This window comes from Salsipaludibacter albus (assembly GCF_019798055.1).
GTDB lineage: Bacteria > Actinomycetota > Nitriliruptoria > Nitriliruptorales > Nitriliruptoraceae > Salsipaludibacter > Salsipaludibacter albus.
In genome coordinates, this window is the sequence record NZ_JAHOPH010000010.1 from 1 (window position 1) to 56,472 (window position 56,472).

Annotated in this window: 53 protein-coding genes and 2 tRNA genes (1 of these 55 only partly in view); 19 read left to right on the forward strand and 36 right to left on the reverse strand. The window is 73.0% G+C overall.

The genetic code is table 11. The features are described 5' to 3' along the window. Positions 1-193 precede the first annotated feature (193 nt). Together dnaB and KR546_RS07900 are read left to right on the forward strand one after the other, a co-directional pair. Entirely contained in the window at positions 194-1,705 is a 1,512-nt protein-coding gene (dnaB, locus tag KR546_RS07895) for a replicative DNA helicase (protein WP_238444163.1), read from the forward strand. Positions 1,706-1,742: 37 nt separating this feature from the next. Then, positions 1,743-2,633 carry an AEC family transporter gene (locus tag KR546_RS07900; protein WP_238444164.1) on the forward strand — a complete coding sequence of 297 codons (891 nt, stop codon included), beginning with the start codon at positions 1,743-1,745 and terminating at the stop codon, positions 2,631-2,633. A 24-nt stretch (positions 2,634-2,657) separates the two neighbouring features. Here the strand turns inward: KR546_RS07900 and KR546_RS07905 are convergent, their stop codons facing one another. Beyond that, positions 2,658-3,842 (reverse strand): ABC transporter permease, encoded by a 1,185-nt coding sequence (locus tag KR546_RS07905; RefSeq protein WP_238444165.1) that lies wholly within the window; start codon positions 3,840-3,842, stop codon positions 2,658-2,660. Beyond that, the gene (locus KR546_RS07910; RefSeq protein WP_238444166.1) at positions 3,839-4,837 is read right to left on the reverse strand and encodes an ABC transporter ATP-binding protein; all 999 of its coding nucleotides are present in this window, start codon (positions 4,835-4,837) and stop codon (positions 3,839-3,841) included. Before KR546_RS07910 ends, KR546_RS07905 begins: the two co-directional genes overlap by 4 nt. A gap of 230 nt (positions 4,838-5,067) precedes the next feature. Here KR546_RS07910 and KR546_RS07915 point away from each other — a divergent pair, with 230 nt between their 5' ends. From KR546_RS07915 to KR546_RS07925, 3 genes are read left to right on the forward strand one after another with little or no spacing between them, the layout of a single operon-like run. Then, positions 5,068-5,643, forward strand: a complete 576-nt coding sequence (locus KR546_RS07915; RefSeq protein WP_420804246.1) for a YqgE/AlgH family protein — start codon at positions 5,068-5,070, stop codon at positions 5,641-5,643. A gap of 38 nt (positions 5,644-5,681) precedes the next feature. After that, the gene (locus KR546_RS07920; protein ID WP_238444168.1) at positions 5,682-5,921 is read left to right on the forward strand and encodes a hypothetical protein; all 240 of its coding nucleotides are present in this window, start codon (positions 5,682-5,684) and stop codon (positions 5,919-5,921) included. Positions 5,922-5,937: 16 nt separating this feature from the next. After that, a complete protein-coding gene (locus KR546_RS07925) occupies positions 5,938-7,575 on the forward strand; it encodes a serine/threonine-protein kinase (RefSeq protein ID WP_238444169.1) in 1,638 nt (545 codons plus the stop codon). A gap of 6 nt (positions 7,576-7,581) precedes the next feature. On the opposite strand, the gene KR546_RS07930 is transcribed toward KR546_RS07925, so the two are convergent. Then, positions 7,582-8,130 carry an HD domain-containing protein gene (locus KR546_RS07930; protein WP_238444170.1) on the reverse strand — a complete coding sequence of 183 codons (549 nt, stop codon included), beginning with the start codon at positions 8,128-8,130 and terminating at the stop codon, positions 7,582-7,584. Positions 8,131-8,444: 314 nt separating this feature from the next. On the opposite strand from KR546_RS07930, the gene KR546_RS07935 reads away from it, so the two are divergent. Further along, positions 8,445-10,217 carry a thiamine pyrophosphate-binding protein gene (locus tag KR546_RS07935; RefSeq protein WP_238444171.1) on the forward strand — a complete coding sequence of 591 codons (1,773 nt, stop codon included), beginning with the start codon at positions 8,445-8,447 and terminating at the stop codon, positions 10,215-10,217. Further along, on the forward strand, positions 10,214-12,004 hold the full coding sequence (locus KR546_RS07940) for an NAD-dependent epimerase/dehydratase family protein (RefSeq protein ID WP_238444172.1): 1,791 nt from the start codon (positions 10,214-10,216) through the stop codon (positions 12,002-12,004). Before KR546_RS07935 ends, KR546_RS07940 begins: the two co-directional genes overlap by 4 nt. Before the next feature lie 56 nt (positions 12,005-12,060). On the opposite strand, the gene KR546_RS07945 is transcribed toward KR546_RS07940, so the two are convergent. The 7 genes from KR546_RS07945 to KR546_RS07975 all read right to left on the reverse strand — a co-directional run bounded on the left by KR546_RS07945 (position 12,061) and on the right by KR546_RS07975 (position 18,557). Then, positions 12,061-13,518, reverse strand: coding sequence for a HAMP domain-containing sensor histidine kinase (locus KR546_RS07945; RefSeq protein WP_238444173.1), 1,458 nt, complete (start codon positions 13,516-13,518; stop codon positions 12,061-12,063). A gap of 67 nt (positions 13,519-13,585) precedes the next feature. Beyond that, on the reverse strand, positions 13,586-14,299 hold the full coding sequence (locus KR546_RS07950; protein ID WP_238444174.1) for a response regulator transcription factor: 714 nt from the start codon (positions 14,297-14,299) through the stop codon (positions 13,586-13,588). Positions 14,300-14,392: 93 nt separating this feature from the next. Next, complete coding sequence (locus tag KR546_RS07955; RefSeq protein WP_238444175.1) at positions 14,393-14,848, reverse strand: glutaredoxin family protein; 456 nt, start codon at positions 14,846-14,848, stop codon at positions 14,393-14,395. 254 nt (positions 14,849-15,102) lie between these two features. After that, a complete protein-coding gene (locus KR546_RS07960) occupies positions 15,103-15,975 on the reverse strand; it encodes a YceI family protein (RefSeq protein WP_238444176.1) in 873 nt (290 codons plus the stop codon). Positions 15,976-16,071: 96 nt separating this feature from the next. After that, on the reverse strand, positions 16,072-16,572 hold the full coding sequence (locus tag KR546_RS07965) for an MOSC domain-containing protein (protein ID WP_238444177.1): 501 nt from the start codon (positions 16,570-16,572) through the stop codon (positions 16,072-16,074). A gap of 66 nt (positions 16,573-16,638) precedes the next feature. Beyond that, a complete protein-coding gene (locus tag KR546_RS07970) occupies positions 16,639-17,955 on the reverse strand; it encodes an MFS transporter (protein ID WP_238444178.1) in 1,317 nt (438 codons plus the stop codon). Continuing rightward, a complete protein-coding gene (locus tag KR546_RS07975; RefSeq protein ID WP_238444179.1) occupies positions 17,952-18,557 on the reverse strand; it encodes a helix-turn-helix domain-containing protein in 606 nt (201 codons plus the stop codon). The genes KR546_RS07970 and KR546_RS07975 overlap by 4 nt, the downstream gene beginning before the upstream one ends. A 210-nt stretch (positions 18,558-18,767) precedes the next feature. Here KR546_RS07975 and KR546_RS07980 point away from each other — a divergent pair. Continuing rightward, positions 18,768-18,851, forward strand: a tRNA-Leu gene (locus KR546_RS07980). Positions 18,852-18,961: 110 nt separating this feature from the next. Here the strand turns inward: KR546_RS07980 and KR546_RS07985 are convergent. From KR546_RS07985 to yaaA, 4 genes are all read right to left on the reverse strand, one after another. Beyond that, entirely contained in the window at positions 18,962-19,393 is a 432-nt protein-coding gene (locus KR546_RS07985; protein WP_238444180.1) for a hypothetical protein, read from the reverse strand. Positions 19,394-19,597: 204 nt separating this feature from the next. Next, on the reverse strand, positions 19,598-20,035 hold the full coding sequence (locus KR546_RS07990) for a DUF2752 domain-containing protein (protein WP_238444181.1): 438 nt from the start codon (positions 20,033-20,035) through the stop codon (positions 19,598-19,600). After that, a complete protein-coding gene (locus tag KR546_RS07995; protein ID WP_238444182.1) occupies positions 20,032-20,523 on the reverse strand; it encodes an RDD family protein in 492 nt (163 codons plus the stop codon). Before KR546_RS07995 ends, KR546_RS07990 begins: the two co-directional genes overlap by 4 nt. Positions 20,524-20,559: 36 nt before the next feature. After that, the gene (yaaA, locus tag KR546_RS08000; RefSeq protein ID WP_238444183.1) at positions 20,560-21,318 is read right to left on the reverse strand and encodes a peroxide stress protein YaaA; all 759 of its coding nucleotides are present in this window, start codon (positions 21,316-21,318) and stop codon (positions 20,560-20,562) included. Between the two features lie 109 nt (positions 21,319-21,427). Here yaaA and KR546_RS08005 point away from each other — a divergent pair, with 109 nt between their 5' ends. Continuing rightward, positions 21,428-22,300 carry an NAD(P)-dependent oxidoreductase gene (locus KR546_RS08005; protein ID WP_238444184.1) on the forward strand — a complete coding sequence of 291 codons (873 nt, stop codon included), beginning with the start codon at positions 21,428-21,430 and terminating at the stop codon, positions 22,298-22,300. 36 nt (positions 22,301-22,336) lie between these two features. On the opposite strand, the gene KR546_RS08010 is transcribed toward KR546_RS08005, so the two are convergent. The 5 genes from KR546_RS08010 to KR546_RS08030 form a co-directional block, all read right to left on the reverse strand. After that, entirely contained in the window at positions 22,337-23,260 is a 924-nt protein-coding gene (locus tag KR546_RS08010; protein ID WP_238444185.1) for a bifunctional helix-turn-helix transcriptional regulator/GNAT family N-acetyltransferase, read from the reverse strand. A 289-nt stretch (positions 23,261-23,549) separates the two neighbouring features. Then, the gene (locus KR546_RS08015; RefSeq protein WP_238444186.1) at positions 23,550-24,215 is read right to left on the reverse strand and encodes a Crp/Fnr family transcriptional regulator; all 666 of its coding nucleotides are present in this window, start codon (positions 24,213-24,215) and stop codon (positions 23,550-23,552) included. 128 nt (positions 24,216-24,343) lie between these two features. Next, the gene (locus KR546_RS08020) at positions 24,344-25,957 is read right to left on the reverse strand and encodes a DEAD/DEAH box helicase (protein WP_238444187.1); all 1,614 of its coding nucleotides are present in this window, start codon (positions 25,955-25,957) and stop codon (positions 24,344-24,346) included. Positions 25,958-26,178: 221 nt separating this feature from the next. Then, entirely contained in the window at positions 26,179-27,258 is a 1,080-nt protein-coding gene (locus tag KR546_RS08025) for a ScyD/ScyE family protein (RefSeq protein WP_238444188.1), read from the reverse strand. Positions 27,259-27,476: 218 nt separating this feature from the next. Beyond that, entirely contained in the window at positions 27,477-28,715 is a 1,239-nt protein-coding gene (locus tag KR546_RS08030; RefSeq protein ID WP_238444189.1) for an NAD(P)/FAD-dependent oxidoreductase, read from the reverse strand. A 189-nt stretch (positions 28,716-28,904) separates the two neighbouring features. Here KR546_RS08030 and KR546_RS08035 point away from each other — a divergent pair, with 189 nt between their 5' ends. Next, the gene (locus tag KR546_RS08035) at positions 28,905-29,831 is read left to right on the forward strand and encodes an LLM class flavin-dependent oxidoreductase (protein WP_238444190.1); all 927 of its coding nucleotides are present in this window, start codon (positions 28,905-28,907) and stop codon (positions 29,829-29,831) included. Between the two features lie 26 nt (positions 29,832-29,857). On the opposite strand, the gene KR546_RS08040 is transcribed toward KR546_RS08035, so the two are convergent. After that, a complete protein-coding gene (locus KR546_RS08040) occupies positions 29,858-30,388 on the reverse strand; it encodes a hypothetical protein (protein WP_238444191.1) in 531 nt (176 codons plus the stop codon). A 105-nt stretch (positions 30,389-30,493) separates the two neighbouring features. Continuing rightward, the gene (locus tag KR546_RS08045; RefSeq protein ID WP_238444192.1) at positions 30,494-31,642 is read right to left on the reverse strand and encodes an alpha/beta hydrolase; all 1,149 of its coding nucleotides are present in this window, start codon (positions 31,640-31,642) and stop codon (positions 30,494-30,496) included. Positions 31,643-31,812: 170 nt separating this feature from the next. Here KR546_RS08045 and KR546_RS08050 point away from each other — a divergent pair, with 170 nt between their 5' ends. After that, complete coding sequence (locus tag KR546_RS08050; RefSeq protein WP_238444193.1) at positions 31,813-32,298, forward strand: MarR family winged helix-turn-helix transcriptional regulator; 486 nt, start codon at positions 31,813-31,815, stop codon at positions 32,296-32,298. A gap of 18 nt (positions 32,299-32,316) precedes the next feature. Here the strand turns inward: KR546_RS08050 and KR546_RS08055 are convergent, their stop codons facing one another. The 3 genes from KR546_RS08055 to KR546_RS08065 form a co-directional block, all read right to left on the reverse strand. Continuing rightward, on the reverse strand, positions 32,317-33,684 hold the full coding sequence (locus KR546_RS08055; protein WP_238444194.1) for an NAD(P)/FAD-dependent oxidoreductase: 1,368 nt from the start codon (positions 33,682-33,684) through the stop codon (positions 32,317-32,319). Then, complete coding sequence (locus KR546_RS08060) at positions 33,684-34,823, reverse strand: semialdehyde dehydrogenase (protein WP_238444195.1); 1,140 nt, start codon at positions 34,821-34,823, stop codon at positions 33,684-33,686. The genes KR546_RS08055 and KR546_RS08060 overlap by 1 nt, the downstream gene beginning before the upstream one ends. A gap of 137 nt (positions 34,824-34,960) precedes the next feature. Beyond that, the gene (locus KR546_RS08065) at positions 34,961-35,416 is read right to left on the reverse strand and encodes a hypothetical protein (RefSeq protein WP_238444196.1); all 456 of its coding nucleotides are present in this window, start codon (positions 35,414-35,416) and stop codon (positions 34,961-34,963) included. Positions 35,417-35,716: 300 nt separating this feature from the next. Here KR546_RS08065 and KR546_RS08070 point away from each other — a divergent pair, with 300 nt between their 5' ends. After that, the gene (locus tag KR546_RS08070; protein ID WP_238444197.1) at positions 35,717-36,556 is read left to right on the forward strand and encodes a sulfurtransferase; all 840 of its coding nucleotides are present in this window, start codon (positions 35,717-35,719) and stop codon (positions 36,554-36,556) included. A 44-nt stretch (positions 36,557-36,600) separates the two neighbouring features. Here the strand turns inward: KR546_RS08070 and KR546_RS08075 are convergent, their stop codons facing one another. Next, positions 36,601-38,136: a multicopper oxidase family protein gene (locus tag KR546_RS08075; protein WP_238444198.1), complete on the reverse strand. Its 1,536-nt coding sequence runs from the start codon at positions 38,134-38,136 to the stop codon at positions 36,601-36,603. Positions 38,137-38,367: 231 nt separating this feature from the next. Beyond that, positions 38,368-38,438, reverse strand: a tRNA-Gly gene (locus KR546_RS08080). Between the two features lie 137 nt (positions 38,439-38,575). Here KR546_RS08080 and dcd point away from each other — a divergent pair. From dcd to KR546_RS08095, 3 genes are all read left to right on the forward strand, one after another. Next, positions 38,576-39,145: a dCTP deaminase gene (dcd, locus tag KR546_RS08085; protein ID WP_238444199.1), complete on the forward strand. Its 570-nt coding sequence runs from the start codon at positions 38,576-38,578 to the stop codon at positions 39,143-39,145. A 108-nt stretch (positions 39,146-39,253) separates the two neighbouring features. Continuing rightward, entirely contained in the window at positions 39,254-39,994 is a 741-nt protein-coding gene (locus tag KR546_RS08090; RefSeq protein WP_238444270.1) for an HAD family hydrolase, read from the forward strand. A gap of 67 nt (positions 39,995-40,061) precedes the next feature. Beyond that, positions 40,062-42,491 carry a glycoside hydrolase family 65 protein gene (locus KR546_RS08095; RefSeq protein WP_238444200.1) on the forward strand — a complete coding sequence of 810 codons (2,430 nt, stop codon included), beginning with the start codon at positions 40,062-40,064 and terminating at the stop codon, positions 42,489-42,491. A gap of 59 nt (positions 42,492-42,550) precedes the next feature. Here the strand turns inward: KR546_RS08095 and KR546_RS08100 are convergent, their stop codons facing one another. Together KR546_RS08100 and KR546_RS08105 are read right to left on the reverse strand one after the other, a co-directional pair. Further along, positions 42,551-43,366, reverse strand: coding sequence for a transglutaminase-like domain-containing protein (locus KR546_RS08100; protein ID WP_238444201.1), 816 nt, complete (start codon positions 43,364-43,366; stop codon positions 42,551-42,553). A gap of 176 nt (positions 43,367-43,542) precedes the next feature. After that, positions 43,543-43,770, reverse strand: coding sequence for a hypothetical protein (locus KR546_RS08105; protein WP_238444202.1), 228 nt, complete (start codon positions 43,768-43,770; stop codon positions 43,543-43,545). A gap of 181 nt (positions 43,771-43,951) precedes the next feature. Here KR546_RS08105 and KR546_RS08110 point away from each other — a divergent pair, with 181 nt between their 5' ends. After that, entirely contained in the window at positions 43,952-45,967 is a 2,016-nt protein-coding gene (locus KR546_RS08110; RefSeq protein WP_238444203.1) for an alpha-1,4-glucan--maltose-1-phosphate maltosyltransferase, read from the forward strand. A 112-nt stretch (positions 45,968-46,079) separates the two neighbouring features. Here the strand turns inward: KR546_RS08110 and KR546_RS08115 are convergent, their stop codons facing one another. From KR546_RS08115 to KR546_RS08150, 8 genes are all read right to left on the reverse strand, one after another. Next, a complete protein-coding gene (locus tag KR546_RS08115) occupies positions 46,080-46,784 on the reverse strand; it encodes a glycosyltransferase family A protein (protein WP_238444204.1) in 705 nt (234 codons plus the stop codon). Continuing rightward, entirely contained in the window at positions 46,781-47,485 is a 705-nt protein-coding gene (locus tag KR546_RS19645; protein ID WP_238444205.1) for a PIG-L deacetylase family protein, read from the reverse strand. The genes KR546_RS08115 and KR546_RS19645 overlap by 4 nt, the downstream gene beginning before the upstream one ends. Then, a complete protein-coding gene (locus KR546_RS08125; RefSeq protein WP_238444206.1) occupies positions 47,482-48,063 on the reverse strand; it encodes an SAM-dependent methyltransferase in 582 nt (193 codons plus the stop codon). Before KR546_RS08125 ends, KR546_RS19645 begins: the two co-directional genes overlap by 4 nt. A gap of 17 nt (positions 48,064-48,080) precedes the next feature. Then, positions 48,081-49,133 (reverse strand): acyl-CoA dehydrogenase, encoded by a 1,053-nt coding sequence (locus KR546_RS19650; RefSeq protein ID WP_238444207.1) that lies wholly within the window; start codon positions 49,131-49,133, stop codon positions 48,081-48,083. A gap of 240 nt (positions 49,134-49,373) precedes the next feature. Further along, positions 49,374-50,162 carry an ABC transporter permease gene (locus KR546_RS08135; protein ID WP_238444208.1) on the reverse strand — a complete coding sequence of 263 codons (789 nt, stop codon included), beginning with the start codon at positions 50,160-50,162 and terminating at the stop codon, positions 49,374-49,376. After that, positions 50,159-51,229 (reverse strand): ATP-binding cassette domain-containing protein, encoded by a 1,071-nt coding sequence (locus KR546_RS08140; RefSeq protein WP_238444209.1) that lies wholly within the window; start codon positions 51,227-51,229, stop codon positions 50,159-50,161. The genes KR546_RS08135 and KR546_RS08140 overlap by 4 nt, the downstream gene beginning before the upstream one ends. Continuing rightward, a complete protein-coding gene (locus tag KR546_RS08145) occupies positions 51,222-52,130 on the reverse strand; it encodes a DUF4097 family beta strand repeat-containing protein (protein ID WP_238444210.1) in 909 nt (302 codons plus the stop codon). Before KR546_RS08145 ends, KR546_RS08140 begins: the two co-directional genes overlap by 8 nt. Continuing rightward, the gene (locus tag KR546_RS08150; RefSeq protein ID WP_238444211.1) at positions 52,127-52,630 is read right to left on the reverse strand and encodes a hypothetical protein; all 504 of its coding nucleotides are present in this window, start codon (positions 52,628-52,630) and stop codon (positions 52,127-52,129) included. The genes KR546_RS08145 and KR546_RS08150 overlap by 4 nt, the downstream gene beginning before the upstream one ends. Before the next feature lie 445 nt (positions 52,631-53,075). Here KR546_RS08150 and KR546_RS08155 point away from each other — a divergent pair, with 445 nt between their 5' ends. The 3 genes from KR546_RS08155 to KR546_RS08165 all read left to right on the forward strand — a co-directional run. After that, positions 53,076-53,837 carry a TetR/AcrR family transcriptional regulator gene (locus tag KR546_RS08155; RefSeq protein WP_238444212.1) on the forward strand — a complete coding sequence of 254 codons (762 nt, stop codon included), beginning with the start codon at positions 53,076-53,078 and terminating at the stop codon, positions 53,835-53,837. 61 nt (positions 53,838-53,898) lie between these two features. Further along, positions 53,899-54,837, forward strand: a complete 939-nt coding sequence (locus KR546_RS08160; RefSeq protein WP_238444213.1) for an ABC transporter ATP-binding protein — start codon at positions 53,899-53,901, stop codon at positions 54,835-54,837. Continuing rightward, a protein-coding gene (locus KR546_RS08165) for an ABC transporter permease subunit (protein WP_238444214.1) crosses the window boundary here: on the forward strand, positions 54,837-56,472 show its 5' portion. The gene runs 20 nt beyond the window's last position; only the first 1,636 of its 1,656 coding nucleotides appear in the window; its start codon is at positions 54,837-54,839; its stop codon lies off the right edge, out of view. Before KR546_RS08160 ends, KR546_RS08165 begins: the two co-directional genes overlap by 1 nt.

The following is a 56,472-nucleotide window of genomic DNA, read 5'->3' on the forward strand; positions in this document are numbered from 1 at the left end:
GGTGGGGGTCGTGTGGTGGGCCGGGTGTGCGCTGTCGGGCCGCCGACCCGGCCCGGTCCCCGGACGGTCGCACCGGGTCGCTACGGTCACCCCCGGTGATCGCGTCCACCAGGGACCGACCACCTCTTCCCCGCCCAGCACCCGACCCGCGCCCTGCCGAGCGGCACCGCGTTCACCAGCCAGGAGTCGTGCCATGGCGGACACCGAGACCGCGCCAGCCCCCCACGCCCGTCCCGACACCCCGCCCGTGCCCGACGAGGACTTCGACACGGGCGCCGGAGCACGTCGTGACGGCCCGGTGGTCGCCCGGGGCTTCGACCGCATCCCTCCGCACTCGCTGGACGCCGAGGTGTCGGTGCTGGGGGCCGCGCTGCTGTCGCGCAGTGCCGCGATCGAGGTGTCGGAGGTGCTCGAGGCCGAGGACTTCTACCGGACGGCGCACGGCACCGTCTTCGCGGCCATCGTGGAGTTGATGTCGCGTGGCGAGGCGGTCGACCCGGTCACCCTGCTGGACCACCTGGCCGGCACGTCCCGCCTCGACGAGGTCGGCGGCGCCAACGCCATCCACGACCTGGTCAGCTCGACCCCGACCGCCGCCAACGCCGGCCACTACGCCCGGATCGTGCGGGACAAGGCGATGCTGCGTCGGCTGATCGACGCCGGGACCGACATCGTGCGGCTGGGCTTCGAGCCCACCGACGACCCGGTCGCGTCCGTCTCCGAGGCCGAGTCCATCATGTTCCGGGTCGCCGACGACGGCACCCGCGGCGAGGCGACCCCGTTGAAGGACCTCCTCAACGAGTCCTTCCAGGCCATCGAGGAACTGGCCGAGCGTGGCGACGAGGTGACCGGGCTGCCGACCGGCTTCACCGACCTCGACCGGCTCACGGCCGGGTTCCAGCCCCAGAACCTCATCATCCTCGCCGCCCGACCGGCCATGGGCAAGTCCAGCCTCGCCCTGTCGATCGCCCACTACGTCACGTCCGCGCTCCGCAAGCCGGCCGCGATCTTCTCGCTGGAGATGTCCAAGCAGGAGATCGTCACCCGCCTGCTGTCGTCGGAGGGGATGATCGACTCGCAGAAGCTCAAGACCGGACGGCTGGACGACAACGACTGGCGCCGGCTGGGCGACGCCCTGGGCGCGCTGTCCGAGGCCCCGCTCTACATCGACGACACGCCGTCGATCAACATGATGGAGATCCTGGCCAAGTGCCGTCGCCTCAAGCAGCGCGAGGGCCTCGAACTGGTCATCGTGGACTACCTGCAGCTGATGCAGTCGCACCGCCGGGTCGACAACCGCCAACAGGAGGTCGCCGAGATCTCCCGTGGGCTCAAGATGATGGCCAAGGAACTCGACGTCCCGGTGATCGCCCTGTCCCAGCTGAACCGCTCGCCGGAGGCGCGCACCGACAAGCGGCCGATGCTGGCGGACCTGCGCGAGTCCGGCTCGGTCGAGCAGGACGCCGACATCGTGGGATTCATCTACCGCGACGAGGTCTACAACGAGGACTCCGAGCACAAGGGCATCGCCGAGCTGATCATCGCCAAGCACCGCAACGGCGACACCCGGACGGTCCGCATGGCCTTCCTCGGCCACGTCACGAAGTTCGCCAACCTCGCCCGTGGCTCGGCCCCCGCACCGGGCGGACCCGGGCCGACCCACGGTGGCGGTCCGGCGGCCGGCGGCGCACCCACCCCGGTGTGAGCGGGCCCCGCACCCGGACCCATCGGACGGCTCCGTCGTGCTGACCGTGGTGCTGTTCCTGGCCCTGGGCGTCGGGGTGGCGCGGTGGCCCGGTCGACCCGCCGAGCTCGGTCGCGCGTTCGACTGGTTCGTGGTCCGGATCGCGTTCCCCGCCCGGATCATCACGCTGGTGCCCGAGCTCGAGCTGGGTGGGCGGGCCCTGGTCCCGGTGGCCGCGCAGTGGGGCGTGATGGGGGTGCTGATCGTCGCCATCCTGGTCATCGGACGGCTCCTGGGCTGGTCGCGTCGCACGACCGGGACGCTGCTGTGCGTCGTGCCGTTCGGCAACACCGCCTTCCTGGGCTTCCCGGTGGTGGAGCTGCTGCTGGGCGAGGACCAGCTCGGCTGGGCGCTGCTGTACGACCAACTGGGCTCGTTCCTCGCCCTGGCCACGGTCGGGACGGTGCTGCTGGGTGTCTACGGGCCCGGGGACCGTGCGACCGTGGGCGAGATCGTCCGCCGAACGGTGACCTTCCCGACGTTCGTCGCGCTGGTGGCCGGCTTCGTGCTGCGGCTGACGGGACTCCCGGGGCCGGTGGAGGCCGTGCTGGTGGCGCTCGGCGCGACGCTGGTCCCCCTGGCGATCATCTCGGTCGGGATGCGACTGCGGCTGCCGCGCACGGCCGCGGCGATCGGGCCGCTGGCGACCGGGATCGGGCTGCGGGTCGTGTTCGCACCCGTCGTGCTGCTGGCGGTCGGCGCGGCGCTGGGGCTCGGTGGCGACCCATGGGCGGTGTCGGTGCTCGAGGCAGGGATGTCGTCGGGCGTGGTCGCGTCGATCCTCGCCGCCGACCATGGACTGGACGAGGATCTCGCGGCCGGGATGTCGGGACTGGGCGTGCTGCCCGCGGTCGCCCTGGCGCCGGTGTGGGCGGGGCTGGTGGCCTGACGGCATCCTTCGCCCGGCGTCCGGTCAGCGGATCGGTTCGGCGCGGAAGGCGTCCCGCCAGGTCATCCGGCCCCCGGACAGGACGGCGGCCGAGTAGAGCCGGCCGGCCAGCCGCACCCCCAGCCAGGTGCCCAGCCCGGTCAGCACCGCGCCGACCACGACCTCCCACACGGGCACGCCGGCGGCCGCACGGGCAGGCAGCGCGAACGGTGCACTGAGCGGGATGAAGCTCAGCACCTGGGCGAGGGTCCCGTCCGGGTTCGGGACCACGCCGATGATCACGGTCCCGTACACCGCGGCGGCCACGAACCCGATCGGCCCGGCCGACGACTGCGCCTCCTCGGCGGAGGTGGCCAGCGAGCCGGCGACGGCGTAGATCGCGCCCCACAGGCCGAAGCCCAGCAGGAACATCACGAGCGAGGTGACCACGACCATCGGCGAGCCGTCCGGCAGGGAGACGTCCCCGGTCAGCGAGAACGCGCCCAGCCCCGCGACCGCGTACAGCACCAGCTGGCCGACCGAGAGCAGGGTCATGGCCAGCAGCTTGCCGGACAGCATCTGCCACGGTCGCACGGTCGCCAGGAGCACCTCGACCACGCGGCTGGACTTCTCCTCCACGGTGGTCGTCAGCAGGGACGCACCGTTGATCTGGAGGGTGAGGAACAGCAGGATCGTGACGATGAAGCCCAGGCCGAGCGCCGTCTCGCGGGTCTGCTCGTCCTGGCCGTCGGGCGTGACGACCACCAGGTCGGGGTCCAGGAGGTCCAGCCCGCTCGGGTCCACGCCGGCCTCCTCGAGCGCGTCGGCGAGCCCGGCCGTCGCCAACGACTGCTCGATGGCGCGCTCCAGGCCACCCGGCAGGTCGTCGGCCAGCACGGTCTGGTCGTCGAGCACCACGGCGTCGAGGTCACCGTCGGTGATGGCCGTGTCGGCGTCGGCGCGGTCGTCCACCTCGGACACGGTGACCTCGGCGTCACTGGCGTCGCCGATGGTCACCAGGGTGTCGTCGAAGCCGTCGGGGAGGGCGGCACCGGCCAGCACGCCGACGTCCCACGTGGTGGGCCCGTCGTCGTCGAACAGCCCCGGCACGACGATGATCGCCACGATCGCCAGCACGCTGATGGCGGTGGTCACCAGGAAGGCGCGGTTGCCGAGGCGGTCGCCCATCTCGCGGCGGACGACCAGGGCGATGACGTCGCGCGGCCTCATGCCTGCTCCTCGGCGTGGGTGGCCTCGACCTCGGCGACCGACATGCCGACGACGTCGCGGAACACCTCGGACAGGCTCGGCGGCTCGAACGAGAACCGTTCCAGCCGTCCGTGGCGCCGCACCGCCTCCATGACCGCGTCCGGCTGCACCCTGGTGTCCACGCGCAGCACACCCTGTCCGTCGCGGCCGGGCTCGACCGGCCAGCCGCGGGTGCCGGCGAGGTCGACCGTCGTGGCCTCGTCGGCATCGTGGGCCCCGGCGTCCACGGCCGCCGGGGCGACGACCCGGTCGGGGAGGTCGTCCTCGGCCAGTCGGAAGGTGACCGTGCGGGTCCCCGTCGACGAGCGCACCTCGTCCAGCGTGCCCGCCAGGCGGTCCCGGCCGTGGGCCACGATGACCACGTCGTCGACCAGGTCCTCGACCAGGTCGAGCTGGTGGCTGGAGAAGACCACCGTCGCGCCGTCCGCGGCGCGCCGGACCAGCACGTCACTCATCGCCGCGACGCCCAGGGGGTCCAGGCCCGAGAACGGCTCGTCGAGCACCAGCAGGTCCGGGTCGTGGACCAGGGCGGCGGCGAGCTGGACCCGCTGCTGGTTGCCGTGCGACAACGACGACACCGGGTCGTCGTGACGGTCGCCGAGCCCGAGCCGGTCGAGCCAGGACCGGGCGGCCTCGGTCGCCGTCGCGCGGGTCAGGCCGTGGAGCTGGGCGATGAAGACCAGTTGGCGCTCGGCGGTCATGCGTGGGTAGAGCCCTCGTTGTTCCGGCATGTAGCCGAACCGCAGTCGGCGACGTGCCGTGATCGCCTCGTCGTCGAACCGGACCTCGCCCCGGTCCAGTTCGACCAGGCCGAAGATCGATCGCATCGACGTGGTCTTGCCCGCGCCGTTGGGCCCGAGGAACCCCAGGATGCGTCCGGGGGAGGCGGACAGGGACAGGCCGTCGAGCGCCCGGACCTCGCCGTAGCGCTTGTGCAGGTCGTCGAGTCGCAGCATGGCCGAATCCTGGCTGGTGGCGTGCGGCGGGCCCGATGTCGGCCTCGAGCCCGGGGACCGGCGCGGCCGGGGGCGGACCGGTTCGGCTGGCCGACGGCGAGCGTAACGAGGGCCGGGGTCTGCCCCGGGACGCCGGGCATCGGATCGCCCCGGCCACGCCGGGGCCCGCCTGCGTCGACCACCGGCTGGCTGCGATAGCGTCGGGCCGGAGCAGCGGGACGGGTTCGGAGGTGGTCGTGCAACCGGGAGCCGAGTTGGACCTCACCGGGCGCCTGCTGGTCGCGACGCCCACGCTGACCGACCCGAACTTCGCGCGCACGGTGGTCCTGGTGTTCCAGCACGACCAGGTCGACGGCGCGATGGGCGTGGTCCTCAACCGTCCGTCGGGACAGCCGGTCGACGACCACCTCGATGGCTGGGGCGTGGTCGCGCCGGACCCGCCCGACGTGTTCGTGGGGGGTCCCGTCCAGACCGAGGTCGCCATCGCCGCCGCCACGACCCCGCTGCCCGGGCCACTCCCGGACGACGTCCAGGCGTTGACCGACTTCATGGGCGTGGTCGACCTGCAACTGGACCCGTCCACGCTCCTGGACAGGGTCGTGGTCCGGGTCTTCGCCGGGTACGCCGGCTGGAGCCCGGGGCAGGTCGAGGACGAGATCGCCGAGGGCGCCTGGTGGATCGTCGAGGGTGACCGCGAGGACCTGGTGACACCGGATCCCTTCGGGCTGTGGCGCCAGGTCCTGCGTCGCCAGCGGGACCATCGTGCGCTCGCGTCCACATGGCTGGAGGACCCCTCCCTGAACTGAGGGGAACCGAGATAGCATGCAATGACAGGAAGACGTCAATGGACGGCATGTGGCAGTTCATCGTGGTCGGCAGCGCCGGCGCGATCGGCGCGGCCCTGGCGCTGGGCACCCTGGCCGCCCTGGTCCGCTGGTATCGGACGGGCGAGTGGCCGGGCGACACCGCCACCGAGGTCGGCACGGCACGACTCGTCGGGCTGTGGCTCCGGGTGATCGTCGGCGTCGTGGTCGCGGTCTGGGCGTTCGCGTCGTTGTCACGGGCGGGCCTCCTGGGGCTCTGACCGGGCGGGTCCCCCGGTGACCCGGCTGCAGGACTGGGAGGTGCTCGAACAGGTCGGTGTGGGGTCGACCGCGGTCGTCCACCGGGCGGTGCGGCGGGACCGACCGGGCCGGGTCGTGGCCCTGAAGCGCCTGCGCGACACCGGATCGGTCGCCGTTGACGACCTCGAGCGCGAGGCCGCCGTGCTTGCCGACCTGTCCCACCCCGCGATCGCGGTGCTCCACGAGGTGGTGGTCGAGCCCGACGAGGTGGTGTTGGTCCTGGCCTTGGCCACCGGTGGCTCGCTGGCCGAACGGCTCGCCCGTCGGGGGTCACTGCCCTGGCCCGAGGTCGTCGACCTGGGCGCTCGCCTGGCCGACGGGCTCGCCGCGGCCCACCACGCGGGCGTGGTGCACCGCGACGTCAAGCCGTCCAACGTGCTCTACGGCCGCGAGGACGAGCCCCGACTGGCCGACTTCGGACTGGCGCGGGTGCGCGACGACCACGACGACCGCGTGGCGGGGACGTCTGGCTACCTCGACCCCGACGTCGTGGCGGGCGGCGTGCCGGGACCGCGTGCGGACCAGTGGTCGCTGGGGGTCGTGCTGTGGGAGGCCCTGGCCGGCCACCACCCGTTCGCGGCGGCCGACGCGGCCGCGACGACCCGAGCAGCCGACCGGGGTGGGCACCTCCCGCTCGCCGACCTCGTGCCGGACGCCCCGCCGGACCTGGTGTCCGCGATCGAGCGCGCGATGGCCCGGGACCCGGCCGACCGGTTCGCCACGACGCGTGACCTGCACGGGGCGTTGGCCGCCGTCGACACCTCCGGCGGGGCCGGGTCGGGCGTGGTGGAGGAGCGGGGCAAGGACGTTGCCGGTGGCGCCCCCCGGAGCGAGGCACCGGGGTCGGACGAGGCGGGGTCGGACGAGGCGGGGTCGCACGCCGCGGGGTCGGTCCGGGGAGGCTCGGACGGGGTGGGGTCCACGGCGAGACCTGCGCCCACGACGACCTGGGGGCCGCGACCACCACGCAGCGAACCCGGGCCAGCGCCACGGTCGCGGCGTTGGCCGGTGCGGATGGCCGTCTGCATCCTGCTCCTGGTCCCGCTGGTGGCGGCGGGCTGGGCCGTCGTGCGCACCCGCGGTGACGCGGCCGCGGCACGCACGGACCCGGGGGTCCGTCCGGTCCTGGACCCGCTCGAGGCCTGGCCGACCTGGCCGCCGCGCTCCGTGCCGCCGCCCTGCCCGACGTCGCGGCCGGGATCCCTCGACGGGCCCGTCGACGACCACGTCGGCGGGTCTCGTGCGGCCGATCACGTCGACGTCGACGCCCGTGGGTGCAGCGTCGCCGTGCACACCGTCCCGCCTGGTGCCGGCGGACGGGGCGTGGTGCTGGTCGTGGAGGGCACCGGGCCCGTGGCGGGCCGCTGGGAGGTCGACCTGGTCGCCCGGGAGGTCCTGTTCGGGGACTGGGACGGTGACGGCGACGACACCCCGGCAGTCGTGGACGACTCCGGGGCGGTGTGGGTGTTCCCCGAGTGGGCCGAGGTGCCCGCGCGTCGGACCGACGTGCGGGCGGACGAGGCGGTGGGGGTCGTCACCGACGGCCGTGGCCGCGACCACGTGGTGGCCGTCGGGACCGACCGGGCCGGTTCGTCTGCCGCGTCCGGAGGCTGAGCCCGGTCAGACCGCGTGCACCCAGGCCCCGGCCATCGCGCGGCCGATCCGGTCCAGGTCGCCGAGTCCGACGGACGGGTCGACCGCCCGGTCCGACCAGCGACGCAGTCGGACCGCGTCGGCGGCATGGTCGTGGGACTCGAACCGGAGCACCTTCGCCGACGACAGGCTCGTGCCGTGACGACGCAGTGCCGTCCGCTGCGGGCCGTTCAGACCGTCGACGTAGGACTCGTCCACGGTGGCCAGGTAGCGCTGGGCCACGACGTGCTGGGCGACCAGCCAGGCCGCGCGGTCCGAGAACCGCTCGGCCACGAAGCGTCGCGACACCTCCTCGTGCGGCACTCCCGGGGCGCCGCGTGACAGGTATCGCGCCCGCCCGATGTCGTGCAGCAGGGTCGCCGTCACCAGTTCGTCGTCACCGCCCTCGTCCAGCGCCAGGCCGGCAGCCCGCAGGGCAAGGGTGCGCAGGTCCGTGCGGGCGTGCTGGATCTCGTCGAGCTCGTCCACCAGGGCGAGGACTTCCTCGACGGTCGTCCCGATGGTCAACGTGGCCATGTCCCGTTCCTCTCCTCACGTGCCGAGGATGGTCGGTGCCGGCGCGATCGGGGCCGGGGCCAGACGTCCTCGGTGCTGCCCGCACGACCGTCGTCGATCGTCGGGTCCGTGACCGGCATGGAATCCCGACTGTGTGACAGCAGGGTGAACAACGGGTCACGACTGGTCGATCGTCACGGCCGCGCCGACGTCCCGGCCAGCGTGTCGGGGCCCTCGGGTGGCCCCCCAGCCTCCGGGAGCCGGCCGACGTCGTGTGGTTGACTCGGGGCGGCCCGCGACGGCGGGTCGCCCAGCCCCGACCCCGGAGTGACTGCATGGCCGAGAAGGTGACCGGCGGGACCCTGATGGCGCGACTGCTCGCCGCCGAGGGTGTCGACACGATCTTCGGCATCATCGACGGCAGCTACTTCGGGCTCTACAACAGCCTCGAGGACGAGGGGATCACCCTCTACTCACCCCGCCACGAGTCCGCGGCGCTGCACATGGCCGGGACCTGGGCCCGCAGCACCAACCGGCTGGGGGTCGCGATGGCCTCCAACGGCCCCGGGGTCGCCAACGCGCTGCCGGGTGTCGCGGTCGAGAACGGCGAGGGCAACCGGATCCTGCTGGTCACGTCCTCGCGGCGGGTCGGGATCACCCATCCGGACCGCGGTGGCACCTACCAGTACTTCGACCAGACCGGGGTCACCCGTCCGATGACGAAGTGGTCGGCCCGGGTCGAGGCGGTCGGACGTGTGCCCGAGCTGCTCAGGCGCGCGCTGCGGGTCTCGTGGCAGGGCCGCCCGGGCGTGGTCCACCTCGACGTCCCCGAGTCGATCCTCAACGGGCCGGCCGAGATCGACGAGGCACAGGTGTGGCCGGCCGATCGCTACCGGCGCACGAGCCGGCTCGTGCCGGCCCAGACCGACGTCCGCCGGGCGGCCAGGATGCTGGTCGATGCCCGACTGCCACTGGTGCACGCCGGCTCCGGGGTGCTCCACAGCGGGGCCGAGGAGTCGCTGGCGCGGCTGGCGACCCTCCTCGACGCCCCGGTGACGACCTCGTGGGGTGCACGTGGTGCCCTGCCCGAGTCCGACCCGCACGCCATCCCGATGACCCATCCGACCGTGGTGGACGACGTGCGCAACGACGCCGACGTGGCGCTGGTCGTGGGGTCACGGCTGGGCGAGACCGACTGGTGGGGACGCCCGCCGAACTGGGCGCCGCCGGCCGACCAGCGACTGGTCCAGGTCGACGTCGACGAGCACAGCCTCGGGCTGAACCGGCCCGCCGACGTGGCGATGCTGGCGGACGCGCGCGAGGCGCTGGACGCGATCGCCGACGCCGTCGAGGCACTCGGGCGACGCGACACCACCGCGCGTCGACACATGATCACCGACTTCCAGTCCGCGATCCGGCGCGAGCGGGACAAGCTCGCGAAGCCGTTGGAGCGCGAGGACGCGTCGCCGGTCCACCCGGCCAGGGTCCCGGCCGCCGCGCAGGACGCCATGCCGGAGGACACCGTCTGGGTGTTCGACGGGGGCAACACCGCCGTGTGGGCGAACTTCTACCACCGCGCCCTCGTGCCACGCTCGCTGCACGCCACGTTCAAGTTCGGGATGCTCGGCGCGGGCATGGGCCAGTCCCTGGGCGCAGCGGTCGCCCACCCGGGCCGACGTGTGTGCTGCATCATCGGCGACGGCGCCTTCGGGATGCACCCCACCGAGGTCGAGACGGCCGTGCGACACGGCCTGCCGATCGTGTTCGTGGTGATGGCCGACGGCGCCTGGGGCATGGTCAAAATGAGCCAGCAGGTCGCGCGCAGCCCGGTCCGGTCCGTCGCGCGCAAGCTGCTGCGCAACGAGTCGCTGCCCGAGGAGGAGTTCGTCGGCACCGACTTCTCGCCCGTGCGCTACGACCGCCTGGCCGAGGCGATGGGCGCCGACGGGTTCTTCGTCGACCATTCTCGCGACCTGTTGCCCGCGCTGCGCGAGGCTGCGGCGCTGGACGGTCCCTCGGTCGTGCACGTGCAGGTCGACCGCGTCGAGCACCTGTGGGCACCCGAGCTGCGCACCTTCAAGCGCATGCACGAGGAGCCGGGCGGGTGAGCGACGACGAGCTGTTCAGCAACCACCCGGCCAACGCGCGTGACGACGCCCCCGAGGACACGGCCGAGCCCGAGGAAGGCCCCGGGGAGGCCGACGACGGTGAGGTCGCCGACGAGCCGGTCCCGTCGGTCCCGCCCGAGCTGCCCGACGAGCCCGTCACCCCCGACGATCCGGGCCCGGTCGAGGTGCCCGACGACCCGCTCCCGCCGGAGGTTCCGGACGAGCCGCTCCCGCCGGAGGTTCCGGACGAGCCGGTCCCGCCGGAGGTTCCGGACGAGCCGCTCCCGCCGGAGGTTCCGGACGAGCCGGTCCCGTCGGAGGTTCCGGAGGAGCCGGTCCCGTCGGAGGTTCCGGACGAGCCGGTCCCGTCGGAGGTTCCGGACGAGCCGGTCCCGTCGGAGGTTCCGGAGGAGCCGGTCCCGTCGGAGGTTCCGGAGGAGCCGGTCCCGTCGGAGGTTCCGGACGAGCCGGTCCCGCCGGAGGTTCCGGACGAGCCGGTCCCGCCCGAGGTGCCCGACGACCCGGACGACGAGCCGACCTGGTACGACGCCGTCGCGCAGGGCCTGGCCGACCCAGCGCCGACCGTGGTCGACGACGGGGACGCGCCGGACGTCGAGGACGCCGACGACGAGCTCGTCGAGGAGGACCGGGACGCCCACGAGCCCGAGGGGGACATTGCCCACCTCGACGACGGCGGTGACCTCGACGACGTGGCTGATGGCGGTGATGCCGGGACGGTCGACGGCGACGCGTCGCAGGTCGTCTCGACCGCGACGTCACCCGGCGAGGACGACCTCGACGTCGCACCCGGCGAGGCCCCTGCCCCCACGCGCGGGTCCCCGGGCCCGGTCGTGGTCGTCACCGGCGGCAGCGGCCACATCGGCAGCCTGGTCGTGGACGCCCTGGTCCGTGATGCGCGGGTCGGCCAGGTCGTGGCCGTGGACCGACGTGCCCCGTCCGTCCCGCGTCCGCGTGTCGTCGAGGTCACCGCGGACCTCGACGCGGTCGACCTCCCCGACCTCTTCGCCTCCCACGAGGTGGCGGTCGTGGTCCACCTGGCGGCGATCCTGGACCCGCCGTCGGACATGGATGATGACGTGCTGCACGACCTCGAGGTCGGCGGCACCCAGCGGGTGGTGGACGCGGCCGTCGCCGCCGGCGTGACCCACCTGACCGTGGCGAGCTCCGGTGCGGCCTACGGCTACCACCAGTCCAACCGTGGCCGCCGACTGACCGAGGACGACCCGCTCCGCGGTCATCCCGACCACGCCTACGCCCGGCACAAGGCCGAGGTCGAGCAGCTCCTCGCCACGGCGCGCCGCCTGCACCCCGAGCTCGGCCAGCTGGTGCTGCGGCTGTCGACGGTGCTCGGCCCGGCCACCGCCAACCCGGTGACCCGCCTGTTCCGCGCACCGGTCGTGCTCACCCTCCGGGACAGCCCGGTCCCGTTCTCGTTCGTCTGGGACGCCGACGTGGCCAGCGTCGTGACCACCGGGGTCGTCGAGCGACGCACCGGGATCTACAACGTGGCCGGGGACGGCGTCGTCACGATGCGCGAGGTCGCCGAGCTGTCGGGCAAGCGGGCCGTCGCCGTGCCCTCGGGCTGGGTCGAGCGCGGCCTGGGACTGTTGGCACGGCGAGATCTCGCACCGTTCGGGCCGGAGCAGGTCGACTTCCTCCGGCACCGGCCGGTGCTGGCCAACGATCGCCTCCACCGTGACTTCCCGGGTGCGCTGACCAAGTCGTCGCGCGAGGCCTTCCTCGCCTGGGTCGCCCAGGATCGCTGACCGGGCCCGGGAGGGTCGCCCACGGCCAGCCTGGCCGTGGGCGACGACGCGGCCCGTCAGCCGTCGGGCGCGGTGTGGGCGGGCGTGGGCGCGTCTTCCAGCAGGGGGAGCGTGAGGCGGAATCGTGCGCCCCCGCCGGGTGCGGCCAGCGCCTCGACGTGCCCCCCGTGCAGGGTCGCCGCCTGGGACACGATCGCCAGCCCCAGGCCGGAGCCCGGCGCGTCGCGGGTCTCGGGGGCGCGGTGGAACCGGTCGAACACCCGCAGGCGATGCTCGGGAGCCACGCCCGGGCCGTGGTCGTCGACCGTCACCACGGCCGTGTCCGTGTCGGTGCGGACCGCGACCTCGATGGGTCCGGTCCGGCCGTACTTGACGGCGTTGTCCATCAGGTTGCGCACCGCCCGGGACAGCGAGTCCTCGTCGCCCGACACCACCGCGGGCACCGTCGAGACCTGCAGGGGCCGGTCTGCGGGGGCGAACCGACCCACGCTGTCGGCGACGTCGGCCACGAGCTCGTCGATCCGGACCGGTCGGAGGAGCAGGTCGGCACGGGCGTCCCTGGTCAGCGAGACGAGCGAGTCGATCAGGGTGCCGAACTCCTCCAGCTGGGTCCGGACGTCACGCAGCAGGTCTCGCCGGTCGTCGGGGTCGAGACGCTCGAAGGCGTCCAGCACCTCGATGTTGGTGCGCAGGCTCGTCAGCGGCGTGCGCAGCTCGTGCGACGCGTCGGCCACCAGCCGGGTCTGGGAGTCCTGGATGCGTTCCAGCGCGGCGAGCATCGCGTTGAAGGTCCGTGCCAGCTGGGCGACCTCGTCGTCGCCCTCCACGGCCAGTCGTCGGCTGAGGTCACCGGTGGAGCGCACGTCCTCGGCCACCGTCGTGAGCTCGTGGACTGGCCGCACCATCCGGCGTCCCAACGCCAGGCCGGCCGCGCCGGCCAGCACGGTGCCGAGCAGTCCGCCGAAGACCAGCAGGGTGCGCAGCCGGGCCAGCGAGGCCACGACGTCGGTCATCGGCACGGCGACCTGCACCGCGCCGACGTCGGCGATCTGGAACAGTGCCGGACTGGCGACGGTCAGGATCCGCATCGGGATCAGGTCGTCGCCGCCGTCGCGGATCTCGGCAGTCTCGACGTGCTCCGCCGGCGACTGGCCGGTCGCCACGGCGCGCGCCTGGTCCGAGACCGGCAGCCGCGGGATCCCGTCGGTCGCCCGGGTCACCTCCCCGTCGCCCGACAGCACCTGGACCAGTCCGGCCCGCCCGCCGAAGGGGTCCTGGCGCGGGCCCCCGCGCGGGGTGACGTTCGTGACCTCCTGGGCGATGCCCTCGAGGGTGCGGTCGAGCTCGTCGTGGAGGGTCCGGGCGGTGACGAGGTAGACCAGGATCGAGGTGACGACGATCGCGATGACCACGGCGCCGCCCGCAGCCAGGCCGACCCGACCCGACAGGCCCAGGCCACGCCGCCGCGTCGGCACGGGTGGTGCCGGCGGCGGGGGCCGGACGTCGGTGGGCATCGTGGTTCCTCGCGACGACCCGGGGGCGGGTCGCGGTGGTGCCGGCCCGCGGGCCGTGGGGGACGGGTCAGTCGGTGGGCTCGTCGAGGCGGTAACCGAACCCACGCACGGTCTGCAGCAGGCGCGGCTCGCCCGCGGCCTCCAGCTTGCGTCGCAGGTAGCCGACGTACACCTCGACGTTGTTGCTGGTCTGCAGGTCGCTGCCCCAGACCAGCTCGCCGAGGACCTCGCGGGTCAGCACGCGCCGGGGGTTGTCCATGAATGCGGCCAGCAGGTCGTACTCGGTGCGGGTGAGGTCGATGTCGCGGCCCGCGCGGTGGGCTCGGAAGGTCGCGTGGTCGAGCACCAGGTCGTGGAAGTGCTGGCGCTCGACGTCGGCCGGCTGGTCGCCCCGGCGACGCAGCAGGGCGCGCAGGCGGGCCAGCAACTCGTCCAGGGCGAACGGCTTGGGCAGGTAGTCGTCGGCGCCGGCGTCCAGGCCGGCCACCCGGTCCTCGACGCCGTCACGGGCGGTCAGCATGAGGATCGGGACGTCGTCGCCGTCCTGGCGGAGTCGGCGGGCGACGCCGGTGCCCTCGATGCCGGGCATCGCGACGTCGAGCACGACCACGTCGACGTCGCCCGTGCCGACCGCTGCCAGTGCCTCGAGGCCGTCGGCCGCCAGGCTGACCCGGTAGTCGTGCAGGCGCAGGGCCCGGGACAGGGACTCGCGCACGGCCCGCTCGTCGTCGACGACCAGGACGTGCGGGAGCTCGTCGGGGCTGGTGGATGCGGGGGCCATGGCGTGGTCCGTGGAAGCCGGGGTCGAGGGAGGCATGGGGGATGCCGTGCGTCGACCCCCATGATGGCCGGTCGCCCTGAGAGGCGCCTGAGTTCACCCGGCGGGGGCATGCTCGAGCAGGGCAGCCCGCACCCGGCCGGGCGGCGGGTTGGTGACGGGCCGGCCGTCGATGACGACCGTCGGCACGGTCTCGTTGCCGTCGTTGACGGCACGGACGAACGCCGAGGCGTCCGGGTCGTCCCACACGTCGACCCACGTCGGCTGCGGTCGGTGGCCGAGCAGTGCGAGCCGCAGGCGCAGGCACCACGAGCACCCCGGCCGGGCGTAGACGACGACCGACCGCTGGTCGGCCGGCAGCGCGTCGACCTCTGCCTGGGTGAGGGTGGTGCGATCACCGACGGGGCAGGCCCACAGCCCGGCGGCGGCGTACAGCACCGGCACGACCACGCCCCACAGCACCGGTCCGCCCCGTCCCACCCACGCCATCGCGACGGCGAGGCCGAACAGGACGATCCCGTTGGTCCAGCGGGCGCGCACGGAACGACTCATCGGGACAGGCTCACGGGTTCGCGGTCACCCCGAGGGTAGGACCCTCGCCCTCCCGGCCCTCGCCAGCACCTCCGACTGCTCCACCACGCGATGTGGGTTCCGTGCACCGACGTGAGTTCGTGGCGAGGAGGCGAACAACCCACATCGCGATGGCGAAGTCACATCGGGTGGGGTCATCGGCCGAGCTATCGGGCGTGGGGTCATCGGCCGAGCTGTCGGGCGTGGGGTCATCGGCCGAGCGGTCGGGCGGAGGGTCACTCGATGGCCGTGGTCTCGCCGGGTTGGAGGTAGAGCTGCAGCTCGACGGTGGCGGTGTCGGCCACGCTGACGACGATCGGGGCGGACGGGGTGTCGATGCCCCAGTCGGCCAGGGCGACGTCGAAGGAGCCGGTGACCACCAGCAGTTCGGCCTCGGTCAGCGCGGCCTGCAGCGGGATGTCGACCGGGTTGGTCTCGCCCGCGATGGTCAAGTCACCCGTGACGGTGACCTCCACGACCTCGCCCACCGGGGGCACGGCGTCCAGCTCGGCCGGGTCGGTCTGCACGAAGGTGGCCTCGGGGAACTCGGCGGCCTCGACCGCACCCAGCATCGCCCGCGTGCGCTGGCCACGATCGGTGGTCAGCTGGCCGAGGTCGGCGGTGAACTCGCCGGACGTGATGGTGGTGTCGTCAAGGACGAAGCGACCGGTGACGGCGGGCGTGCGCCCGACCGCCGTGGTGGCGCCGATGTTGCTGAGCTCCTCGTCGATCCGGAAGCCCACGAAGGTCCCGGCCGCGCTCGCGAAGTCGTAGGCGACCGCGTCGGTGGTGACGTCCCAGGCCTGGCCGGTCGCTGCCGGAGCCGCCGTCGGCGAGGCGGAGGGCTCGGGCGACGGGTCGGCGGTCGGGGTCGGGGAGGTGGTGGGGCTGGCCGACGGCGTCGGGCTGGGCGTGGGGGTGGGCGCGACGCTGGGCGTCGCCGTGGGCGAGGCCGTGGCCGCACCGAGTGCGTTGTCGATGTCGACGGTGGCCGCCTCCGGGCGGGTGAACCACCACACGGCCGCAGCGATGCCGGCCACCAGGACGACCCCCACCACGATCAGGACGGTGCGGCGGGTCGTGCTCGGAGCGGGGTCGGTACTGGCCATCGCGATTCCTCGGTTGCAGTGGTCGTTCGTCGTGGCGGTCGTGTCGGATTGGCCGTCAGCCTGCCCGGCGTGCCTGAGGACTGCCTGAGCCGGTCGTCACGACGACTCGTCCGGCGGCACGACGTGGACGACGGCACCGACGGCGATCTCGCCGTCGGTGAGCACCCGCGCGGTCATGCCGCCGTGGCCACGCATCGCCTGGAACCCGCCCGGCCCCAGTGCCTCCTCCATCCGTGAGCACGGATGGCACGGACCGGTCACCTCCAGCACCGCGTCGCCGATCCGCAGTCGGCGACCCCGGACCGCCGACAGGTTCACGCCGGCGACGACCAGGTTGCGACGCAGGTCGACCGGCGTGACGGACTCGACGCCGGCCAGGGAGGCGATGACCGGCAGGTGCTCGGCCTGGACCAGCGTGACCTGGCGGGACGAGCCGGGCGCGCGACGGGCATGGCGGTCGTCGGCCAGCCCTCGTCCGGCGAGCGCGCGGGAGGACGCCACGGTCCGGGCGGGGACGCGGCGGTCGGGGCGGACGACCACGGCCCGAACCTCGCCAGTGGCGTGATGGGTGGTGACGAGGTCACGGGTGCTGCGCACGGGCGGTGTCTCCGACGGTTCGCGCCGGACCCTACCCCCTGGCTGCCGACCCCATCCGGCCCGACCTCAGGCGCCGACCCGCTCGGCCGCGTCCTGGTCGTCGACCCGACGTGGGCCGCGGCCGCCCGTGGGGTCGTGACGGCGAGCGGCCACGTACCCCAGCGATCCCAGTGCGGTCACCGTGGCGCACACGGCCATGGCGACCGGGACCGACACCTGGTCGGCGATGGCGCCGATGGCGATGCCGGAGGCGGAGAAGGCCGCGAAGGCGACCATGGAGTTGAGGGACAGGGCGGTGGCGCGGTGGTCCGCGTCGACCTGGCGGTGGACAAGGTTGAGGTGGATCGGCCCCGACGCGCCGTGCACGAAGTAGGTCGCGACGAACGCCACCACGATCCCGACGGTGCCGGCCAGGACGCCCATGCCGACGATGAAGGTGGCCTGGACGAGTCGCAGCAGTGCGCCGGTCCGATAGGGCCCGAGACGGCGCGACAGGCGTACCACCAGCCCGGCGCCGGCCCCGGAAGCGGCCCACGCGACGGCCGCGACCGGGCCGAGCAGGGCCGCGGCGTCGTCGGTCGAGCCCACCACGTCCGCCAGGCGGACCGGGAACAGGTTCTCGAAGGCGACCATGCCGACCGACCACGTGGCCTCGACGACCAGCAGCAGGGCCAGCACCCTGCTCGTGCGCACCAGCGCCACCGTCTGGGCCATGACCGACGGGACCTGGCGGATCGACCCGGCCAGGACCGCGGGGCCGAGCGGCTCGCGCACCTCGGCCATCAGCAGGGCGATGGAGACGATCTGCACGACGACCAGTGTCCAGGACACGCCGATGACGACCGCCATCGGGTCGACCCCGGCGACCGGGTCCCAGGCGATGATCCCACCCGCCAGCAGGCTGCCGGTCGCGATCGCGAACCCGGTGACCGCGCCCTGCTTGCCCAGGCCGCCCTCGACGTCCGCGGTCGGGTCGATCGCGTGGACGGCGTCGACGTACCAGGAGGCCAGCGGGCCACTCTCGAGCGCCCGGTAGATGCCCATCGTCACCGACGCCAGGGTGATCAACAGCCACGACGGTCGGGTGTCCGACAGCGCGATGGTGAACATGGCGGCCTTGCTGACCAGCAGGAACCCACACGCGGTCACGAGCACGCGGCGCCGGCCGAGTGCGTCGGCCAGCCCGCCGGTGGGCAACTCGAGCAGGAACGTGGTCGTGGCCATGATCGTGCCGACGATGCCGAACTCGGTCAGGGACAGTCCACGCTCGGTGAACAGCAGCACCAGGATCGGGATGAACAGCCCGGTCGGCAGCCAGCGCAGGCCGTCGAGGACCAGCAGGCGCCGGGTCAGGCCGCGCACGGTCGTGGGGAGGGGACTCATGGGCGGACGTGCTCCGAGGGGAAGGCGTGGCGGATGAAGGTGACCCGCGAGACGTCCGGGTCGTCGGGGTCGAGTTCGTTCCCGAGGTCCTGGTAGCGCTGCTGGAGGTCGTTGAGCTCGGCGTTGAACTCCTCGAGCAGCTCGGGTGTCGACAGCATGAAGCTGTCGCCGTTGACCGCCGCGTGGCGCCACTCGGGGGACCACTCCTGGCGCTGCTCGAACCACTCCGAGACCCACTGGGTGTAGAGCCGGTGGTAGTGACGCAGGAGCCAGTCGGCGGCGTGGCGGTCCTCGGGGTCGGCCTCGTCGGTCGGCTCGGACCAGGAGTGGCCCCGCTGGGCCGCCTTCCACCAGCGCTCACGAGCGGTGCCGCGATCGGCATCCTCGACGACCAGGCCGACGTCGGCCAGGGCACGCAGGTGGTAGCTGGTCTGGCCGGAGTTGGTGGCCAGTCGCGACGCCAGGATCGACGACGTCGCCGGGCCCTCCAGCCGCAGCGACGACACGATCCGGCTGCGGGTGGGGTGGGCGAGGGTGCGCAGCTTCTCGCTGTCGAGCTCGACGACGTCGAGGCCGTCGAGCCATTCGCGTGCGCTGCTCATGTCGAGGTCCTTGGTCCGCGTGGGTGCAGACCCTATCGGCTTGCAAAGAGATTGTGCAAGCTATCTTTGCAAAGAAGTCATGCACCTTCGGACAGGGCCGGCGGAGGGGAGTGTTCGTCGGACTCGACGGGCCGTCGGAGGTCGTCACGCCACCGTTCCGGCGGCGTTGGTGCACCTTCGACGGAGTTGGTACCGTGTGCCACCGCACTCGGGCGAGTGGCGGAATTGGTAGACGCGCACGGTTCAGGTCCGTGTCCTCGAAAGAGGGTGAAGGTTCAAGTCCTTTCTCGCCCACCCACCTCGCAGGTCCGGCGGTCCGACCGCCGCACGCGACCACAGGAGCCCCGGCCACCGCGCCGGGGCTTCGTCGCGTCCGGCCCGGCGCGAGACCATGGCTCCGGCCGCTACAGGGCCGCGGATTCGTCCAGTTCGCGGGCCGCCCGGGCGTAGCCGGCGGCCTGGGCCGCCTCGGCCTCGTTCGCCTGTTGCATGGCCTCGACGGTGGCGCGCATCTCGGTGCCGATGTGGTCGTAGTGGCGCTCGACCAGCTGCTCGAGGGCGGTCCGGAAGGTCTCGACGTCGGCCATCGCGCGGTCACGGAAGGCCGTGGCGTGGGCGCGGAGCTCCGCGAGACGCTCGCGTGCCGCCGCACCTGACCGACCCTGCCAGTTCGTCGCACCACCGACCGACTCGAGCCGGGCGGCCTCGGCCTGGACCTCCTCGGTGAAGTGCTCGAAGTCGGTGCGCAGCCGCGCGGTCATCTCCTGGATCTCGCCGGTCCACGCCGAGGTGCGCGAGTGCACCTGCTCGTAGACGGCGTGGGTCTGGTCGCCCACGTCTCGACTGGTCGTCGCCAGGTGCTCGATGTCGGCCAGGAGCCACCGATCAGGTCCACCATGATGTCCTCCGGGGATCGGGCCGCGCCGCTCGCGGCCGTCGATCGGAGCATAAACGTCGGGTGTTTTCGATGTTCTTCGTCGTCCACAGGTCCGGAACCGAGCCGTCCGTGATGGGCGTGGGCGCGCGCCCGCGACATCGGTTCAGGGGGCCAGCCACGCTCCGGCCGGCAGGTTGCGCACCACCGTGAACAGGGCGAGCAGGACGATCGCCCCGATCGACCATCGATTCGACAGGACGATCATCCGGTCCTCGACGCCCCGCCAGCGACGTCCCACCCAGGCAGCGAACGCCACGGCCAGCACGGCCACCAGCACCACCGCGAGCACGTTGCTGGACACGGCCGCGCCCACGTCACCGTGGGTCAGGTCGCCGATCGCCCGCAGGCCGCCACAGCCGGGACACCACAGCCCGGTGACGGCGTGGAACGGGCACAGCCCCCACGAGCCCACGACGTGGGGGTCGCGCAGGTGCAGGGCGGTGGCGATCCCGAGGCCGCCCAGGCCGACCAGGACAGGGTCGCGCAGGCCGGCCCACCTGCCCGGACCGGACGTCGGCGACGGTCGCGAGGAGTGGCTCACGTCCGGACCACCGAGGTGTCCAGCACCATGTCGTGCCACGCGCGGTTGCGCTCGTCCCACAGTGGCCACAGGTAGTCCAACAGGCACAGGCCGCCCAGGAAGCCGGCGACCAGCCACCGCGCCACCCCCAGCCCGACGCCGATCGGCTGCCCGTCGTCGGCACCCACGACCGCGATGTCGACCACGCCCTTGCCGATGCTCTGGCCCGTGGTCCCCTGGCGCCAGCCCAGGTTGAGCGCCGCGACCAGGATCGTCACGAGGTAGCCGACCAGCAGGATCCCGGCCCCCGAGCCGTCGCCGTCCAGCGAGGACGTCCCGCCCGCGACCAGGAGCGCGACAACGCTCGGGAGCGCCGCGACCAGCATGTCGAGGATCCAGGCGAGGGCACGTGCCCCCCACGTGGCCAGTTCTCGCTGCGGCGTCGACGGTGCGTCGGGCCGGCCCGGTGCCGCCGGAGGTGGCGGGGGAGGTGGTGGACTGGTCGTCATCGAGCGTGCTCCGTGACCTCGGGGACGCCGGGACCCCTACTCGCGACTGCGGAACACCAGGTGGCGGTCGTCGCTGCGCTCGGGCTGGACCCGGTAGCCCAGCGCGTCGAACTCGTGCAGGTCATCGACGGTCGCCGGGTCGTGTTCGGCGATCCAGCGGGCCAGGGCGCCCCGGGCCGCCTTGGCCAGCATGCCGAAGACGCGCCACGAGTCGTTGCGGAGGTTCTCGAACCGCACCTGCACCAGCGGCAGGCCGAGTTCGTCGGCGCGCAGCGCCGTCACGTACTCCTTGGAGGCGCCGTTGACGACGACCTCGCCCTCGTCGAGCTCGGCGGCCAGGGACTGGCCCAGCCGGTCGCCCCAGAACTCGTAGAGCGTGTCGCCCCGATCGGTGGACAGCTTGGTGCCCATCTCGAGCCGGTAGGGCCGCATCGCGTCGAGCGGGCGCAGGATCCCGTACAGGCCGGACAGGATCCGGACCCGGTCCTGGGCCCGCGCGATGGTGTCGACGTCCATGGAGGTGGCGTCGAGGCCGCGGTAGGTGTCGCCCGCGAACAGGAACATCGCGGGATGGGTGGGGGCGTCGTCGAAGGCACGGAAGCGCTCGACGTTGAGGATGGCCAGGTCCTCGGAGATGGACATCAGCGACGACAGGTCGGCGACGTCCATGCCACGGGCGATGTCCACCAGGGCGGCGGTCTCGTCCGGGAAGCGGGGCTCGGTGACCGCGTCGACGGGGTGGTCGCCCTCGTCGAGGCGCTTGGCGGGTGACAGCACGATCTTCATGCAGGGCATGGTAGGGGCCGCACGGCATGGTCGGGCCGGGCGAGGAACGTTTCGCCGAGGCAAGCGCGTGGCTGCCCGGGGCGGCACGCTGGTCGTCCAGCGACGACCGGGACCGACAATGACGACCGTGGGCTTCATCGGACTGGGCGCCATGGGCCGCCCGATGGCGGCCAACCTCGCCGCCGAGCACGAGGTCTACGTCCACAACCGCACGGCGTCGGTCGCCACCGAGCACGCCGCGGCCCACGGGACGACCGCGGTCGACCTCGCCGGACTGGCCCCGGTCGAGGTGGTGATCACCTGCCTGCCCACCACCGCCGAGGTCCTCGAGGTCGCCGACGAACTCGTCGACCACCTCGCCGACGGCACGCGGTGGGTGGACTGCACGTCGGGCGATCCGGCCGCGTCCGTGGCCCTGGCCGACCGACTGGCCGAGGACGGGATCACCTACCTGGACGCACCGGTGTCGGGCGGGACCGACGGTGCCCGCCAGGGGACCCTGACGATGATGGTGGGCGGGCCGGCGGAGGTCATCGAGGAGCTCGACCACGTCCTGGACCGGCTGGCCGAGCGGATCGTCCATGTCGGTGACGTCGGCGCCGGCCATGCCGTCAAGGCGGTCAACAACACCCTGCTCGCCGCGAACCTGTGGGCGGTCGGCGAGGGGTTGGTCACGCTCGCCCGCAGCGGGGTCGACGTCGGGCGTGCCCTCCAGGTCGTCAACCACTCGTCGGGTCGGTCGTTCGCCAGCGAGGTGCTGGTGCCGCAACGCGTGCTGACGCGCGAGTTCCCGGCCACGTTCGGGCTGGGCCTGCTCGCCAAGGACACGCGGCTCGGTCGCGACCTGGTCTCGGCGTCGGGCGCCCGGGCACCGGTCCTGCGACTGGTGACGGAACTGTTCCAGGTGGCCGCGGACGAGCTGGGCGACGACGTCGACCACACGGCCGCCCTCCGCCTGATCGAACGCTGGGCCGACACCGAGCTCAGCTGACGCCTGTCGGACCGGGGTGCGGGTCGTGGCGAGCGGTCACGGGGTCGGCCCGAGGTCCTTGGCGAACCAGTGGTCGGCATGGGGCTCGTCGTTGAACGCCGACACCTCGACCCAGCCGGTCGCCCGGTACAGCGCGATGGCCTCGACCAGTGCGGCGTTGGTGTCCAGCAACAGCCGCGCCACGCCGGCAGCCCGGGCCCGGTCCTCGAGCTCGCGCAGCAACCGTCGTCCCAGTCCCAGTCCTCGGGCGTCGGGTGCGACCCACAGTCGCTTGAGCTCGGCGGGGTCCTCGCCGTGGAACTTCAGTGCGCCGCACCCGACCGGTCGACCGCGCAGCCGCGCGACCAGCAGCAGCCCGTCCGGTGGCGTGAGCTGCTCGGGCGTGGTCGGCAGTGCGGCCGCCACGTCGAAGCCCCGCGGGAAGCGGGTGTCGAGGTCGGCGTAGTAGGAGGCCAGGCACCAGCGGGCGTCCTCGGAGTCCGGGTCCTCGACCGCCGTCGACACGAGGCTGGAGGTCAGCAGGCGCTCCACCGACGCCATGGCCGTGGCGAGCCGCTCGCGCTGGGCCGGGTCCAGTGGCGTCAGCAGGTCCCGGGCGAGGTCGTCGCTGCCCGTGTCGAGCACCTCGCGCTCGGCCCGTCCCGCCGCGGTCGGCGTGAGCACGCGGCGTCGGCGGTCGGCCGGGTCGGCGACGACCGCGACCAGGCCCTCGTCCTCCAGCATGCGCACCAGCCGACTGCAGTAGCCGGCGTCGAGGTCGAGCCGGGTCCGCAGGTCACGCAGGTCGGAGCCGTCGTCTGCGAGCTCCCACAGCAGTCGCGAGGCGCCGAGCGGGCGCCCTCGGGCGAGGTACTCGTCGTGCAGGGCGCCGACCCGCTGGGTCACGACCCGGTTGAACGACCGCACACGGGCGACCTGCCCCGCGTCGACCGCCTCGGCCGTGCGTGCCTCCGTCGTCATGCCTGACCTCCGTCAATGGTTGACGAGGGTCAGACAGTATCGCGCGCGGGTCTGGGCCACGGCGGGACGCGTGTGGCTGTTGTGTGTCGACCGACACGCTGGCTGTGTCAGCCCGGGCACGGACGACGGTGGTGGGGCCGGGCACCATGTCCTCACCGGCAAGGGGAAACGCCGGCGCAAGGGGCAAGGATGCGGGGAGCGGCCCCGGCCGGGACTCTTCAGGAGTCTCGGCCGGGGACTGGCGTCCCGGTCGATCAGGACCCGCAGGGGTCCACCGACCGCCGTGGGCTCAGCGGGCCGCCCGCTCGAGCGCGACCCGGTCCATGACCCGGATGCGGCCACGGGCCAGGGCGACCACCCCGTCGTCCTCGAGTGCACGCAGGACCCGGTTCGTGGTCGGACGGGTCGTGCCGGCCATGGACGCGAGGTCCTCCTGGCGCAGCGGGATCTCGACCGGCTCCCCGTCGCCCCCGTCGCCCCCGTCGTACACGCCGACCAGTTCGTCGAGGCGTCGTGCCACCCGCCGGTCGACGTCGTCGTAGAGCGCCTCGAGGAGCCGGTTCGTCAGCCGGTGGACGTCGCGCGACAGGAACTGCACGAGCAGGCGGTCGACCGAGGGGTGCTCGGCCCGCAGGCGGGCGAAGTCGTGGCGGAACAGGCAACGGGTGGTGACCGGCTCCAGCGCGACCACGCTCGCGGTGCGGCGGGTGTCGTCACCGAGCAGGGCCTGCTCGCCGAAGCTCTCGCCGGGCCCGAGCACCGCGACGGTCACGACGTCGCCCAGCCGGGTCGTGACCCGGATCGCGACCCGTCCCCGGTCGACCAGGTGGAGCGAGTCGCCCGGGTCGCCCTCGTGGAACAGGGTGTCGTGGCGGGCGTAGCGACGGCGGACCATGGTTGCGAGCAGGGCACGACGATCGTCGTCTCCCAGCCCGCTGAACACGCCGTGCTCCACGAGGTCGGCCTCCTCGCCCGTCGCCGACGTCCGGAATCCTATCCGCGGGACCCCGGCCCGATGCCGCCCGACCGGGGGTGGGACGCCCCGGTCGGCCCCCCCGAGACGGCCTCGCAGGGTCCGCAGCGTCAGACCCGGGCCAGCCAGTCGTCGGCGACGGTCAGTCGCCGCTGGAGGTCGCCCAGCGACGCCTCCCGGACCGAGGTGATCGCGGCCTCGCGGTTCAGGGCCATGTTGACGTCGCGGTGGGCCATGCCGGTCAGCCGCACCAGCAGCTCCACCCGGTCCGAGCAGGCCTGTCGCAGCTCGTCGCGTCGCACGGTCAACGGCACCTCGTAGGTCGTCCCGTCCGTCGTGAACCGCGGGGGTGGCAGCGGCAGCTCCACCTCGATGCCGCCGGGCTCGTCGTCGACGATCAGGTCCTCGCCGGTGCGGTCGTCGAAGACCCCGTCGGCGTCCTCCGAGGAGGTGGTCGCCGTGGCCGAGATCGCCTGGAACAACGACAGCTGGTCGTCGGGATCGTCCCGGACGGCGTCCAGCTCGACGTCGTCCTGGCGTCCGTCGTCGATCCGTCGGCGCAGGTGGTGGGTGCGGTGCTCGGCCAGGGTCGCGGCGTGGGCGCGCAACCGCGGGTCGTCGGGGACGAACCAGAAGGCCTTCTGTCGACGCTGGCCCGGCGTCCAGCGGACGACCCGGCCGACGGCCTGGCGGAAGAACAGCTCGGTGACCGTGGTCGTGGCGTGCACCCCGACCCGCAGGCGCGGGATGTCGACGCCCTCGGAGACCATCCGCACGGCCACGATCCAGGGGTCGTCGGTCCGGGCGAACGCCGCGATCCGGTCCGACGCCGTCGGGTCGTCCGAGGTGGCCACGACCACGTCGCGGCCGTGGCGGCGTCGCAGCACGCGCGCGATCCCGTGGGCGTGCTCGACGTCGATGGCGATGACCAGCCCGGCGGCCCGCGGGTCCGACCGGCGCATCCGGGCGAGCTGCTCGTCGGCCTGGCGCAGGACGTCGGGCAGCCACTCCGAGTCCAGGCTCAGTGCCGTGCGCAGCCGCTGGCTGGCCAGCGATCGGTCGAGCTCGTCGTCGAAGGTCGCGGCCAGGTCGACACCGTCGGGCGAGGTCCACTCCATGTGGCCGTTGATCCGGGGGAAGAACACGGGTCGCACGACCCCGCCCTCCTCCAGGGCGTCGCCGTAGTCGTAGGTGTGGTCCGCGACGGCCTGGTCGAAGTCGTAGGTGACGAACGGGATGGGGTTCTGGTCGGACCGGAACGGGGTCCCCGACAGGCTCAGCCGCCACGCGGCGTCCCCGAACGCCAGGGCCACGGCGTCCCCCCACGACCGGTCCGCCCCGGCGTGGTGGATCTCGTCGAAGACCACGGCGGCGTCGTGCAGGTGGGGCCGCATCGCCGCGGCCGCGGACGCGACCTGCTGGTAGGTCACCACCACGCCGTGGAACTCGCTGGGCCAGCCGTCGGCGGGCTGCCAGTCCACGGCCAGCTGCACGCCCAGCCGGTGCGCGGCGGTCGACCACTGCTGCTTGAGGTGCGACGTCGGTGCCACCACCACGATCCGCCGGTGCGGATGGCGGGCCAGGTCGCGGACGACGGCCGCCAGGGCGAAGGTCGTCTTGCCGGCCCCGGGCGTGGCGACGGCGAGGAAGTCGCGCCGGTCCCGGGTCTCGAAGGCGTCGAGCGCCGCCTTCTGCCACGTCCGCAGGCGCAGGCTCGTGGGCACGTCGTGGAGTCCTTCGGAAGCGGTGGGGTGGGGCGCGGCGGCCGATCGCCACCGCGGCGGGCCGCCGGCGACGGGTTGCCACGGCGGTGCATCGTGGTGGCCGGGTGCGACAGGGTGCCACCCCGACCCGACGCGTGCGGGACACGACGGTCCCCCCGGCACGACGGCGGGCGGGGCCACCGGATCCGGTGGCCCCGCCCGCGGGTCGTGCGTCGATCAGGTCACGGCGTGATCGTCACCACCGCGCCGTCCTCGGTCAGCGCCAGGATGGTCGCGTACAGCGTGCCGTCGGGGCCGATGTCGATCGCCCCGGGCAGCGGCACCTCGACGAACGGCGTGACCGAGCCGTCGGCGACGATGCTGATGCGGCTCTCGAACAGCTCGGCGACGTACACCGTGCCGTCGTCGGCCACGGCGAGGTCGACCGCGCTGCTCAGGCCACCGGCCACCATCGTGGCGTCGCCCGTCGCCGGGTCGATCCGCCACACGGACCCCGACCCGGGCAGCTCGGGTCCGCCGGGCAGGCTGGTCACCCACAGGTCGCCGTCGGGGCCGATCTCGACGTCGGTCGGGACCGCCTCGCCGTAGTAGGTCGCACCCAGCAGGCAGTCCGGCAGGCCGAAGCCCGCCAGCACCTCCTCGGTGATCAGGTTGGCGACCGGCGGCAGCACGGCCACGGTCGACACGCGGCCACGACGGTCGACGTGCACGACGTCGTTGCCGGCCGCGTCGGCCACGTACCAGCCGTCGTCGGCGATCGCGACGGCGTACGGGTGGGACTCCACGATGCCGGTGTAGGGCGGCGGGATCCCGAACTCGGGCGGGATGGTGTCCAGGCAGGCCTGGTCGACCCCCTGGAAGCTGTATGCCGCGTCGGCGTCCGGGTTGTTTGCCTCCTCGTACGCCATCGTCGAAGCGATGGTGCGCGTGGTGCCGTTCGGGCGCACGCCGTTCAGGCTGGCGTCGAGCGGTGGCGCCTCCTCGCCGGCGTTGCCGTCGAACAGCGTCTGGGTGTAGACGACCGTGCCCTTGCCGGTTGCGTCGAGTCCGGCGATCTCGCTGCCGGCCTGGTCGACCAGCGTGTGGGTGCGGCCCTTCTCGTCGATGGTGGTGAGCTGGCCCGAGAAGGCCTCGCCCACGTAGATGGTCCCGTCGTCACCGACCGCCAGTCCGAGCGGGCCGACGAGCCCGCCGGCGATCGGCTCCGAGACGACTGGGTCGGCGCTGGCGGGAAGTGCCCCCGCCAGCAGTGAGACCGCGACGAGTGACGTCACGGCCGTGGTGCGAATACGCGCATGCATGGTGGTTTCCTGCATCCGGGCACGGCTCGACCGTGGGCATCTGGCGCCCCTCGATGGTCCCCGCGCAAGCCCCGTGGTCCCCCTTGGACCCCGGTCCGCCCCATGGCAGACGGAGGAATGCTAACCACACGATCGTCAAGTTTGCACCTGCGCCCGGCCGTTTCGTGCGCCTCGCGCCCGGCCCGGTCCGGTCGGTCGGCAGCGAGACGGCACGCGTCTCAGCCGGCCAGGATCGCCTCGGCGGTGCGCCGCCCCGACACCAGCGCGCCCTGCAGCGAGGCGGTGTCACGGTGGTCGCCACACACCCACGTCGTGGCGTCGACGCGGACCGGGCGACGAAGCGTCACGAGGTCCTGCGGCTGCATGCGGGGCTGGGCGTGGGGGATGCGGTCGATCCGCAGTCGCTCCCAGTCGTCGACCTCGCCACCCCACCAGCCCCGCAACTGGGACCGGACCCGCTCGTCCAGGCGGTCGTCGCCGTCGTCGGGGATGCCGGTGACCGAGACCGACACCAGGTGGCGGCCGGGGGGTGCGTACTCCGGCGCGACGTCGCTCATCACGGCCGCGGTCGTGACCAGGCCACCCTCGCCGTCCAGCACCAGGTGTGGCGCACCGATCGGCGATCGGTCGGCCGCCCAGTACAGGGTCACCCCGCCCCGGTCGGCCGTGAGCACCTCGGTGCGTCCGTCGAGCAGCGCCGCCGCCGCGGGTGCCTCGGTCGCGACCACGACGTGGTCGGCCGTGACCCGGTCGTCGTCGACCAGCACGGCCCGGTCCTCCACGGCGGTGACGGGGGTGGACAGTCGGACGGCCCCGGGTGGCAGGGCGGCCGCGACCTGCTCGGGCAGGCGCTGCATGCCGCCGGCGGGCACCGCGACCTCGCCGTCGAAGAAGGACCGGAAGACCAGTTCGACGAACCGGCTGGACGTGGTCATGTCCGGGTCGAAGAACGTGCCCGCCACGAACGGTGCCAGGAACGAGCGGACGAGGCGATCCGAGAACCGTCGACGCCGGAACAGCTCCGCGGCGGTGGTCTGGGGGTCGGTCGCGAGCGCGTGGCCCGCACGGTCCTGCAGGCGGACCCGCCAGGCCAGCAGGGCCAACGCGTCCAGTGGGGTCGCCACGCCCAGGGCGGCCAGTGCCGACCGGGGCTCGCGGGTCGGGTCCGCGAGTCGCCGGAACCGTCCGTCGCGCCACACGGTCACCCCGGGCGAGAACGTCCGCAGGTCCAGCGCGTCCAGGTCGATGTCGGACTGCAGCTCCGGGTAGCCGGTCAGCAGCACCTGGAAGCCACGGTCCAGTCGGAACCCGTCGACCTCGTCGGTGCGGACCCGGCCACCGACGGCGTCGCCGGCCTCGAGCACCGTGACCGATCGCCCGGCCCGGACCAGGTGGCGGGCACAGTTGAGGCCGGCCAGCCCAGCCCCGACGACGACGACGTCGTGGTCGGCGCTCACGATGGGGTGCTCGACGTGGGGGAGTTCGGTGGGTGCGGCACGATCTCCTCGATCATCCGGTCGGTCGTCGCGGGGACGTCCCGGCAGGCTATGCCCCGGGCCCCCGGCCCGGCCGACCACCGGCCGGGGTCCTGCGTCGGTCGAGCCGGCGTGGTTGCATCGACGGCCCGACCGACGAGGAGCTCCCACGTGCGCGTGAACCTGATGATCGAGGGCCAGGAGTCGGTCACGTGGGACCAGTGGCGGGCGCTGGCCACGGCCACCGAGGAGGCCGGCCTCGAGGGACTGTTCCGCTCGGACCACTACCAGTCGGTCATGGGCGTCGACCAGCGCAGCTCCCTGGACGCCTGGGCGACCCTGGCAGCGCTTGGTCCGCTGACCGACGGCATCCGGCTGGGGACGATGGTCAGCCCGACCTCGTTCCGGCACCCGTCGGTGCTGGCGAAGCTGGCCGTGACCGCCGACCACACCTCCGGCGGTCGCGTCGAGCTGGGCCTGGGCGCTGGCTGGCACGAGATCGAGCACGTCACCCACGGGTTCCCCTTCCACGACGTCGGGACCCGGTTCGACGTCTTCGAGGAGCAGCTCGAGATCATCGCCCGTCAGCTGGGAGGTGAGTCGTTCGCGTTCTCGGGCGAGCACTACGAGCTGCACGACTCGCGGCCCCTCCCCGGCCCGGTCCAGGAGCGCCTGCCCATCATCATCGGTGGCAGTGCCAAGCCCCGCACCGTGCGCAATGCCGTTGCCTGGGCGGACGAGTACAACACGGTGGCGCCGACCCTCGAGCAGGTCCGTGAGCGGCGGGCGGCGATCACCGCGGCCAGCGAGGAGGCAGGACGTGACCCGCTGCCGTTGTCGGTCATGACCGGGTGCCTGCTCGGCGAGGACGAGTCCGAGGTGGCCGACCGTGCCGCCCGGTTGCTGGAGCGCGACGGCGGTGGCGACGACGTCGAGGCATGGCTGCAGGAGCGCCGCGCGACGTGGGTGGTCGGCACGGTCGAGCAGGCCGCCGAACGACTCGTGGACCTCGAGGAGGCCGGGGTCTCACGGGTCATGCTGCAGAACCTGCTGCACGACGACCTCGACATGGTGGCCCTGATGGGGCGCCTGGGCTGATCCCGGGGCATCCGTGGCCGGAGTGGTCAGCCGCGTTGGCTCAGCAGCACGTTGAGCACGACCTCGGCCTCCTCGGGCCCCTCCTGGGTGACCAGCTGGAGCTCGAGCTCGTCCCGCACCCAGGTCGCCGCGGCGCCGTCGCCCCTGGGCTGCACGTCCTCGACCACGTCCCAGCCGGCGTCGGCCAACTCGGGGAGGAAGAAGCGCTCGAACACGGCCTCGGGGTCGTCGTCCTGGACCCGGAACGTCTGTTGGATCGTGGTGCCCTCGGTGACCGGCGGGCCGGAGGGAGCTGCCCCCGACGGCAGCGGCAGCTCGGCCAGCGTGTTGCTCAGGACGCTGTTGGGCAGCGGGCTCGCGGCCGACGCCTCGGGGTCCTCCGGGACGTCCTCGGTCGGCAGGGGCGTGGCGGGTGTCGTCGGTGCCGCACTGGTGGCGGCGTCCGTCGTCATGGGCGTCGGGGTGGCGTCCTCGTCGTCGGCGGAGGTGGAGCAGGCGGCGACCAGCACGGCGCAGGTCGCGACGCAGGCGATCCTGCGGATGGACGGAGCGGGCATGGATGGTCTCTCGGGTGGAGGCTCGGCTGGCTCCCCAACGACGGTATGGGCGTCCATGCGGCGCCCGGGGCCCGATCGTGGGGGTTCGCGCCATCCGGCGGGGCGTCAGCCACCCAGGAAGGCCGTCAGCTCGGCCTCGTAGGCCGTCGGGTCCACGTTCCAGCCCCGGATGTGGCCCCCCGCGTAGGTCAGGACCGTCACCTGGTCGGGGTCCTCCAGCCCGAGCTGGCCGGTCGGTTCGTCCGGGACGGTGTGGTCGTCGTCGCCGTGCCAGGCAAGGATCGGCATGTCCATCTCGGCGAGCGCGTCGACGTGCTCGAGGTTGTCGAAGTCGGGTCCGCCCCGCAGTTCCGAGATCAGCTTCGTCGACACCAGCAACGGCCCGATGACCGGCTCCGGGATGCCGCGCTCGGCCGCCTGCAGTTCCAGCGTCGCCTGGATCGACAGCAGCGGGGAGTCCAGCACCGTGCGGGTGACGACCTCCGTCCCCGTGCACCGGCGCAGGCACGCGGCCACCACGCTGCCACCCTGGCTGTAGCCGTACAGGGTCACGGTCTCGACCTCGCGGTTCGCGGTGAGCCAGTCCAGCCAGGCCTGCAGGTCCTCCCACTCGCTGTCCCCGTAGTGCCCGAAGCCGTCCGGCGATTCCATGGCCTCGTTGTCGTTGCGGTAGGTGATCGACAGTGCGGAGTGGCCGAGGTCGCCGACCACCGTCCCGACCGTGCGCAGCGCGGTGGTGGGGGAGCCGCCCCGTCCGTGCACGTAGACGACCCAGTCGTCGGCTGCCTCGCCCGTGCCGGTGAACTCCCAGCCGGGGAGGTCGCCGAGTGGTCCGGGCGCGGTCACCTCGGTGACCGGCAGGCCGGTCGTCGTCGGGTCGTCGGGCCAGGCGTAGCTGTCCATGCTCCCGCGCTCGCCGGCCCCGGGCCAGCCGCCGGTCACCAGCTCACCGGTGCGCTCGACCTCGTCGCCGTCGATGGCCACCGGGGGGCCGGACAGGCGCACGTACCCCTCGGCGCCGTCGAAGCCCACGACCTCGTCGGCGCGCAGGTCGTCGACGGCCCAGTCCGGCGCCTCGTCGGTCGGTCGCAGGGTCAGGGTGTCCTCGCCGCTGTCGACCACCTCGATCGTGCGCGGCTCGGGATCGTCGCTGACCGCCGGCAGCAGTTGCGTGCTGTAGTACCAGCCACCCACGACCAGCAGGAGCAGGGCGATCACGGCGAGGTTGAGCACCAGCTTGAGCAGGGTTCGCATGCCAGGTCCCGACCGGTCGCGGCCCGGTCGGTTCGTGGTGCCCCCCCGGGTGTGATGGAGGATGCCCGCACGACGGCCCGCTGGCAACGCGATCGCCCGTGCCGACTGCCCGGGTCCGCGGCGACCTGTCCCTGTCACGGGCGATCGCGCGACGGCTAGGGTCGGTCGGCATGGACGATCCTCGGTGGCTCAGTGGGGAGCAGCTGCGTGCGTGGCGGCTGCTCGCCTCCGTGCTCGCCCTGCTCCCGGGTGAGCTCGAGGGGCCGCTCGCGCGTCATGGCCTGAACTACTACGAGTACTCGGTGATGGCCGGGCTGTCGGACCAGCCGGACCGGTCCCTGCGGATGTCGCAGCTGGCCGAGTGGTCCAACGGATCGCTGTCGCGGTTGTCCCACGTCGTGTCACGGCTGGAGAAGCGCGGGCTGGTCTGTCGTCGCCCCTGTCCCGAGGACGGCCGGGTGACCCTGGCGCAGTTGACCGACGACGGCATGGCGTTGATGGAGCAGGCCGCGCCCGACCACGTCGCGTCGGTCCGCCACCTGGTCTTCGACGTGCTCGACGACGACCAGGTCGCCGAGCTCGACCGGATCTGCTCGGCGATCACCCACCGGATCGGATTCGACGAGCCGCCACCGTGGGCGACGGATCGCAGCTGACCCCCGTGCCGACGTCGGTCAGGCCGCCACGGACGGGCGGGCCGGCGCTCGCAAGTCCTCGACGGCGGTGGGGAGGTCCGTCGGTGGTTCGAGCAACGGACCGTGCCGCCACCGTCGCAGCCAGTCGCCGATCGTGGCGACCGCCCGTCGTCGCGACGGCATGAACCAGTGGAAGAACCCCCATCGGGCCAGCCACCCGACCCAGCCGGTCAAGGTGACCCCGTACAGCTCGACCGCACCACGTCCGACCCCCAGGCTCGCAGCCTGCCCGAGCCCGGGGAAGCGGAACCGGCGGACGCGGCGGCCGAGGATCGTGCGGGCGATGTTGTCGCCCACCCGCACCCCGTGCTTGATCGCCCACAGGGCGTTGGGAGGGCACGGCCGGCCGTGCAGGACGTGCGGGACGGCCGCGGCGTCGCCGCCGGCCCACACGCCCGCGACCGAGGTCCGGAGCCACGCGTCGGTGACCATCCGCCCCCGGGTGTCACGCACGACGGACTCCGTCCCGGCCAGGGGGACCATCACCTGCCCGACCGTGGACAGCACGGTCCCGGCCGGCACGAGCTCGTCCCCGAGCAGCGCGCCGGTGCGCGTGACCCGCTCCAGGCGCGTGTCCGGACGGACCTCCACCCCCAGGTCGACCAGCTGGCGGGCGGCGTAGTCCGCGAGTCGGTCGAAGCGCGGGCGGACCTCCGGCAGCAGCGTGGGTCCGGCATGGGCGAGGACGACCCGGGCGGGCGTGGTCGCCAGCACCGGGTGGTCGGCCTCCGCCGCCCGGAACCGGGCGGCGACCGCCGCGGCCATCTCGACACCGGCGAACCCGCCCCCGGCGACGACCACCGTCAGCAGTCGGCGTCGTTCCTCCTCGTCGGTCGTGTCGGCCGCGCGCGCCACCACGTCGTGGAGGTGGAGGTCGGTCGCCCGCAGTGCGTGCTCGCCCTTGACCGAGTGACCGTGCTCGACCAGTCCCGGAAGGCTGGTGGCGTCGACCGACCCGACGCCGACCAGCAGGTGGTCGAAGGCCAGCGTGCGACGTCCGTGCCCAGTCGCGACCGTGACGGTGCGCGCCGCGAGGTCGACCCCTCGAGCGGTGCCGTGGACCAGCCGGGCGCCCGGCACGAGCTCGGCCAGCGGGGTACGGGTCCGGTCGTGGGAGACCAGGCCGGCCAGCACCTCGCCGGTCCAGCCGTGGAAGGCGTGGGTCGTGCTGGCCGACACGACGGTGATCCGCACCCGTCCCGCCCGCAGGTGGCGTCGGAGTCGACGCGCGAGCGCACGATGGCCCCACACGGCGGTGTAGCCGCCGCCGAGCACGACCACTTCGACCGGGTCCCCGGGGGTGGGGGCGGGGACGGGGACCGGTCGGGACGCGAGGCTGGCGGTCATCACGCCACCCCCGCGAGGGCCGGGGCCGAGGTCTGGGCCGGGGCCGGGCGCAGGGCGCGGTCGTGGCCGATCGACGGCTCGACGTGGTGCCCGAGTCGGGCGTGCGTGGCCGGCGCGCCGAAGGACAGGAAGTCACCGAGCCGGAACCCCAGGTGTCCGAAGTCCGCCGCGAGCCCCTGCATCGTGCGGGCCTGCGCCGGGGTCGCCCGGCCCACGCAGAAGTCGCCGTCGTGGTCGGCGAAGGCCAGCAGCATGGTCTCGCACAGGCAGGCGTAGGCATAGCCCTCCGGGACCCCGATGTCCGCGCGGATGTCGATCCCGTCGATCCTCGCCATGCCACCGTCGACGACCAGCACGTCGGGTCGCTCGTGCGCCAGGGCCGGGTCGGTGTTGCGGGGCTGGGTGTCGTCGAGGACCACGGCCCCGGGCTTGAGGTGCTCGGAGCGCACGACCGCGCTGGCCGCGCTGGTCAGGACGACCACCAGGTCGGCCGACCGGATCGCGGCGACGTCGGTGCTGGTGTCGACCCGCGCACCCGGGGCGGCCACGCGGACGCGGTCGGCGAGGTCGGCCAGGCGACCGCGGTTGCGGGCCACGAGGGTGTAGCGGGCCGCGAGGTCGTCGTGGGCGAGCAGTTCGGTGACGCAGTCGCCGACGCTCCCGGTCGCCCCGACCAGGGCGACGTGCGGCGATCGGAGGCCGGTCGTCGCGAGCAGGCGGACGATCCCCTCGTGGGTCATCGCCGCGGTGAAGGCGTTGCCGTTGGTCACCCCGACACCGGGCCGGGGTCGCAGCCTCGCCCCACCGCCGGTGACCGGGGAGGTGAGCGCGCCCAGGCCGACCACCTCGGCGCCCAGCGCCACGGCCCGGTCCATGGCCTGCTCGACCTTCGTGATCGTCCATGCCCGTCGTTGCGACAGCATCTGGCGCGCGCCGACCGGCACGGTCAGGACGTGTCCGACGAGTCGGTCGTCGAGGTCGCGGCGGTGCACGGTCCCCAAGGGCAGCGGGGGCAGCGGCAGGCGTCGCATCGCCCACTCCCACGCCGGGTCGGGGACCCGTCCCAGCGGTCGCCAGATCCGGGCCATGTCGGTGGCGACTTCGGCACGCGGATGGACGAGGAAGGCGAACGTCTTCATGATGGAGCCCGATGGGATGCAGGTGGGAGGGGGAGGTCAGCCATCGGGAGCAGCCTCGTCGCCTGCAGATACGTCACCGCGAACAGTCGTGCGGCCGCCCCGACGTGGGGCGGCCGCGGTCGTGCGAGCGGGGTGCGTCAGCGCCCCCCGCGCGGCAGGGGGATGACCGGACAGACGAACTCGCGCACGACCCCCGCGTCCACCGCGGTCCCGGCGTCCATCGCGGCCTGCAGTTCGGCGTCCGAGTCCAGCGCCCCGTCCCCGTCGAGGTCGCCTGCGGCCAGGGCGGCGTCGTAGCCGGACGGGAACTCGACTGCGTGGACCATCCAGCGGCCACCGGTGTAGTCGGTGTCGCCCGGTGCGGCGGTGGCGATGTTCATCTGGTGGCCACCGAGGTCGTAGATCGTGTCGTGGGCGTGGTCGGGTGCCCCCGTGTCGGACAGGTCGGTGGGCGTCCCCACGGTGCGGTAGGCCGTCCCGTCGACGTAGAAGGCCGGTCCGGGTGACACCCCGGCGACCGCGGTCCCTGCCCCGGCGAGCACGGCGACGGCCGTCGCCGCCCCGGCGATCATCGTGCGGATGCTCGTGTTCATGCGTGGCTCCTGCCAGTCGGTCCGACCGTGGTCGATCGGCTCGTCCACGAGTGAACGGACGGCCACCGCGGGAGTCGATGACGAGGTCCTTGCCCGATCCTTGCCGGTTCCTTTCCCGGCTGGCAGGGAAGGGGGTTCGCACCGTTTGGTGACCACCCGGACGACCCACCGACACTCCGGTGCCCTACGGTCGATCGTCCGGTCCGGCCACGTGCCGGACGCGACCTGTTCCATCACCCCATCCCATCACCCCGTCCCATCACCCCGTCCCATCACCCCGTCCCATCACCAGGAGGAAGCATGGCTGCCAACGACGTGCTGATCGACACCGAGGAACTCGCCGGTCGTCTCGACGACGACACCATCGCCGTCGTGGAGGTCGACGAGGACACTGACGCCTACGCCGCCGGGCACATCCCCGGCGCCGTCATGCTGCACTGGGTCGACGACCTCCAGTCCGAGTCGGGCCGCGACTTCGTGACCGGCGACGAGCTCGCCGAGCTGCTGGCGTCCCACGGGATCTCCGACGACCAGACCATCGTCCTGTACGGCGGCAACAACAACTGGTTCGCCGCCTACGCCTACTGGCTGCTCGCCTACCGCGGGGTGTCGAACGTGCGCCTGCTCGACGGTGGCCGCACCAAGTGGGAGCTGGAGGAGCGCGAGACGACCACCGACGTGCCGGACCCGTCGCCGGGCTCGTTCGCGGTCGGCGAGCCACGGCCCGAGCTGCGGGTGTTCCGCGACGAGGTCATCGCGGTCGCCGAGGCCGGTGACGGCTCGCTGGTCGACGTGCGCTCGCCCGGGGAGTTCTCCGGCGAGGTCATGGCCCCGCCGCACCTGCCCCAGGAGCAGCCCTACGTCGCGGGCCACGTTCCGGGCGCCAGCAACATCCCGTGGTCGACCGCAGCGAACGAGGATGGCAGTTTCAAGTCGGTCGACGAACTGCGCGAGATCTACGAGGGCGCGGGCATCGGGGCCGACGACGACGTGATCGCCTACTGCCGGATCGGCGAGCGCTCGTCCCACACCTGGTTCGTGCTGCACGAGCTGCTGGGCAACGACAACGCCCGCAACTACGACGGCTCGTGGACCGAGTACGGCAGCCTGGTCGGCGTGCCCGTCGAACTGGGCAGCTGACCCCCGCCAGGTCCCGGGGACCAGCCCGGCCGGGCGGTGGCGGTTCAGACCGCGCCGTCCACGCCGGGCACCGGGACCGTCCCCTCCGGCGGCGTGATCGTGCACGACCACGGCCCGGTCGGGTCGATGTCGGTGGGCACGGGCAGCGCCGGGTCCACCACCTCGGCGATGCCCATCATGCCGAGCTCGGCGTGCGTGACGAAGTGGCAGTGGTAGATCGCCGTTCCCGTGAAGTCCTCGAACCGGGTCCGGAAGGTGATGCTCCCCCCGTTCTTGTCCACGATGACGGTGTCCTCCCGGGAGGGTGAGTCCACCGGGATGCCGTTGACGTGGGTCACCTGGAACGGGTTGACGTGGATGTGGAAGGGATGGACCAGCCCCGTGGGGTTGTGGACCGTCCACTCCTCCACCGCGTCGAGCTCGCAGAGCTGGTCGACCCGCTCCGGGTCGAAGCGCTTGCCGTCGATCCCGAACCCGCCCGCCATGGTCATCGCGAGCTCGCGGCGGACGTCGACCGCGTGGTCCCGCAGGTCCTCCAGCGGTGACAGCAGGGGGTCCAGCCGCAGGGGACGACGGGCCGTGGTCGGACGGCCGCTGCACACGAGCGTGGCGAGACGCGCCTCCGGCACCACGACACCGAACCCGATGTCGTAGGGCAGGACCCGCAGGGCGGAGGAGCCGGGGTCCCCACCCCGGACCAGGACGTCGGCCCGCTGGCCCGACGCCAGCACCACCTCGTCGACCTCGACCGCCTGGCGGTAGGGGTTGCCGTCGGCGGCGACGCGGGTCATCGTGTGTCCGTCCAGCGCGACCCGGATCACGTTGTTGACCGACGTGTTGACGAGTCGCCAGCGCTGGACCTCGCCGGGCCGGATGTCGATCGTCGGGTCCAGTTGGCCGTTGACCAGGCGCACCTGGGCCGCCTGGCCGGAGGACAGCGCCGGCACGACCTCGCCGGAGTCGTCGAACTGGGTGGCGGTCAGGGCGAGCACGCGGTCGCGGTCGATGCCGATCGACCGCGGCTGCTGCTCACGCCCCTCCACCACCAGGACGCCGGCGAGTCCGGCGAAGACCTGCTGCGCCCCGGTGCCGTGGAAGTGGGGGTGGTACCAGTTGGTCCCGGTGTGGTGGTCATGCCGGATCGGGATCTCGTAGTCGAACGACTCGCCGGGGTCCACGCGGACGAACACGTTGTCGGCGTTGCCCTCGCCGGAGACGTGCAGACCGTGCGTGTGCAGGTTGGTCGGGGCGTCGAGCTCGTTGACCAGCCGCACCCGCAGCACGTCCCCGGGGTGCACGACCAGGGTGGGGCCGGGGAGCTGACCGTTGTAGGTCATCATCCGGTACCGGCGGTCACCGACCTGGACGCTGGTCTCCTGGGCCCGCAGGGTGACGTCGAGCACCCCGCCCCGGCTGCGCAACACCTCGGGTTCGTGCAGCGGGGTGGCGACGGCCGCGTGCGCGCGCCCGGGGTGCAGCGCGCTGCCGAGGGCGGCGCCGCCGGCCAGGCCGCCCGCGAGGCGCAGGAGGTCACGACGTGACAGCGTCGGGAGGTTCGATGGGCGCGCAGGGGTGGTCATCCATGGTCCGATCGGGCTGGTCGTCGTTCGACGGCCCTGGGATCCGGGGGTCCTCCCTGCACGCGCGGACCACCCCCAGCACCGCCCCGCGGCACGACCATAGGGGACTTCCGGGAGGACGTCTACGGACTTCTTGCAGATGCGCCCCGGAAGGTGTCACGGAGACGGGTCGGGGAGGAATGGCGTGCGGCACGTAGGCGGTGCCGGCGTTCGGGCTCCCGACGGAGCAAGAGCGGGTGAGGGGAATCGAACCCCCGTCACCAGCTTGGGAAGCTGGGGCTCTACCATTGAGCTACACCCGCGGTGGTCGCCGAGCCTATCGGGGTCGCTGCAGGCCCACCAACCGTCCCGGAGGCCACGGAGCGGTCCCGTCGGCCGCACCGACCGGACCACCTCCGTCCGAGCTTGCCTCCGCCCCTGACCAGCCCGAGGACCGCGCGTGATCCTGTCCGACCGCTCCATCCGGGCCGCCCTCGAGGCCGGCCACGTCGGCATCGATCCCCTGGGTGAGGACGCGATCCAGCCCTCGTCGGTGGACGTCCGGGTGGGTGGCTCGTTCCGGGTGTTCGCCAACCACCGCGTGCCCCACATCGACCCGCGTGAGGAGCAGCCCGAGCTGACCGACCTGGTCGAGGTCGACGACGACGAGCCGTTCATGCTCCATCCGGGCGAGTTCGTGCTGGGCTCCACGCTGGAGCGGATCACGTTGCCCGACGACCTCGTCGCCCGGTTGGAGGGCAAGTCCTCGCTCGGCCGACTGGGCCTGCTGATCCACTCGACCGCGGGCTTCATCGACGCCGGCTTCTCGGGCCACGTCACGCTGGAGCTGTCCAACGTCGCCACCCTGCCCATCGCCATCCACCCGGGCATGAAGATCGGCCAGTTCGCCTTCTTCCGCCTCGACGGACCCGCCGAGCACCCCTACGGCTCCGCGGGCACCACCTCGAAGTACCAGGGCCAGGAAGGCCCCACGGCGTCGCGCTCCCACCTCAACTTCCGGGCCGACTGAGTCGACCCACCGGGCGGGCCGCGCCACGCGTGGCCGCACGGACGGGGGTGAACCGGCCGGGTGGGGCGGGTTATCGTGTCCACACCCGACCAGGACATCCCGACCACCATGGCCGACTTCGACTTCGACGCGCACCGTGCCGTCCTGTTCGACCTCGACGGGGTGCTCACCGACACGGCCTCGCTGCACGCCGCGGCGTGGAAGCTGATGTTCGACGAGTTCCTGATGCGCTGGTCGGCCGACCACGGCCACCCCTTCGAGCCGTTCGAGGTGGACCCGGACTACCTCACCCACGTGGACGGGCTGCCGCGCTACGACGGGGTCGCCGCCTTCCTGGAGTCGCGCCGGATCGTGCTGCCCGAGGGCTCGGCCGACGATCCGCCGGACGCCGACACGATCCACGGACTGGGCACGCGCAAGAACGACCTGGTGCTGCGCCTGATGCACGAGCGCGGCGTCGAGCCCTTCCCCGGTGCCGTGCGCTTCGTCGACGCCGCCCGCGACGCGGGCCTGGAGACCGCGGTCGTGTCGTCGTCGCGCAACGCCGTCGCGTCGTTGAAGTCGGCCGGGATCTTCGACAGGTTCTCGGTGATCGTCGACGGCGTGGTCGCTGCCGGCCAGGGGCTGCCCGGCAAGCCGTCGCCCGACACCTACCTCGAGGGTGCCCGGCGCCTGGGCGTCGAGGCGGGCGAGGCCGCGGTCGTCGAGGACGCCGTGTCCGGGATCGAGGCGGGGCGCCTCGGTGGCTTCCGGACGGTCATCGGCATCGGTGAGGGGGACCAGGCCGGTCGACTCACCGAGGCCGGTGCCGACCCGGTCGTCGCGGACCTGGCCGACCTGCTGGACTGAACGACACGGACGTGGCGGCGGCCCGACGGGGGCATCGACCACCGCCTGACACAGCGAGGACACCCGCATGCTGCACCGCGAGATCGTCGGCCTGCCGACCACGGTCTACCCCGTGGACGAGTGGGCGCTGGTCGAGTGTGGCACCGACCCCGAGTACCTCGCCCGTGCCGAGACGATCTTCTCGCTGTCCAACGGCTACGTCGGGCTGCGTGGCGCGCCCGACGAGGGGCGCCCCCAGCACGACCTGGGCACCTTCGTCAACGGCTTCCACGAGACCTGGCCGATCAAGCACGCCGAGGAGGCCTTCGGCTTCGCGCGCACCGGCCAGACCATCGTCGCCGTGCCCGACGCCCGGCGCTTCCACCTCTACGTCGACGACGAGCCACTCCAGGTGGTCACCGCCGACATCGAGTCCTACGAGCGCCGGCTGGACATGCGCACCGGCGAGCTGGTGCGTGACCTGGTGTGGCGGACGCCGTCCGGCAAGCGGGTCCGGGTGCGCTCCCGGCGGCTGGTGTCGATGGCCCAGCGCCACCTGGTCGCGTTCCGCTACGAGGTCACCATGCTCAACGGCTCCGCGCCGGTCGTGATCTCGTCGCAGCTGCGCCACGAGGCCGCCACCGACGACTCGGGCCGGATGGTCGGCGACGTGTTCGACCCCTCGACCGACGTCGAGGTGGTCGGCACCGACGTGGAGGCGATCGTCGACCCGCGTCGGGCCGAGGCGCTCGGCGACGTGCTGGTCTGCGAGGGCCACGGCGTCGACGGTCGTCGCGGGGTGCTGCGCTACCGCGTGGCCGACTCGGGGATGACCCTGGCGTGCGGGATCGACCACCACCTGTCCGCCAGCGTGGCGATCGACGAGGAGTCGTTCAGCGACCGGGCCCGCGCCAAGACCGTGTTCTCGGGCGACCTCGGCCGGGGCGAGTCGTTGGTGCTGGAGAAGTTCGGGGCCTACGTCACCTCCCATTCGGCGCCCTCCAAGCGCCTCGCCGACCGGGTCCACCGCGTGCTGGACCGGGCCATGGACCGCGGCTACGACGACCTCGCCCGCGAGCAGGCCGCGTGGTACGACGAGTTCTGGGCCGCGGCCGACGTCGTCATCGAGGACAACCCGGTCGTCCAGCAGGCGGTGCGCTGGTCGCTGTTCCAGATCGTGCAGGCCGCCGCCCGGGCCGAGGGCACCGGGATCCCGGCCAAGGGACTGACCGGTTCGGGCTACGAGGGCCACTACTTCTGGGACACCGAGATCTACGTCCTGCCGTTCCTGACCTACACCCTGCCACGAGCCGCCCGCAACCTGCTGCGGTTCCGCTACACGCTGCTGGACGCGGCCCGGCGCCGGGCCCGGGAGGTCAACCAGGAGGGGGCGCTGTTCCCGTGGCGGACCATCAACGGCGAGGAGGCCTCGGCCTACTACGAGGCGGGCACCGCGCAGTACCACATCAACGCCGACATCGTCTACGCGATCCGCAAGTACGTCCGGGCCACCGACGACCACGAGTTCCTGATGGACGAGGGCGCCGAGATCCTGGTCGAGACCGCCCGGTTGTGGGTCGACCTGGGGTTCTTCCGCAACGGCGACCGGGAGTCGTTCCACATCCACGGTGTCACCGGCCCCGACGAGTACACCACGGTCGTCAACGACAACGCCTACACCAACCTGATGGCCCGGCTCAACCTCGACTACGCGGCCGAGGTGGTGGACCTGCTGCGCGAGGAGCGACCCGACCTGTTCGCCCGGCTGTCGCACCGGACGGGGCTGCGACCCGGCGAGGTCCAGACCTGGCGACGGGCCGCCGAGGCGATGCACGTGCCGCACGACGACCGGCTCGGGATCACCCCCCAGGACGTGCACTTCCTCGAGAAGGAGGTCTGGGACTTCGCGGCCACGCCACGCGAGAAGTACCCCCTGCTCCTGCACTTCCATCCACTGGTGATCTACCGACACCAGGTCCTCAAGCAGGCCGACATCGTGCTGGCGATGTTCCTCCTGCCGGGCGAGTTCGACCCGGAGCTGAAACGCGCCAACTTCGACCACTACGACCCCCTGACCACCGGGGACTCGTCGTTGTCGGCGTCGGTGCAGTCGGTGGTCGCGGCCGAGCTGGGCGACGACGCCCGGGCCCTGGAGTACTTCCGCTTCGGGCTGTTCGTCGACCTCGCCGACGTGGCCGGCAACGTCGCCGACGGCGTGCACGTCGCCGCGGCCGGTGGCGTGTGGCAGTCACTGGTGTACGGCTTCGCCGGCTTCCGCGACGACGGTGACGTGCTCGCGTTCAACCCGCGGCTGCCGTCGAACTGGCGTCGGATGTCGTTCGCGATCACCACCCAGGCCGGTCGGGTGCGGGTGGCCATCGGGCGGCTGGAGGTCACCTACACGCTGGAGGTCGGCGACCGGATGACGATCCGGCACCGTCACGAGGTGGTCGAGCTGGTGCCGGACGAGCCGGCCGTGCGCGACCTGACCGCGGGCGCACCCGACGCGCCGTCCTGATCGAGCGTCCCGGTCGAGCGCCCTGGTCGAGCGTCCTGGTTGGCGGTCGCCCGGCCGGGTCAGCGCAGCAGGGCCAACGACGCGGGGTCGTCGATCGGCAGGTCCCCGTCGAGCACGGCCCGCACCTCGACCGCGCCCATGTCGACCCGGCCACGCTGGACGGTCAGGAACGCCGTGTCGGCCGCGTCACGCCCGGTCGCGATCCGCACCATCGACGCCCGCGGGGCCAGCCGGGTCGCGTCGACCACGTGCCACTGGTCGTCGACGAACGCCTCCGCCACGGCGTGGAAGTCCATCGGTGACAGGCCCGGCGCGTAGGCCGAGGCCAGCCGGGCCGGGACGCCGAGGGCCCGCAGGAACGTGATGGTCACGTGGGCGTAGTCCCGGCACACGCCCGCCCGGCGCAGCCAGGTCTCCAGGGCGGAGTCGGTCGGCCGGGTCTCGGCCCCGTCGTAGTTCAGTGCCTCGTTGACCCGTGCGGCCACCGCGGCCGGCAGGTCCACGACGTCGTGGCCGGCGAACTCGGAGCCGGCGATCGCGGCCATCGCGTCCGACGGGCAGTAGCGGCTCGGGCGCAGCCCGACGACCCGGTCGAGCGGGCCAGCGTCCGGGAGCTCGCCGGGACCGGTCGTGGTCGCGTCGTAGACGACCGAGAGGTCGCCCGGTGGCACGGCCGAGACCAGGTGGAGGCGGGAGCCCAGCCAGTCGTGCTGCTCGACGACCTCGACCGGGGCGTCGTCGACGGTGACGACCAGGTCCTCGTCGGTGACCGGGACCCCGGCGGCCACGGCGACCGACACGACGAGGTCCGCCTCCTCGTGCACGGTGGCCGTGAAGGAGGAGTGGACGTGGCGAGGCGAGTCGATGGTGGGCATCGCGCAAGGATACGACGTCGGTCCGGGGCACCGATCCACGTCGATGGTGGTCATGCGCACGCGCCGTCGGGAAGGGACTCGCCTCACGACCGGTCGGGACACGAAACGACCCCCGCCGCAGGGGCGAGGGTCGCGTCCCAGCCGAGTCCCGGCCGGTCGAATGGGTGACCTGCGGCTCAGCGCCCGCCGCTGCGAGCCTGCTCCTCGCACGAGCTCCAGCCCTGGTGCTCGCCCTCGTTGTGGCCCTGTCCGGCGTTGGCCCGGACGTGGCTGGCGAAGTCGGAGTTTCCCGGCTCGCCGAGGTCGGAACAGTGGGCGGCGGCGGCGGGACCAGCGGCCAGGGCCAGCGTGCCGACGGTGACGGCGGCGGTCAGGAACGAGCGGACGGCAGTGGTGCGTGTCATGTGGATCTCCCCTTCGAAGGGCGTCGAGCGGTTCGGCGCCATGGGTGGTTCGGAGCCGCCACGGGCCGGGATTGGTCGGCATGACCGTCCGTTCGGGCCGTTGGCCCCTGCGGCCCCGGCCGGTCGGGCACCATGGGGTGGCACGACCCTGTCACCCGTCGAGTCGCCCGAAGGCCCCACCGTGTCCCCAGCCGTGTCCTCCACCGGGTCCCCCGACACGCGACGTGGCTCCTCGCCGCCGCTGCCCGACCAGCCACGTCGCCGGGTCGTGGTCCGCGACGTGCGCCCCCGCATCGACGGCGGCCGGTTCCCGATCAAGCGCGTGGTGGGCGAGTCGGTCCACCTCACCGCCGACCTGTACGCCGATGGCCACGACCGCGTCTCGGCGATCGTGCGGTACCGCCCGGTGGGTCACACCGAGTGGCTCGAGTCCCCGCTGCACGTCACCAATGCCGGCCAGGACGCCTGGGCCGGCTCGTTCACGGTGACGTCGATGGGACGCTGGGAGTACCGGGTGCTGGCCTGGGTCGACCACTTCACGACCTGGCGCGAGGACCTCGCCAAGAAGGCTGCCGCGGACGTCGACGTCGAGTCGCACCTGGCTGCCGGCGCGCTGCTGCTGCGCGGGATGATCGGGCGACGCCGGTCCCAGCCCGCCAGCGCGATCCGGGCGACCACGAAGCTGCTCGAGGACACCTCGCTGGACCGGGGGACCCGGGTCGGCCACGGCATGGACGACGCACTGGCCGACGCCGTGCGACAGGTCGACCCACGCGCCAACGCCACCTCGTCCGAGCTGCTCGAGATCGACGTCGACCGGATCCGGGCGCGGTTCTCGAGCTGGTACGAGCTGTTCCCCCGCTCGCTCGGCGAGCCGGGCGAGCACGGCACGCTCCGGGACGTCGTCGGCCAGCTCCCCCGGGTCGCCGACATGGGCTTCGACGTCCTGTACCTCCCCCCGATCCACCCGATCGGACGCACCAAGCGCAAGGGACGCAACAACGCGGTCACCGCCGGCCCCGACGACATCGGCTCGCCGTGGGCGATCGGTGCCGAGGAGGGCGGGCATCGCAGCGTGCACCCGCAGCTCGGCACGGTCGAGGACCTGGCGGACCTGGTCAGCACGGCCCGGGACGACTTCGGCATCGACGTCGCGCTGGACATCGCGTTCCAGTGCTCGCCCGACCACCCGTGGGTCACCGAGCACCCGGAGTGGTTCCGCACCCGCCCCGACGGCTCGATCCAGTACGCCGAGAACCCTCCCAAGAAGTACGAGGACATCTACCCGATCAACTTCGAGACCTCCGACCCCGAGGGGCTGTGGCAGGCGCTGCTCGACGTGATGCGGTTCTGGGCCGACCAGGGCGTGCGGGTGTTCCGGGTGGACAACCCGCACACCAAGTCGTTCCGGTTCTGGGAGTGGGCGATCTCGACGCTGAAGGACGAGCACCCGGACATGATCTTCCTGGCCGAGGCCTTCACCCGACCGCGGGTCATGGAGGAGTTGGCGCGGCGCGGGTTCAACCAGTCCTACAGCTACTTCACGTGGCGCGAGGCCAAGTGGGAGCTCGAGGAGTACATCCGCTACCTGGTCGACACCGAGGTGGCCGAGTTCTACCGCCCGAACTTCTGGCCGAACACGCCCGACATCCTCCCGTCCCACCTCCAGTACGGCGGGCGGGCGATGTTCGTCCAACGACTGCTGCTGGCCGCCACGATCTCGTCGTCGTGGGGCATCTACGGCCCGACCTTCGAGCTGATGCAGAACCTCGCCCGCCCGGACCATGACGAGTACCTCGACAACGAGAAGTACCAGCTGCGGGACTGGGACCTGGACGACCCGGAGTCCCTGGCACCGCTGATCAGCCGGGTGAACCGGATCCGCCGGGAGCACCGCGCCCTGCAGGACACCCGCAACCTGGTGCTGCACGCCGCGGAGTCCGACCAGGTCCTGTGCTTCTCCAAGCGCGATGCCGAGACCGGTGACACCGTGCTCGTCGTGATCAGCCTCGACACCCAGTGGCGTCACGGCACGTACCTGCACCTGGACATGGACGCGCTGGGGATGGATGGCGACCAGTGGTTCCTGGTCGACGACCGCCTGACCGACAACCGCTTCCACTGGCGCGGCGGCGACCAGTACGTCGAGCTCGACCCCGGCCTGCCCGCCCACGTCTTCGCCGTCCACCCCCAGTAGCCCCAGATCCCGTCGAGTGTGCTCTTCGCGGCCACCCAGGGCCGTGATCCGCACACTCGACCCCCCACGCGATCCCCCACGCGATCCCCCACATGACCGTGTGCGCGCTGGTTCAGTCGCCCGGGGTGTCGAGCTGGCGGGCCAGTCCGGCGAGGTCGCGGGCGAAGCCGCGCGGTGCGCGCCCGACCAGGCGGGGCGACGTCTCCACGACCAGTTCGGGGTCGGCCAGGACCCGGGCGTCTTCGGGCAGGCGGGCCCACAGCGCGTGCTCCTCGCCGCGGTCATGGAGAGGCCACGACCCGGCCGCGTGGAGCGTGGCGAACCGGATGCCCAGGTTCGCCGCATGGAGGTGGGGATGGGGATGGCCGGGCGCGAACTGGCCGTAGTGCGTGGCGAAGGCGCGACCGAGGCCGGGCGGGCCGCCGGCCCGCAGTCGGACCAGCCCGGCGACGGCGTCGACGCCCGATCGCGCGTGGGTGACCTGTCGGACGAGCCAGTCCGCCCGCACGACCGTGTCGGCGTCCGTGCTGGCCACCCAGGTGCCGGACCGGTCCGGGTGATCGCCGCACGCGACCGCCACCCCGCGGCGACGTGCGGCCCCGACCCCCAGGCCCGGGCCCTCCACCACCAGGTGCGGGGGGTCCAGCAGCGACGCGGCGACGCGTCGCGTGTCGTCCCGGCTGCCGTCGTCGACGACCACGATCCGGGTCGGGACGTCGACCGCCTCGGCGGCGATGCACAGGGCCCGCAGGCAGGTGGCCAGGTCCGCCTCCTCGTCGCGTGCGGGGACCACGACCACCACGCGGGACACCCTCACCACACCACCTCCCGTGGTCCGAGGTGGTGATCGAGGAAGCGCCGGGGCAGGATCGGCGGGCCGTCGACGGCGGTGACCTGGCTGGCGTGCGCGGAGATGGCGCGGGCCTTGCGCGCACGCGACTCGTCGTCCAGGTCCAGTCCGGTGGCGCCGGCCAGGCGCGCGGTCGTGTCGGCGTCCCAGTTCCACGCCCACACGCCGAACCGCACGATGCGGCGTCCGGCGAGGTCGAGCTGGTCGACCGCCCACCCGGTGGCGTCGTGGTCGGGGTGTCCGTCGTCGGGCAGGACCACCGCGACCGTCTCGACCCCGTCCAGCAGCTCCGCCAGTCGGTCGACCAGCTCGTCGGCACGCGACGCGACCGCCCCGTCCGGCAGGCCCAGGAAGGTCCGCGTCGGCTGCACGCCCAGGGCGCGGTCGGCCGCGACCGCCTCCGCCCGACGACGCGTCGCGAGGGCCTCCCGGGCAACCCGGTCCGCGTCGGGGCGGGCCGCCTCCCCGTCGGTGACCGTGACGACGTGGACCTCGCCACGCCGCCGTCCCGACTGTGCGAGTGCCCCGCCCACGCCCAGCACCTCGTCGTCGGGGTGCGGCGCGACCACCGTCCAGGGGTGGTCCGGGGGCCAGTCCGCGGCCGGGGGGAGGCCCGCGATCGCGTCCGACCAACTGCGTGCCGACCGACCGCCGGCCGGCTCGATCACGTGCGCACCCACGTGTCGAGCAGGAACTCGTCCTGCTCGGCGTGGAGTGTTCGGGCGAGCCAGTCGACGGCCCCCAGTCGCTCGTGGACCTCGTCGCCGGTCTGGGGGTAGTCGGTCGGACCCCGCCAGTGCACGGCGACGACGGCGCCCCCGACGTCGAGGGCCGCGTCGAGCCGCTCGACGAACACCTCCATGCCGGCGGGCGAGAGGTAGTAGAGGACCTCGCTGGCCACGACCAGGTCGACGGGGTCCTCGGGCCAGTCGTCGGGCAGGGCGCCGACCCGGACCTCGACGTCGACGTCGGCGCGCACGCGCTCCCGGGCCCGCGCGGCGACCTCGGGCACCGGGTCGATCGCCGTCACCCGGTCGCACCGGGCGGCCAGCCGTGCGGTCAGGATCCCCTGGGCGCACCCGGGCTCGAAGGCGTGCGCCACCCGCTGGTCGGGCAGCGCGGCCAGGGTGAGGTCGCGCTTGCGCGCCTCGTACCAGGAGTCCTCGAAGTCCCACGGGTCCGGTTCCTGCCACACCTCGTGGAAGTAGGCGTCCGCGAGGCGGGTCGGGCCGGCGTGGGACGACACGGTGCGCCCAGTCGACGTCACGGCGCCGAGCCCGGCAGTCCGGCCACCAGGCGGCGTGGATCGACGACGTCGAGCGTGGCCGATCCGCCGAACTGGGTGAGGTAGGTCGCGAGGTCGACCAGGCGGGCCGCATGGGCGCCGTCCACGGCCACGACGGCGGTGCCGCCGGCCGCCCAGGCGTGCGACAGGATCTCCTGGCACCGCTGCTCGGTCGTCCACCGGACGCGGCAGGCACGCTCGTGCGCCCGTTCGGCGTCGCCGGGATCCGCGTCCAGGTCCCGTGCGGCAGCACGCAGGACCGTGCCGAGGTCACGCACGGCCAGGGCTGCGGCCACCGCGTGGGACCGGCGCTCCCCACCGGCGCGGTCCGCGGCACCGTCGACCAGCGCTCGCACGATGCCCAGTGCGCCGCCCCACCAGCACGCCGCCACGCCCGCCCCGCCATGGCCGAAGCCGGGTCGCTGGGTGTAGAACCCCGGGCCGCCGACCCGGGCGTCGGACGGGACCGCGACGTCGTGAAAGGTCAGCGTGATGGTGTCGGTGGCGGCCATCCCCACGGCCTGCCAGCTGTCCGGGACGACCCGGATCCCCTCGGCGCGCAGGTCCACCTCGAACAGCTGCGAGCCCTCCGGCGACTCGGTGTCGACCAGCGCGCGGTCGAGCACCCGGGCCCCGGATGCGTACCGGCGCGTGCCGGACAGGGTCCAGCCGTCCGCGGTGGGGACCGCCTCGACGGTGCTGCCGGGTCCTCGCGCCGCGAACACCCCGGACAGGCCGCTGCCCGTCGTCAGTCCGGCCTCGCGCCGGATCGCGACGGCGTCGAGGTGGCCCTCGACGAGCCGGCCGAGGCTGAGGTCCGTGGCGGCGACCTCGGCCAGTCGGCACCACCGCTCCCACGTCCCGCCGGAGCCGGGGAGCGGCACGTCGAGGTCGCCGGCGCGGTGGAGCGCGGCGAGCCGCTCGCCCAGTCGCCGCGTGGCGTCGGGCGCGTCGCTCGGCGCCGCCACCCGGACACGCGGAGTCGTCGCGCCGGAGGGTGCTGGCGCGTGGGTGTCCGGGGTCGTGGCCACGGTGGGGCTCCATTTCCTGGACCGGGTCGCGCCCGCCACGTCGTGCGCGTCGGGGAGCGGGGGAACGCCGACTCGCTGCCGACGCCGGGTCCCGATCGGAAGGAGGATGGTGCCGACCCGCGGCGGCCCCGGTCGACCGTTCGGGGGGGACCGGCAAGGCCGTCGAGTGTGCTCCTCGCGGCCACGGGCGGCCGGGATCCGCACACTCGACGGGGGGTTCGGGGTCGGGAGGGGTCGGGGTCAGGTGGGGTCGCGGTGGAAGAGGTGGCGGGCCCACCGCCAGCTGGCGACGGTGATCACCAGGCACCACGCGACGGCGACGACGCCCTGCCAGCCGATCGCGGTGCCCAGCAGCAGGCCACGCACGGTCTCGATGATCGGCGTGAAGGGCTGGTACTCGGCGAACCAGCGCAGCCCGGTGGGCAGCGACTCGGTCGGGACGAACCCACTGCCGAGGAACGGCAGCAGCACCAACGGCATCGCCAGGTTGCTGGCGGTCTCGACGCTGTCGGCGACCAGCCCGAGGGCGACCGCGAACCAGATCAGCGCGAACGTCGCGAGTGCGAGCAGGCCGGCCGTGACCAGCCACTCGACGGGGGTTGCCGTCGGGCTGAAGCCCAGGAGCAGGGCGATCCCGACCAGGACGGCCATCCCCACCATGGCCTGGGCCACGTTGGCGAGGACGTGCCCGGCCAGCACCGAGGACCGGGCGATGGCCATGGTCCGGAACCGGTCCATGATCCCGGCGGTCCGGTCGATGGCCACCGTGACGGGCGTGACCGACGTGGCACTGGCGATCGTCAGCACGAGCATGCCGGGGACCAGGTAGTCGAGGTAGTCGTCGCGACCCGCGCCGGGGCCGGCCAGGCCGGCCCCGAGCGTGTCGCCGAGCACGTACACGAACAGCAGCAGGAAGACGATCGGCAACCCGACCGTGACCGAGGGGCCGACCGGGTAGCGCAGCGTGCGGCGGAACTCGCGACGCAGCATCGTGGAGGTGTCGCGGAGCGCGAACGTGGTGGTGGTCATCGGACGGCCTCCGGTGCGGTGGCGTGGTCGGGGTCGGCCCGGCCGGTGCCGGTCGCGCCCTCCGGGTCGGCCGCGTCGTGGTCGGTGCCTCGGCCGGTCAGGGCCAGGAAGACGTCGTCGAGGTCGGGTCGGTGGACCGACAGGTGCTCGACGTCCAGCCGGTCCCGGTCGATCCGGTCCAGGAGTGCCCGCAGCGAGTCGGGGCTGCCGTCGCCGGGCACCTGGAGGGTCAGCGAGCGGTCGTCACGCCCGACCACGCGCCCGTCGTCGCGCCACGTGGCGGCCGCGGTGTCCAACTGGACCGTGGAGGGGAACTGCAGCCGCACGTGGCCGCCCGGGACACGTCGCTTGAGCTCGTCGACGGTGCCGTCGGCCACGATCGTCCCGCGGTCGAGGACGGCCACCCGATCGGCGAGTCGGTCGGCCTCCTCGAGGTACTGGGTGGTGAGGAAGACGGTGGTGCCGTCATCGACGAGCTCGGTGACGGCCTCCCACATCGTGCGGCGGCTGCGGGGGTCCAGCCCGGTGGTCGGCTCGTCGAGGAAGATCACCTGCGGGTCGCCCACCAGGGTCATGGCGAGGTCGAGTCGGCGGCGCATGCCGCCGGAGTACGTCGTGGCGGGTCGGTCGGCCGCGTCCACGAGGTCGAAGCGTTCCAGCAGCTCGGACACGCGCCGGGACCCCTCGAGCCGGTCGAGGTGGTGCAGGTCGGCCATCAGGCGCAGGTTCTCGGCGCCCGTGAAGAGGTCGTCGATGGCCGAGAACTGGCCGGTGACGCCGATGGACCGGCGCACGAGGTCGGGTTCGGTGGCGACGTCGTGTCCGGCGACCCGGACCGTGCCGCCATGGGCGTCCACCAGGGTCGTCAGGATGTTGACGACCGTCGTCTTGCCGGCCCCGTTCGGGCCGAGCAGGGCGAACACCGTGCCGGGCGTGACCGTGAGGTCCACCCCGTCCAGGACCAGCAGGTCGCCGTATGAGCGCCGCAGTCCGGTGACCTCGATCGCGGGCGCGACCCGGCCGGGTGTCGTCGTGGGGTCGGTGGTGGCAGCTCGGAGGTCACGCATGGTCGACCGCCCGGGGACGACGCACGAGGACCTGGCCCAGGGTGGTGCGGGCGCGGACCTCGACCCGGGCGCCGTCCTCGGTCGGGGCGTCGGCCGCGGCCAGGTCATTGCGGACGGTCCCGGCCGTGGCGTCCAGGTCGAGCCATGCCGCGGTTCCCACGGGGATCCCGACCTCGACGTCGCCCACGTGGGTCTCGAGCACGACGTTGCCAGAGGCGACCTCGTCGACGACCACGTCCCCGTTGGCCGACTTCGCCACGATGCTGCCCGTGGCGACACCGACCTCGATCGGTCCGTTGGCGGCCTTGACCCGCAGGTGGCCGTCGACGCGCCCGAGCCGGGTCGCGCCGTTGGAGTTGCGCACCACCGCGTCGCCCGTGACCGAGGCCAGCTCGACCCGTCCGGACGCCGTCGTGACGTCGGCTCCACCGGTGACCCGATCGACCATGATGCCACCGGCACCGCTCTTGCAGTCCAGGGCGTCCGTGGCCTCGAGCCGGATCGACCCGAGCCCGGTCCGGATGCGGCAGTTGCCGAGCCGCCCGGTCGCGTCGACGTCGCCGGACCCCGCGCTCAGCTCGAGCGCGGAGCCCTCCGGCAGGTCGATCGTGACGTCGATCGACCCGCCCCAGCCTCGCCGGACCCACGAGCGGACCAGCGGCAGGCCCTGGCGGTCGGGGCCACGCACGACCAGTTGGTCGCCGTCGAGCTCGACCGTGGTCCGTGCGGCCGCGTCGACGTCGTCGGGCTCGGACGGGTCGCTGGGACGGACCTCCACCGTCGTCGTGGTGGACTGCCCGGCATGCAGGTGCAGGGCGCCCAGGCCGAGGTCGATGCGGGCCCGGACCGGCCCCGTGGTGTCGAAGGTGGTCATGAGGACGTGCTCCTGTGTGGTGGTCATCGGGCCCATCCCGTCCACGACTGGCCGACCCGGCCGCCGCGAGGTCGCGGGCCGGAGTCGACGTCGTCGGGCGAGAGCGCGGCCGCGACCAGGCGGACGAGCCAGGCGTTGATCGAGACGTGCTCGGCGTTGGCCGCCTGCTCGATGCCGGTCTTGAGGTGCTCGGGCAGACGCAGGTTGATGCGCGCGGTGCCCTCGCCCTCCTCGGGCTCGGGTGGCGGCGGGAGGCTGCTGCGCGGAGCGGCCGGTTCGTCGGCCGGTGGCAGGGTCACCACCAGTTCGGCGTCGCCGCCACGCAGGCGGACGTCCACGGAGCCGGGCGCGAGTTCGCGAGTGATCTCGTCGGCGGCCGTGGACAGCGCCTCGAGAAGGGTCAGTCGCAGGGGGGACTCAAGGGCGGCGACCAACCGGTCGATGGCCGGTTGGTCGTCTGCCCCGGCGCCGTCGGCGAGCACGGCGAGCTGGTGTCGGAGGTGGTCGACATGCGGGGTGAGGTCCATGCGGCACAGTATGGCATCACTTTGGCACCATTGCAAGTGCCACAGTGATCCCAGCGGACGAGGGCCCTGCCGGCGTCGGCCTGCAGGCGTCCAGGATCGCGGGACTCGGGCGAGCACAGGATGGAGGTCAGGAGGCCCGGGCTCGCCACCGACAGGCACCGCGAGGGCCGCTGGGAGGAGATCCACTGCCGGAGCCCCCCAGGTCTCCGGCAGTGGATGCCCCGCGCCTCCCGTTCGTGCGTCGGCCACCGTGCCGGTCGTCCCGCCTGGCACGCGTCGAGGCGGGTCCACCACGTGCGCAGGTCCAGGGCGGCGTCCTCCGACCGTACACCCCTGTGTCAGTAGCCGTTGACACGAGCGCGCACGCGAGGTCGCTCGCCGTGGTCGTGGCCCTCGCCTGCCCGCGGTCTTGACGGCGACTGAACGCATGTTTAGGATGCTGAACATGAGTTCAGCATCTGCCTCTGCGACACGGTCCGACCGGTCCGACCCGGGCGCCGGGGATCCGGCCGGTCCCGCCTCGACGGGCACGGACGAGGACCGGACCGCCCGCGCCCGGATCCGCGATGCCGCGCTGCACCTGTTCGGGGAACGGGGGGTCAAGGCCACGACGGTCCGTGCCATCGCCCGGGACGCCGGGGTGTCGCCGGCCCTGGTCGTGCACCACTTCGGCTCCAAGCAGGGGCTGCGCGACGCGGTCGACGAGTACGTCCTGGCCGAGATCCGGGCGGGCAAGTACGCCGCCATGACCGAGGGGATGGCGCCGACCGACACCGCCTACGAGGACCTGGCCCGCGACAAGGCGTCGGAGATGGCCTACCTCGTCCGGGCACTGACCGACGACAGCGAGGTCGGTCGCCAGCTCTACCAGCGCCTGTTCGACGACGCGGTCGACTACCTCGCCGCCGGGATGGAGGCCGGCGTGCTGCACCCGAGCGACGACCCGGAGGCGCATGCCGCGGTCCTGCTCAATGCCGGCCTCGCCCAGATGCTGCTCCAGCCCCACACGCAGCGTGCCCTGGGCGCCGACGACCACGTCGACATGCTGATGCGGATCGCGCCGGTGATGCTCGACCTCTACACCGACGGCCTGTTCACCGACGACCGGTTCCGGGTCGCGTGGCGGACCGAGGCCGACCACGCGGCCCGCACGACGGATCCGGACCCGCCGCAGACGCCAGCCCCCCACTCCCCACGCGTCGAGTGAGCCGATCCCTCCAGCGGGCTGGAACGGGGCGCACACTCGACCCGACGTGACAGGCACCGTCATGACCAGCACGACCCACCCGGCGATCCACACGACCGGGCTGACCAAGCACTACGACGACGTCCCGGCCCTGGTCGACCTCGACCTCGAGGTCCGCCGCGGCGAGGTGTTCGGCTTCCTGGGCCCCAACGGGGCGGGCAAGACCACCACGATCCGCACCCTCCTCGACCTGATCCGACCGACCGCCGGCTCGGCGTCGATCCTCGGCCTGGACACCCGTGCCGACGCGGTCGAGATCCGCCGCCACATCGGCTACCTGCCGTCGGACCTGGCGATGTATCCCAACCTGACCGGCAAGGACCTGCTGACCTACTTCGCGAACCTGCGCGGTGGGGTCGACTGGGGCCACGTCGACGCCCTGGCCACGCGTCTCAAGGCCGACCTGGGCAAGAAGGTCGGCGACCTGTCCAGCGGGAACCGCCAGAAGGTCGGGATCATCCAGGCCTTCATGAGCCGGCCCGACCTGGTCCTCATGGACGAGCCCAGCACCGGCCTGGACCCGCTGGTCCAGCAGGAGTTCCAGACCATGATGCGGGAGGTCGCCGACGACGGGCGGTCGGTGTTCCTGTCCAGCCACACGCTGTCGGAGGTCCAGCGGGTCGCCGACCGGGTCGGGATCATCCGCCAGGGCCGCCTGGTCGACGTCGAGGGTGTCCACGACCTGCGCTCCAAGGCGATCCGTCGGGTCGAGTTGGTCTTCGACGCCCCGGTGACGGCCGAGGAGTTCGCCGGCGTCGCCGGCGTTCGCGACACCCAGGTGCGCGACAACGCGATCATGCTGTCCTTCGACGGGCACATGGAGGAGTTGCTCGCCGTGGCGACCGGGCGCCACCACCTCGTGGACATCAACAGCGAGGAGGCCGACCTCGAGGAGATCTTCCTGGCCTACTACCGCGAGGACGCCGTCGATGGGGAGTCCCGCGAGGAGGCGATGGCCTGATGCTCCTGTCGTCGATCTTCGCCAAGTCCGTCCGCGACCGCTGGACCGGCGAGCTGGTCGCCGGGATCGCCATGGCAGTGCTGCTGTGGATGACCATGGCCATCTACGCCGACTTCGACGTGTCCTTCTACTACGACCTGCCCGAGGCCGCCCAGCAGCTGGCCGGGATCGACCCGGCCGTCGGGGGACTGGCCGGGCTCGCCTACGGGTCGATCTACAACCTGCTCGGGGCACTGACCCTGGCCGGGATCGCGATCTCGATCGGGGCGAGCGGCGTCGCCGGCGAGGAGCGTGACGGGACGATCAGCCTGCTGTTGGGCAACCCGCGCAGCCGCAGCCGGCTCCTGGGGGCCAAGACGACGGCCATGGTCGTCCTGAGCGTGTTCGGCCTGGTGCTGCTGTGGATCGGTGGCCTCGCGTCGCCCGCCGTCCTGGACCAGGACGTCAGCGGGGTGAACCTGGTGGCCCTGCTCGTGCACCTGGGGGCCAACGCCGTCCTGTGGGGCCTGCTGGCCACCGCCATCGGGGCCTGGACGGGCAACCGCACGGCCGCGTCCGGCGCCGCGGCTGGCCTGATGGTCGGTTCCTACCTGGCCGCGTCGATCGTGCCGCTGTTCCCCGACGTCGCCGACTGGGCCGCCGTGTCCCCGTGGTACTGGTTCTCGGGTGCCAACCCCGCGGCCAACGGCATCGACGCTGGCTACCTCGCGCTCCAGTTGGGGACGGCCGCGTTGCTGGCGGCAGTTGCCTTCGTCGGCGTCAACCGACGAGACCTGCGGGAGCGACGGGGGCGCACGACCCTGGTCGACCGCTTGCGCAGCCACCCGATGACCCAGCGCTACGCCGACCGCGTCGCGGGGTCGGCCCGGGTGTCGTCCCTGGTCGCCAAGGCGTCGTCGGACCACCAGGCGCTGCTGGTCGTGGTCGGTGGCATCGTGGCGATGCTCGGCCTGTACTACGGACCGATGTACAACCTCATCCCGGAGGCCTTCGCCGACGCGATGAACCAGTTCCCCGATGCCCTGATGTCGATGATCGGCCAGGCAGACATCTCCACGGGTGCGGGTTGGCTGCAGGCCGAGTTGTTCTCGCTGGTCGTGCCGATCGGGTTCATCACGGTCCTGGTCAGCGTGGGCGCCAAGTCGCTGGCCGGCGAGGAGGCGGACCGCACGATGGGGTTGCTGCTCGCCAACCCGGTGTCGCGCTCCCGGGTGCTGTTCGCCAAGGCAGCCGTGCTCGTGCTGTACGCGGTCGCGCTGGTGGTCATCGCGTCGATCGGCGCACTTGCCGGGGCGCTGCTCGGGGGGCTGGACGTGTCGCTGCCGAACGTCGTCGTCACCATGTCCCTCGGCGGCCTGCTGGGGCTGGTCATGGGTGCCGTGGCGTTCCTGGTCGGCGCCGCGACGGGCCGGGTCCGGTGGGCGACGTCCACGGCCACCGGCGTGGCCCTGCTGGCCTACTTCGCCTGGTCGTTCCTGCCCCTGTCGCAGGACCTGGCGGGGTGGGCCGACTGGTCCCCGTTCGACTGGTACCTGGGCAGCGACCCGCTGCTGACCGGGGTCGACTGGACCGACGTCGGGCTGTTCGTCGTGACGATCACGATCCTGGTCGTGCTCGCCGTGCCCATGTTCGCCC

Coding starts and splice junctions, on each gene's coding strand:
- KR546_RS07945 (WP_238444173.1), bottom strand. CDS start 13,518: ATGCCCACCGACGTCCGGCCCCCGCCGCCGGCACCACCCGTGCCGACG.
- KR546_RS08145 (WP_238444210.1), bottom strand. CDS start 52,130: ATGACCACCACACAGGAGCACGTCCTCATGACCACCTTCGACACCACG.
- KR546_RS08075 (WP_238444198.1), bottom strand. CDS start 38,136: ATGACCACCCCTGCGCGCCCATCGAACCTCCCGACGCTGTCACGTCGT.
- KR546_RS07970 (WP_238444178.1), bottom strand. CDS start 17,955: ATGAGTCCCCTCCCCACGACCGTGCGCGGCCTGACCCGGCGCCTGCTG.
- KR546_RS08045 (WP_238444192.1), bottom strand. CDS start 31,642: ATGCGAACCCTGCTCAAGCTGGTGCTCAACCTCGCCGTGATCGCCCTG.
- yaaA (WP_238444183.1), bottom strand. CDS start 21,318: ATGCCCTGCATGAAGATCGTGCTGTCACCCGCCAAGCGCCTCGACGAG.
- KR546_RS08005 (WP_238444184.1), top strand. CDS start 21,428: ATGACGACCGTGGGCTTCATCGGACTGGGCGCCATGGGCCGCCCGATG.
- KR546_RS07910 (WP_238444166.1), bottom strand. CDS start 4,837: ATGCTGCGACTCGACGACCTGCACAAGCGCTACGGCGAGGTCCGGGCG.
- KR546_RS08105 (WP_238444202.1), bottom strand. CDS start 43,770: ATGACACGCACCACTGCCGTCCGCTCGTTCCTGACCGCCGCCGTCACC.
- KR546_RS08055 (WP_238444194.1), bottom strand. CDS start 33,684: ATGACCGCCAGCCTCGCGTCCCGACCGGTCCCCGTCCCCGCCCCCACC.
- KR546_RS07905 (WP_238444165.1), bottom strand. CDS start 3,842: ATGAGGCCGCGCGACGTCATCGCCCTGGTCGTCCGCCGCGAGATGGGC.
- KR546_RS08140 (WP_238444209.1), bottom strand. CDS start 51,229: ATGCGTGACCTCCGAGCTGCCACCACCGACCCCACGACGACACCCGGC.
- dnaB (WP_238444163.1), top strand. CDS start 194: ATGGCGGACACCGAGACCGCGCCAGCCCCCCACGCCCGTCCCGACACC.
- KR546_RS08050 (WP_238444193.1), top strand. CDS start 31,813: ATGGACGATCCTCGGTGGCTCAGTGGGGAGCAGCTGCGTGCGTGGCGG.
- KR546_RS07930 (WP_238444170.1), bottom strand. CDS start 8,130: ATGGCCACGTTGACCATCGGGACGACCGTCGAGGAAGTCCTCGCCCTG.
- KR546_RS08010 (WP_238444185.1), bottom strand. CDS start 23,260: ATGACGACGGAGGCACGCACGGCCGAGGCGGTCGACGCGGGGCAGGTC.
- KR546_RS07920 (WP_238444168.1), top strand. CDS start 5,682: ATGGACGGCATGTGGCAGTTCATCGTGGTCGGCAGCGCCGGCGCGATC.
- KR546_RS08025 (WP_238444188.1), bottom strand. CDS start 27,258: ATGCATGCGCGTATTCGCACCACGGCCGTGACGTCACTCGTCGCGGTC.
- KR546_RS08150 (WP_238444211.1), bottom strand. CDS start 52,630: ATGGACCTCACCCCGCATGTCGACCACCTCCGACACCAGCTCGCCGTG.
- KR546_RS07955 (WP_238444175.1), bottom strand. CDS start 14,848: ATGAGTCGTTCCGTGCGCGCCCGCTGGACCAACGGGATCGTCCTGTTC.
- KR546_RS07975 (WP_238444179.1), bottom strand. CDS start 18,557: ATGAGCAGCGCACGCGAATGGCTCGACGGCCTCGACGTCGTCGAGCTC.
- KR546_RS07935 (WP_238444171.1), top strand. CDS start 8,445: ATGGCCGAGAAGGTGACCGGCGGGACCCTGATGGCGCGACTGCTCGCC.
- KR546_RS08160 (WP_238444213.1), top strand. CDS start 53,899: ATGACCAGCACGACCCACCCGGCGATCCACACGACCGGGCTGACCAAG.
- KR546_RS07960 (WP_238444176.1), bottom strand. CDS start 15,975: ATGGCCAGTACCGACCCCGCTCCGAGCACGACCCGCCGCACCGTCCTG.
- KR546_RS07995 (WP_238444182.1), bottom strand. CDS start 20,523: ATGACGACCAGTCCACCACCTCCCCCGCCACCTCCGGCGGCACCGGGC.
- KR546_RS07950 (WP_238444174.1), bottom strand. CDS start 14,299: ATGGCCCCCGCATCCACCAGCCCCGACGAGCTCCCGCACGTCCTGGTC.
- KR546_RS08040 (WP_238444191.1), bottom strand. CDS start 30,388: ATGCCCGCTCCGTCCATCCGCAGGATCGCCTGCGTCGCGACCTGCGCC.
- KR546_RS08060 (WP_238444195.1), bottom strand. CDS start 34,823: ATGAAGACGTTCGCCTTCCTCGTCCATCCGCGTGCCGAAGTCGCCACC.
- KR546_RS08065 (WP_238444196.1), bottom strand. CDS start 35,416: ATGAACACGAGCATCCGCACGATGATCGCCGGGGCGGCGACGGCCGTC.
- KR546_RS08090 (WP_238444270.1), top strand. CDS start 39,254: ATGGCCGACTTCGACTTCGACGCGCACCGTGCCGTCCTGTTCGACCTC.
- KR546_RS08135 (WP_238444208.1), bottom strand. CDS start 50,162: ATGACCACCACCACGTTCGCGCTCCGCGACACCTCCACGATGCTGCGT.
- KR546_RS08155 (WP_238444212.1), top strand. CDS start 53,076: ATGAGTTCAGCATCTGCCTCTGCGACACGGTCCGACCGGTCCGACCCG.
- KR546_RS08100 (WP_238444201.1), bottom strand. CDS start 43,366: ATGCCCACCATCGACTCGCCTCGCCACGTCCACTCCTCCTTCACGGCC.
- KR546_RS08095 (WP_238444200.1), top strand. CDS start 40,062: ATGCTGCACCGCGAGATCGTCGGCCTGCCGACCACGGTCTACCCCGTG.
- KR546_RS08070 (WP_238444197.1), top strand. CDS start 35,717: ATGGCTGCCAACGACGTGCTGATCGACACCGAGGAACTCGCCGGTCGT.